The organism is Streptomyces sp. NPDC107454 (assembly GCF_055582885.1).
The window spans coordinates 451,869-509,539 of sequence record NZ_JBVJPA010000004.1 but is presented as its reverse complement, the minus strand read 5'-3'; the positions used below and the strand labels follow the sequence as shown (position 1 = coordinate 509,539).

The window sequence follows — 57,671 nt, the reverse complement described above, 5'->3', positions numbered from 1 at the left end:
GAAGGGCTCGTTCGGGTGCCGGGCGGCGAGCCCGGCGCGGACGCGGTCCGCGAGTCGTGTCACCTCGGTGGCGGTGCTCAACGCCCCGCCCCCTTCGGTTCCTTGGGCAGTCCCAGCACGCGTTCGGCCAGGATGTTCCGCTGGATCTCGTCGCTGCCGCCCGCGATGCGGTAGCCGGGTGCGCCGAGCAGGTGCTCGGTCCAGGCGAAGGTGCCCCACTCCCCCGTGTCGGCGGCGAGGCGCGGTCCGAGGAGCTGTTGGACGAGGTCGGTGGTGGCGCGCAGGGTGGCGGTGGCGTGGAGCTTGCCGACCGAGGCTTCGGCGCCGGGTGCGCGTCCGGCGGCCAGCGCCGCCGTGACCCGCAGGCCGATGAGCCGCTGGACCAGGCTGCGGACGAAGAGGTCGGCAGACCGCTGCTGTTCGCCGCCGGTCAGCGGGCGGGGCAGCTGCCGGGCGAGGTCGAGAGCCCGGTCGGCGTTGTCCAGGCCGAGGCCGCCGGAGTCGAGGCGTTCGGCGGCGAGGACGGTCAGCGTCACCCGCCAGCCCTCGCCGACCGGGCCGAGCCGGTCGGTGTCCGGCACGAACACGTCGTCCAGATAGACCTCGTTGAAGCTGGAGCCACCGGTCATCTGCCGGATGGGCCGCACGACCACGCCCGGCGCGTCCATCCGGACCAGGAAGACGGTGATGCCGGCGTGCTTGGGCGCGTGCGGGTCGCTGCGGCAGACGGCCACGCCCCAGGTGGCGACGCGGGCGCCGGAGGTCCAGATCTTGTGACCGCTCAGGACCCAGCCGTCATCCTGACGGACGGCCCGGGTGCGGACGGCGGCGAGGTCGGAGCCGGCTTCGGTCTCGGAGAAGAGCTGGCAGGCGAGTTCGTCGGTGCGGAGCATGGGCCGCAGCCAGCGTCTCCGCTGTTCCTCGGTGCCCCAGATCCGGATCGCCGGGGCCACGAGCTGCTGGGTGACCGGGAAGACCTCGGTGCGCCGGGGCACGTCGAAACGGGCTTCCTCGGCGCGGTACAACTGCTCGTAGTACGCCGGGAGTTCCTGCCCCCCATGCTCCGGTGGCCAGTCCAGTGCGCCCCAGCCGTGGTCGAAGCGGGTGCGCTCCCAGCCCCGTATCCGATCGGTGTGCTCGCGTTCCTCCGCCTCACTCCAGTTCTCGAAGACGGCCACCGAGTCGTCGCCGACGCCCCACTCCCGGTGGTCGGGGCGCGCCGCCGCCACACCGGTCAGCCAGTGCCGGGCCGCGGCGCGGAACTCCTCGGGCTCGGGGATACCGCTCATGGTCCTCCTTCCGGACGGGGTCTCAGCGGGTCAGTACGGTGCAGGCGCTGACGCCCGGCGCCCCGTACACATGGGTGAAGCCTGTCGACGGGCGGTCCGGCAGCTGCCGTTCGCCCGCACGGCCGCGTAGTTGTTGGACGATCTCGTGGACCTGACGCAGGCCGGAGGCGCCGATGGGTTCGCCGTTGGCGATGCAGCCGCCGTCGGTGTTGACCGGCAGGGCGCCGCCGGGCGCGGTCGCGCCGGCGGGGATCAGCCGCTCCTGCTCGCCGTGCTCGCAGAACCCGCACTCGGCCAGGTGCATCACCTCGGCACCGCTCTCGGTGTCCTGGAGCTGGCACACGTCGATGTCCGACGGCCCCAGCCCGGCTTCCTCGAAGGCGAGTCGCGCGGCGTCGGCGCTGACACTGGTCGGGGTGCCGACGGGTGCCCAGGGGCTGAACACCTCGAAGGAGCCGAACCGCCGGGTGCGGACGACGGCCGCCCGCAGCGTGACCGGGGCCGCGTCCAGTTCGCGGGCGACCGCGCGGCTGCACAGGACAAGAGCCACGGCGCCCTGACCGGGTGAGCAGAACATGTACCGGGTCAGCGGGTCGTTGACCATGCCGGAGGCCAGGATCTCGTCCGCGTCGAGCGGTGTGCGCCGCCAGGCGTGGGGGTTGCGGGCCCCGTTCGCGTACGCCTTCTCCGCGACCAGGGCCAGCGTCCGGGCGGTGATCCCGTGGTCGTGCATGTACCGCTGGATCTTCATGGCGAAGAACTGGGTGGTCACCATCAGCCCGTCGCGCCCGTACGCCTCGTCGAGCCCCCAGTCGGCGGGCCGTGGATCGAAGGCGCCGCGTGGGTGCTTGTCGAAGCCGACGGCGAGGGTCACGTCCGCCGCCCCGGAGCGGATCGCGTCGACCGCCGAGACCAGGGCGCTGCCGCCGGTCGCGCAGCCGTTGCGGACGTTGACGAACGGCACGCCGGTCAGGCCGAGTTCGGCCACCAGCGTGTCGGCGTTGCCGGCCGCGTCGCTGCCGCCGTACGCCGCCCGGACGCGGGACCAGGGCAGTCCCGCGTCGGCCAGGGCGGCCCGCACGGCCCGCACGGCGAGCTGCCGGCCGCTCGCCTCCGTGCGGGCGAAGGAGGTGATTCCGGCACCGCACACGAGCACCTCCTCGGTCGTCATACGGCGACTCCCCCGGCCCGTGGTACGCCGTCCGCCGCCGCGATGGCGACCGGCATGCCGATCTTCAGGTCCTCGGCGTGCAGGTCGAGCACGGCCAACACCCGTACTCCTTCAGGTAGTTCGACGTAGCCGACGGCAAACGGCTCGAACCCGGAGGCGGGCTGGACGTAAGGCGGCGACTTGGGCGCGTGGCGCTGCACGGTCCACGTCCACAGCGTGCCCGTACCGGAGAGGACGACCGGCTCGGCCGGTCCGCCGCAGCGCGGGCACGACGGGTCGGCGGGGTGGACGGCCACCGCGCAGTCGGCGCACCGGGAGCCGCGCAGCGGGCCCCCGGCCTCCGGCAGGGGGCTCAGCGCCCCTTCCACTGCGGCTCCCGCTTCTCCAGGAACGCCGACACACCCTCCGCCGCGTCCTCGGAGTTGAGCATCACACCGACCGCGAGGTGCTCCATGACCATGAGCGACTGGATGTCGGCGTCCAGGCTCCGGTCGATGGTCATCTTGGTGATCCACATGGTGAACGGGCTCTTGTCGACGAGCTGGTCGGCGAACTCCTCGACCGTCGCGTCCAGCTTGTCGGCCGGCGCCGAGGAGTTGATGAGACCGAACTCGGCGGCCTCGACCCCGGTCAGCAGCTTTCCGGTGAGCATCAGCTCCTTCGTCTTGCGGACGCCGATCATGCGCGGCACCCGGTAGATCGGCCCGGCCCCGCCGAACAGGGCTCGGCGGATGTGGAAGTCGCCGATCAGGGCGTCGTCCGCGGCGATCGCGAAGTCGCAGGAGATCATCAACTCGAAGCCGCCCGCCGTGACATGGCCTTCGAGGACCGCGATCGACGGGGTCTTCATCGAGTACAGGCGGTCACAGACCTTCGCCGACTTCACGGCGACGTCGATCGCGTTGGACCTGCCGACGAAGTCGGCCTTGAGGCTGTCCAGGTCGAACCCGGAGCAGAAGGTGTTGCCCCGGCCGCGCAGCACCAGTACGCGCAGCTCGGGGTCGGCGTCGACCTCGGTGATGATCTCGTCCAGCCGGTCGAGGATCGGCACTGTCACGCAGTTCTTCTTGTGGGGCCGGTTCAGCCAGACCCGTGCGACGTGGCCGTCCCGCTCGAACTGGATCTCGTCTTCGACTGCCATGAGTTCCTCCAAACTGAACTGAATTCAGATTGATTCTGTGGGCGTTTAGATGCCCCTGTCAATGGACGGGGAAGCGATTCCCGAAACGGTCGGGCGCTCAGTCCACGCGGCTCGCTCGGTTCATACGGCTCGCTCGGTCCGTACGGCCGGTGAGGCCCAGCAGCCCGGCCAGCCGCAGACGATGGTCGTCGGCGGTGCCGAACAGCGCCTCGTCGGCCCGGGCCCGGCGCACATAGAGATGGGCGGGGTGCTCCCACGTGAAGCCGATCCCTCCGTGGAGCTGCACGTATTCCGCCGTCGCCAGCCGATAGGCACCGGAGCAGGCGACGGCCGCCGAACTCGCCGCCACCGGCAGCTCCGCGCGCCCGCCCGCGAGGCAGGCCGTCGCGTACGCCGAGGCGGACCGCGCTCCTTCGAGGTCGACCAGGAGGTCGGCGAGCCGGTGCTTGACCACCTGAAAGGACCCGATGGGCCGCCCGAACTGGGTTCGATGCCTGACGTACTCAAGGACGGCGTCCAGCGCGTGCGCTGATCCGCCCACGTGCTCGGCGGCCAGCGCCACCCGCCCCGCGTCCAGGACCGCCGCCACGATCGCGGCGGCCTGCCCTGCCTCACCGACCGGCTCGGCGGGCGTGCCCCGGAAACGTACGAGCGCCTGCCGCCGCGTGGGATCGAGAACGCGCCGGGCCACCCGCTCACAGCTCCCGGAACCGACACCCGGCCCCGTACCGGTCCCGGTCCCGGTCCTAGCCCCGGCCCCAGTCCTGGTCCCGGTCCCAGTCCTGGTCCCGGTCCCGGTCCCGCGGTCCGGTTCACAGGCGAACAGCCGCGCACCGTCCGGCGCTTCGGCCGCGACCAGGATCAGATCGGCCCCCTCCCCGTCGAGTACGAAGTCGGCCTCGCCGCGCAGCACCCAGCCGCCGGCGCCGCGCTCGGCGGTCACATTCGCCGCCTGCGGGAATCCGGCCACCGTCGCGGTGAGCGAGCCGTCCGCGATCCCCGGCAGCCAGCGCTGGCAGGCCTGCCGGTCACCGCTTCGCAGGAGCGTGTGCCCGGCCAGTACGACGGTCGGCAGCAGTGGCGCCGGGCCCAGCACGCGCGCGGTCTCCTCCAGAGCCACGGCGAGTTCGGCGAAGGTATAACCGGCGCCACCGAACTCCTCGGGGAAGGCGAGCGCCTGCACCCCGATCTCTCCCGCGAGCCGTTCCCACAGCAGCCGGTCGTGACCGCGGGGCCCCGCCGCCTGCTTGCGGACCTCTTCGGGTCCGCAGGTTTCCTTCAGCAGTTCTCGCAGCACCTCGCGGAGTTGGCGCCGCTCCTCACTCTCCAGCAGCAGCGTCGGATCGGTGTCGAGCCGGAACATACGAGCCTCCCTGGGGCCTTTCCGGCGGATTGGGTCGGAGAAAAGTAACGGCGCCTCATAAGCGCAGGTGAGCGGGGTCTGACGCGTCCAGCCGCAAGGCGGAGGAGGGCGTCGACGCGATGGGGGTCCCCCTGCTCGAGCGAAGCCGAGAGCTCGGGGGAGTCGGCAACCGACGACAACGCCGCTGGGGGCACCCCCTGCTCGAAGCAGCTTGGGGGAGGGCGTGCCAGACCCCGCGACCCCGGCATGATCCGCCGAACAGGCCCTAGACCGTGAAGCGTCCGCCGTTGGCCAGCAGCACCGCGCCGACGAGATTGGCCGCCGCGTCGCCGGCCAGGAACAGCGCGACGTCCGCGATCTCCTCGGGTGTCGCGTAGGGACGTACACGCGGGTCGGCGAAGCCCCGGCGCAGCGCCTCGGGCGTCCTGGCGGCCATCCCCGTCTCGGTCGGCCCGGGTGCCACCGTGTTGACGCGGATTCCGAACGCGATCGCCTCCTTCGCAACCGACTGGCTCAGCGCGTGCGCTCCGGCCTTGGACGCCGCGTAGTGCGGATAGCCGGCCTGGGTGTCGAAGGCCGAGGAGGAGCCGACGGTGACGACCGCACCGGAACGGTTCGGCGCCATGGCCCGCAGTGCGGCGCGCAGAACATGGAAAGTGCCGTCGAGATTGACCCGCATGACGCGCCGCCACGCGGCCTCGCCGAGCCGTGTGGTCACCTCGGGCGGCCGGTCGGCCAGCAGGGCTTCGGCGATCCACTGCTTCGCCCCGGGGTCGTCGACTCCGGCGGCGTGCACCACGACGTCCAGACGTCCGTACTCGCGCACGGCCTCGTCGAAGACCCGGTCGACCTGCCCGCCGTCCCCGACGTCCACGGTCACCGGCCGCGCTCCGGGCAGTTCCTTCGTGACTGCCCGGGCCGCGGCGGCGTCGATGTCCGCCACCAGCACCAGGGCGCCCTGCGTGGCGAACCGCCGGGCGACCGCGGCCCCGATGCCGGAGCCCGCGCCGGTCACCAGCGCGATCCTGCCCGTGAAGTCTTCGTGTGCCGGGCCCTCGCCGTCCATGAGATCCACCGCCCCACTCGGTTGCCGTGCCGGGTTGTCACACTCGGCCACTGGACCAGTTACTGAACTGACTTCATTTTTGTTAACCTCTCACGTATGTCAACAGGCGTGACAAGAGCGATTCGAATGACGCGATGGGGCGGCCCACCGGTGCTCACCGAGGTGGCACGGCCGGTACCGCGCGGCGAAGAGGTCCTGGTGCGGGTCGAGGCGGCCGGGCTGTGCCGCTCCGACCTCCATGTCCTGGACGCGGCACCGGGCGCCCTGCCGTACCGGACACCGTTCACCCTCGGCCATGAGGTCGCGGGTCGAGTGGCCGCGCGCGGCCCCGAGGCCTCCGGCCCCGCGATCGGTGAGCGCGTGGTCGTCTACGGCCCCTGGGGCTGCGGGCGTTGCGCCCGCTGCTCGGCCGGGGCGGAGAACCACTGCGACGCGCGCCCCGCTCTGGACGCGGCCCGCGCAGGTACCGGGGCGGGGCTCGGACGCGACGGCGGAATGTCCGACCACCTGCTCGTACCGTCCGGGCGGGTGCTGGTTCCGGTGGGCGACCTGGACCCCGTGCAGGCCGCGCCCCTGTCCGACGCCGGACTCACCTCGTACCACGCCGTGGCCGGCGTCCGTTCGGCGCTCGGAGAGGGCGCGAGCGTAGTCGTGCTCGGGGTCGGCGGGCTGGGGCATCTGGCGGTGCGGATCCTGCGCGCCACCACGTCCGCGTACGTCCTCGCCGTGGACGTACGCGAAGAGGCACTCGCCCTGGCCGACACGTGCGGTGCGCACTTCGGCGCGCTCCTGGGCCCCCGCACGGCGGAGGTACTGCGCCGGCAGGTCGGCGGGGCCGGGGCCGACGCCGTGCTGGACTTCGTCGGCAGCCGGTCCAGCCTGGAGCTCGCGACCGGCGTCCTGCGCGCGGGCGGAGAGCTGGCCGTCGTGGGGAGCGGCGGCGGTGAGCTGACCGTCCGCAAGTCCGGCGCGCTCCCTCCGGGGCTGCGGATCTCGCTGCCCTTCTGGGGGACGCGGCCGGAACTGGAGGAGGTCGTGGACCTTGCGCGCGAGGGGGTGCTGACGGTGGAGACAGAGCAATTCCCGCTGTCGGGAGCGATGGAGGCGTTCGACAGGCTCCGCTCCGGCGACCTGCGTGGGCGCGCGGTGCTCGTACCCGACTGAGCCCGGCACCGGACAGCCCCAGCCGTACCCCACCCTCAACCTCGCCGCCGCTCCCCACTCTCGGCCGAGCACGGCCGCAATCATCTGCCGTCCGGACTCTCGACTACAGAAGTGAGTTCAATTAGGGTCTGGTTCCACGCAACGACGCGACAAGGCGGTGGGCCGCTGTGCACGCTCGAAAAGTGGATCTGCTGGTGATCGGCGGTGGTATGGCCGGCCTCACGGCCGCCGCCAGGGTGGCGCACGAGGGCGGCTCCGTCGTCCTGGTGGAACGGGCAAAGCGCACCGGAGGCTCGGCGCGCCTGGCCGGTTTCGTCTGGACGGCCCCCACCCTCGACGAGTTGCGCCGCGTCAACCCGGACGGCGATCCGGAGCTCGCGCAGGCGCTGTTGGAGGGCTTCGCCGAGGGAGTGGCCTGGATCGGCTCGCTCGGTGTGGAGTGCCGCCCGCCCGTCCCCGTCCTCGGCTTCGGCCGTGGACACCAGATCGACACCCACCACTATCTCGACACCTGCGAGCGGCTGGTCCGCGACCGGGGCGGGGAAGTACTGACAGGCACCGAAACCCGCATGCTGGTGACGGAGGACGGTGTGGTCAAGGGTGCGGAGTGCGTGCTGCCGGACGGATCCGTGCGGCGGATCGACGCGGCCTGGACCCTGCTCGCGACCGGCGGCTTCCAGGGTGACCCGGAGCTACGCGCCGAGCACGTCCACGATCAGGCCCGCGACATCGAACTGCGCGCCAACCCGCACAGCCGGGGCGGCGGGCTCGCGCTCGGCCTCACCGCGGGGGCGGCGTTCGGCAGGAAGGACGCGGGCTTCTACGGACACCTGATGCCGGCGGGCGTATCCCTGTCCGACCCGGCGCGCTTCGTCGACCTCGCCCTCTACTTCAGCGAGCACGCCCTGCTCTTCGACCTCACGGGCGAGCGATTCGTCGACGAGACCGTCGGGGACCATCTGACCGCCATGGCGCTCCTGGAACGACCGGGGGCCCGGGGGCTGTTGGTCGCCGACGCGCGCGTGCACAGGGAGTGGATCTCGGCCTCGTACGTGGAGGGGATCCCGGGCGTGGACAAGTTCCAGCTGTGCCACCGCGCCGGTGCCCGGAGCGCGGTGGCGGAGAGCCTGGAGGAGTTCGCCTGGATGCCCGAGGAATGGGGCTATCCGGGCGCCCGGATCAGGGACCGCGTCGAGGAGTTCAACTCCGCCGTGCGCGGCGGCGGCGAGACGGTTCCCGGGCGGCTGCTCGACCGGCAGCCGCTCGACGAGCCACCTTTCTATGTGATCGAGGCCGCCCCCGCGATCACGTTCACCTTCGGCGGTCTGCTGATCGACGCCGAGGCGCACGCCCTGTCCGCGGACGTGCGGGGGACGATCCCCGGCCTGCTGGTGGCCGGTGCGGACGCGGGCGGACTGTACCGGCGGGCCTACGCCGGCGGCCTCGCCCCCGCGCTGGTGTTCGGCCTCGCGGCCGCTCGGACCGCGCTCGGCCGAGGCGGTGAATCGCACTCCGACAAATCCGGTGCAGCGGTCTTGCCCGGTCGCCGTCCGAGTGTCTAGCTTACCGAATTGAGTTCAATTTACATAAGCGGTTCGTGGCACGAACCCGCTTCCTGAAGAGGGAGGGACTGTGAGTCAGTTCCTGCTTGTCCTGGTCAGCGGTGTGGCCGGCGGAGCCGTGTACGGGCTCATCGGACTCGGGCTGGTCATCATCTACCGGGCCACCGACGTCGTGAACTTCGCGATGGCCTCCCTGGCGACCCTGGGCCTGTACGTGGCGGTATCGCTCCGGGACCGCGGTGTGGCCACGGTGCTCGGCGTGCTGGCGGCGATCACCATCACCGTCGTGGCCGGCCTGCTGGTCCGCGAAACGGTGATCAGGCCGCTCGGCCAGGGGCAGTTGTTCTCGGCGCTCGTCCTGACGATGGGCGTCTCGCTGGTGGCCGAGAGCGCGGCCGGTTCGATCTGGGGCGACCAGCCGAAGGCCTTCCCCAGCCTGGTCGAGGGAACGGTGCGCTGGTCGGGTGCGGCGATGCCGGCCCAGAGCCTGCTGACGATCGCCGTCGCCGCCGTGGCGATGGCACTGGTCGGCTATCTGTTCGGACGGACCACCCTCGGCTCGGCCATGCGTGCCGTGGCCGAGAGCGCGGACACCGCGCGGGTCGTGGGGCTGGGCGCACAACGTCTCGCGCGGATCGCCTGGGCCCTGGGCCTCGGCCTCGCCGCGCTGGGCGCCTGTCTGTACGCTCCGCGGGCCGGGCTCGTGCCCACCATGCTCAGCGCACCGCTCTTCCGTGCCTTCGCCGGGATCTTCCTGGGGGGTCTGACGAGCATGTACGGGGCCGTCATCGGCGGACTGACCGTCGGCGTGCTGGACAACCTGGCGGCGAACTACGTCTCCGCCAGCCTCCGGGACACGTTCGTGTTCTCGTTCACCGTTCTGGTGCTGCTCGTCCGACCGCAGGGCATGTTCGGCACCCGCACCTTCCAACGGGTCTGAGAGATCCGAGGGATCTGAGGAGTCGCATCCATGGTCTTCAACCGTTCCGTCCTGGCGAAGGCGGCACTCGGGCCGGCCGCCGGCGCGGTGCTCATGGCCTTCATGGCGTCCGGTGCGATCCCGGCGTACCAGATGTACTCGGTGGCGCTCGCGGCGGTCTACTCGATCGTGGTGCTGTCGGTCGGCCTGCTGGCCGGCTGGTCAGGCATCTGGTCGGTGGGGCATCCGGCGTTCTTCGCCATCGGCGCCTACTTCGCCGCCTATGGCAGCGGTCACGACTGGCCGCTGGAGGCGGTGGTGCTCGGGGCGGTCGTCACCGGCGCCGTCCTCGGCACCTTCCTCGGCTACGCGGGCGCCCGGTTCTCGACGCTCTACATCGCCCTGCTGACCCTCGCGTTCACGATGGTGGCGCTGGAACTGATCAATCGCTGGAGCAGCGTGACCGGCGGTGACCAGGGAGCGCCGGTGCTGCAACTGCGCAGCGTCCTCGGCCTCGGCACCCTCGCGGGCGGCGGCACCGAACCGCAGTACCTCGCGGTGGGGGCCGCCGCCGTGGTGCTCGCGCTGGCCGTGCCCGCAGCCGCGTCGGGACTGCGGATGCGGCTGGTCGCCGCCAAGTCGCATCCGCTGGCGGCCCGTACGATCGGGATCGCGCCCGAGGCGCAGTCGGCCCTGGCATTCGCGGCGAGCGCCGCGTGCACCAGCTTCGCGGGCGTGCTGCTCGGTCTGATCACCGGCTTCGTCAGCCCCGACCCGTTCTCGCTCGGCTTCGGCATCGCGCTCGTCGCGGCCTGTGTCCTCGGCGGGGTGGGGACCGTCCTCGGTGCGGTGGCCGGTGGTGCCTATCTGACCTGGAACCCCTCGCTCTCGTCCGCCGTCGGGCTGCCGCAGCCGGTCGTGCAGGGCCTCGTGCTGATCAGTGTGCTTCTCTTCCTTCCCGGAGGGGCCGTGCCCTTCCTGGCGCGGCCCGTGCGGGCCCTGTTCCGGCGTGCCCTCCCCCGGCGGGAGGAACGGCGGCAGGCAGCGGCCCTTCCTCCCGTCAGTCCCGCCGCCGACCTGCCCGGCGACACCCCGCCACCGGTGCGGGCGGCCGGTGCGGACTCCCCGGCACTGCTGCGGCTGGAGCATGTGTCCGTCGCGTACGGCGGGCTGAAGGCCCTGGAAGACGCCTCGCTGTCGGTGCGCCAGGGCGAGATCCTGGCCGTCATCGGGCCCAACGGGGCGGGCAAGACAACCCTGTTGAACGTCCTGTCGGGGCTCACCGGCAACGGCCGGGTCAACGGAAGCGCCGACTTCGCGGGCAGGCCGCTGCTGAGGACGAGGGCGACCGCACGGCGCCGCCTCGGCATCGGCCGCACCTTCCAGCACGCGGAGGTCTTCTCCGAACTCACCGTCGCCGAGAACGTGTTGTGCACCCGGCGCCGGATCACGGCCGGGCACCGGGCCTCCGTCGCGCGGCTGCTCGACGCCGTCGGTCTCGCCGACGTGGCGGACCGCCGCCCGGCCGAGCTCCCGTTCGGTCTGCAAAAGCGCCTCGACCTCGCCCGCGCGATGGCCGAGGAGCCGAGGCTGCTGGTGCTGGACGAGCCGTTCGGAGGCCTGGACGCAGGCGAACGGGCGCTGCTGGCCGACCACATCAGGCGGCTGCAGGCCCGCGGTACCGCCGTCGTGGTCATCGACCACGTGCTGGACGACCTCTTCTCCGTCGCCCACCGGGTGCTCGCCTTCGACTTCGGCCGCACGATCGGCGAGGGCACACCGGACACCGTTCTGGAGGATCCCGAGGTGCGTTCGTCGTACCTGGGTACGGTCGGCGGCAAGGCGGAACTGCCCGAGCGGGTCGGCGAGCGGTCGGTGATCCGGCTCCGCGGGGTCGGCCACACGTACGGCGGCGTGGTCGCGCTGCGGGATGTCGACCTGGACGTCCGGGAAGGGGTCGTGCTCGGCGTCACGGGCGCCAACGGCGCGGGCAAGAGCACGCTCGCCGGTGTCCTGCACGGCTCGTTGCACCCCGCCCGGGGCAGCAGGGTGACGGACATCGGCGGGGGCGGGACCGCCCGCACCAGTCTGGCGCCCGAGGGGCGGGCCCTGTTCAAGACGCTCTCGCTGCGGGAGAACCTGGAGGTCGCGGCGTACGCGGCCGGTATCACCGGTGCGCCGCTGCGCGAGCGTCTCGAGGAGACTACCGAGTGGCTGCCGCCCCGGCTGCGCGACCGGATGTCCACCTCGGCCGCCGCGCTGTCGGGAGGCGAGCAGCAGATGCTCGCCATCGCCCGCGCGCTGATCGTCCGGCCGGACGTCCTGATCGTGGACGAACCGGCGCTCGGTCTGGCTCCCGCGCTGGTCGACGAGGTCTACGACCGGCTGGTCCGGCTGGCCCACGACGGACTGACGGTCGTGCTGCTGGAGCAACTGCTCAGCCGGGCGATGTCCGTGTGCCACGAGGTGGTCGTGCTCCACGAGGGCGTGGTCGCCGCCCAGGGAAGGCCCGGCGACCCGTCGTTCGCCGCCCTGGCCGAGGCGGCGTACTTCAGCGGGGACCGGGTGACCGCGGTGAGTACCGCCTAGGAAACCTCTCCCCCTCAGCCCAGCCCCCCTCGCGCACGACGCACCGTGGAACTGCCCCGCTCGCTCCGCATGAAATGAACTCAGCTCGGAAAATGAGGTGGACCGTGTTCCGGAGAACGACAAGACTCCGCCGTACGGCGGGGACGATAGCCGTCCTCGCCACCGTGACCCTGGCGGCCAACGCTTGCGCGGGCCAGGATTCCGCAGGGGCCGGCGGCAACCCATCGGAGATCAACATCGGCGCGTGGGTGCCGCTCACCGGACCTACCGCCTCCTACGGCGTGCCGGAGAAGGCGGGCGCGGAAGCGTACTTCAAGATGCTCAACGCCCAGGGCGGGATCAACGGCCGCAAGGTCAACTGGACCGTCAAGGACAACGCCGCCGATCCGCAGCAGACCGTGCAGATCGCGCGTGAACTGGTCGGCCAGGACAAGGTCGTCGCCATCGTCAACGCCAATGGCACCGCGCAGGCCGAGGCTTCCTTCCCCTTCGTCCTGCAGCAGTCGAAGGTTCCGATCCTCAACGAGGTGGGTGGCAGCGAGGCCTGGTACGAGCCGCCGCGCCCCGGGCTCTTCGGCACCCAGACCCTGTACGAGGACCAGGCGTCGGCGGTCGCCGCCTGGGCGGTCCAGGACGGCGCGAAGAAGATCCTCGTCGTCCACAGCGACCCGGCCGCGTTCGTCAATGTGGCCAAACAGGTGGAGCCCGTCGCGAAGAAGGTGAACCCGTCGGTGGAGGTGGACCGGCTGACGGTCAAGTTCGCGACGACGGACTACACACCGGTGATCAGCAAGGTGAAGGCCAAGAATCCCGACGCGGTGGTGCTGATCCTCACCTCGCCCGAGGCGGCGGCCTATCTCAAGGAGGCCAAGCTCCAAGGGCTGAAGCAGGCCACCTACGCCTACGCACCCGTCGCCGCGGAGTCGACCATCGCCCTGGCGAAGGACGCCGCCGAGGGGCTCAAGGCCATACAACTGGTGAAGGCTCCCTCCGACGCCGACCCGGCGGTGCAGGAGTTCAGGACCGCGATGGCCAAGTACGAACCCGGTCAGGACGCCGGATTCCTCGCGCTGTGGGGGTGGAGCAACGCCAAAGTGTTCGCGCAGATCGCGAAGACCATCAAGGGACCCGTCACCTCAGCCGCGATCACCAAGGCGTACGAGAAGGCCACCGCGGTGGATCCAGGCGTCTCGCCCGTGATGCGGTTCAGCGCGAACGATCACCTCGGAACCCGGAGCGTGCAGCGAGTGGTCGTGAAGAAGGGGGTCTGGGTCTCCAGCGGCGACTTCTACACACCTCCCGCGCGCGACTGAGTCCCGTACGGCGGGCGGGAGCGCCACCTCGACGCGGTGCCCGCCTCATCGGCGAGGCCGGGCCCCGCCGCACAGGTGGAAGATCGAGCCAGGTCGACGCGCGTCAATGGCCCTTGGCAGCCGGCCTTCGTTGGGAGAGCCACAGGGCGACCGCCTCCGAGATGGGTTGGCCGGTCTCCAGTTCGATGAAGCCGAACTGCCCGCCCTGGTTGCCCTCAAGGAACCACCAGACGCCGTCCTCGTCCTCGGCGAAGTCGAAGGCGGCGTAAGCGAGTCCGGTGAACGCGGTGTACTCCTGGACGGAGCGGGAGATGCGGCCGGGCACCGGGGTGGGCTCCCAGCCGTGTCCGGTCTCGCCGAAGCGCCCGTCCACCTGCCCGGCCTCGGCGACCTTCCGTGCGGCGAACAGCTGGTTGCCGATACAGGTGAGCCGGATGTCGGCCCGCTTGGGGATGTACTGCTGAAGCAGCGCGGGACCGGCCGCGACGCCGGAGAAGTCCGCGTCGGGGCCGATCAGCGTGGTCGGCAGGGCCACCGGGGGTTCGCCGGGCGGCGGCCCCGAGGCGGACTTCACCACCACCTGCCGGTACTCCTCCACGAACTGCTGGGCCACCCGCGGAGCGGTGGTGATCACGGTCGGTGGGACCGCGAAGCCACTGCTGTGGGCGACCCGAAGCTGCCAGGGTTTGTGCCGGGCCTGCTCGGCCCGGCGCGGGTGGTTCATCCAGCGGGTGGAGGCGGAGTAGAGCATGCCGAACAGGGCCTGCTTGGTCTCCGCGGTGAGCCACGGCGAGGGCTCCGCCGCGTGCGCCGCGGGTTCACCCGGACGGCGTACCCACACGGAACGCAGGCCGCCCATGCTGAGCACATGGCCGTTGACCGAGAGGTAGCCGTCGAAGTCACCGTGCGCGTAGTCCGCGGACAGCACCGCCTTGCCCGGCAGGTCGGCCGGGTCGAGGCGCACCATCGGCACGCCCTGTTCGTGCAGCCTGGCCACGACCATGTCGGCGGTGACGTCCTGCTCCGCCGTGAGAATGAGTACCGTCATGTGAGTGAGGGGCCGTCAGTCGTCGAAGTGCGTCTGGGAACCGGCGGTGGAGGTGGTCGTGCCGGTGGCCATGAGAAGGGCGTGGTCGCTGACGGCCGGGCGGCCGTCGGGCAGCACGTTCAGTTGCAGGGACACATCGAAGTGGTACGGGGGTATTGCGGCCGAATGCCCCGTGGGCAAGGCGTAGTTGAGGGTGAACGGTCGCACGAAGGTTCCTCCCGCCATCTCACGATGTTCTGCACCCTTCCCTACGTGTCGCGACCGTAAGGAATTCATCACTTTCCGCCACATCAGGGTGAAGGGCATCACATCGCGTCGTTTCAGGCTTGCTTGTTTCCGTATTGCACGTGTGTGTGCTTGGTTGTCTGCTTGACCCAGGCCGAAAGCTTCGGCCAAGGCTTCATTCTCTGTAATCTAGACGCCGTCCCACCCAGGAGAGTTCCCGGTGACCGTAGTTCGCGATCCGAGTGCCCAATCCGCCCCGATCCAGGGCGTGTTGGACCCCATTTCGTGTGACGCACGCGACTTCGGCGCCTATGCGCGAACCGGCGGCTGGACCTTCGCCCTGAAGGTGGCGAGGAGCGTGCGCCCCGGTGGTCAGCCCGCGGACGAGACGCCGAAGGTGTCCGCGAAGGAGTTCGCCGAGCTGGCCGGGTGCTCCCCCGAACGGGTGATGCGCTACTACAAGGCGTGGGACAGGGCCGCCGACGAGGGTCTCGTCCCGCACTTCGAAGTCCTCGTCCCGGGCCAGGACATCGAGCTGCCGGACGCCGAGGCGTGGCAGACGTACTACGTGTCCCGCTCCAGCGCCTCCTCCGAGCGCGGCAGTGCCATCACCGAAGCCGCCGCGGCCGAGGGCATCCGCCCCACCAAGGCCCTGGAGGTCGCCGAGAACCCCACCGCGCTGCGGGCGGCGATCCTCGCCGACCCCTCCACGGCCCAGGCGGCCCGGGCCGCGCTCCTCGACCGGGTGAAGGAGGACCCGGCGCTGCAGGCCGAGCTGGCCCGTGACATCGCCCGCACCGACGAGCTGAAGAAGGCGGTCGCCACCGAGACCAGGGCGGCCGACCGGATCGGCTACGTCCGCCAGATCGCGGAGAAGGGCCAGATCAGGACGCCGGCCGGACAGACCCTCGACGCCCCGGCCGAACTGCGCTCCGAGGCCGAGCGCCACCTCTCCCTCCTCGACGAGCTGGACGAGGGCGAGGACACCGGCGAGTGGGCGACCGAGGCGTACGACACCATGAAGAACCTCGTCGTCGAGACCGTCGAGGCGGACCCCGAACTGCGCGTCCAGGAGCGCCGCACGAAGTTCTACAGCAGCCTGCAGAAGGCCACGAAGGTCTTCGAGGAGCTGACCTTCGACGACGCCGACGACATCTACGAGGACGACATGGTGCAGCGCCTGGAGGAGCTCCAGCAGGCGATCGGTTCCTGCATCACGGCACTTCGCAGCGCGGCTACCCGCCCGTGAGCCGTGCCGGCGGTCTCCCGGGAGCGGCCTGTTCCCGGGAGACCACCGGTTTCACCGGGGAAGACCGGACGGGTCGGTCGCCCACCGGGTGTTGGGCTGTTCGGCGAGCCGGAAGGCGATCCTGCCGCCCTTCGTCGTCAGGCCGGCATCCGTCCAGGAGCGTTGCGTGAGCCGCCCGTTGACGCGTACGGCGTCGATGTAGGGGTGTGCGGCGTCCGCGCCGGGCGCGGCGATGGTGAGGTCGGCGCCGCCCGGACGGTCCACGACCGCGCTCAGGAAGAGCGGGGCGCCCAGCAGCATCGAGGCGCTGCCCGGGCTCTGGGGATACAGACCGAGGGCGGAGAAGACGTACCAGGCGGACATGGTGCCCAGGTCGTCGTTGCCGGGCAGCCCCGAAGGGCCGGTGCCGTACACGGTGTTGAGGATCTGCCGTACCGTCGCCTGGGTCTTCCAGGGCTGTCCGAGGGCGTTGTACAGCCAGGGCGCGTGGATGCCGGGTTCGTTGGTCGGGTCGTAGCGCAGCGGGTCGCCACCGCGCACCGACCAGGAGCCGTCCGCCGCGTGGAAGAACCCGTCGAGGCGGGCGGCGGCCTTCTCTCGGCCGCCCATCGCGGCCGCCAGACCCTGGACGTCCTGCGGCACCATCCAGGTGTACGTGGCGCTGGTGCCCTGGGCGAAGCCGAGGTCGCTGCCCGGGTTGAACGGGCCCACCCAGGAGCCGTCGAGCCTGCGGGCCTGGATGTAGCCGGCGTCGGCGGTGGCGGCGGGGTTGAAGACATTGCGCCAGTAGGCGCCGCGCTCGGCGAACACCGCGGCCTCCTGGTCACGGCCGAGCAGCTTCGCCCACCGCCCGAGCGCGGAGTCGGCGACGGCGTCCTCCAGGGTCTCGGCGGCGCCACCCCAGCAGTGGCAGACATCCTGCGCGGCGTAGTGCGAGCTCAAGTACTGGGCGAGATTGGGTCGTTGGCCCACGCATTGTCCGGGGCAGCCCGCGTTCGAGAGACCGTCGGCGTTCGGCACGGTGGCCTGCCGGACCAGCGAGTCGAAGGCGCCCTCGTAGTCGAAGTTGCGCACGCCCATGGCGTAGAAGGTGGCCAGGGTGGCCGCCGAGGGATCGCCGGTCATCACGTGGGTGGCGCCGCTGATGTGCACCCAGCGGTCCCATACTCCGTTGTTCTGCTGCGCGAAGTTGTAGAGGGACTGGGCGAAGTCGCCCGCGATCCTCGGTTTCAGCAGGGCGAGCAGCTGTATCTGGGCGCGGTACTGGTCCCAGCCCGAGAAGTTGCTGTACTGCGCGCGCTGGCCGCGGGCGAGGCGGTGCACCGAGCCGTCCATGCCGTAGTACCGGCCGTCGGCGTCGCTGATCAGGTCGGGCTGCATCAACGCGTGGTAGAGCGCGGTGTAAAAGGTGGTGCGCTGGGCGGAAGTACCGCCCCCGACGCGTACGGTGCTCAGTTCTCGGTCCCAGGCGCGGGCACCCGCGTCGGCCACCTGGGCGACGCTCGCGTGTGACGGGATCTCCCCGCGGAGGTTGGCCTCGGCGCCGCCCAGACTGACGTACGAGATCCCGATGCGCATGTGGACATCGTTGTCAGAGCTGGTGTCGAAGCCGACGTATCCGCCGGAACCTCGGCCCGCGCGGTCGGCCCCGGTGGCGTACCCCTCGCCTCCCGAGGCGGAGGCCGAACCCGCCGACAGCGTGCCGTCCTTCCACGTGCCGAAGTCGGCGAAGGCACGGTCGAAGGAGGCGCTGAAGTACAGCTTGTAGTAGCTCTTGCGGTTGTTCGTGCCGCCGTTGGCGCGGCGTCCGCAGAAGGCGCCGGTGAGGACCCAGCCGGTCACCTTGCGGTGCGCGGTGTCGATGTCGACGTGCGCGTCCTGGCTGCCGTTGAGGGAGTTGGACACGCGGAAGAGCAGGTTGGCGGGGCGGTCGCTCGGGAAGCTGAAGTCGGCGACACCGGCACGCTCACTGACGGCCAGGTCGGCGGTGGCGCCCGTCTTGAGACCGAGGGTGTAGCGCCCGGGTACGGCCTTCTCCTCGGCGTGCGTGAAGTTCGCGGCGTAGACCGCGTCCTTGGTGTCCGCCGAGGGCGAGGAGGTCACGTCACCCACGAACGGCATGATCGGTACGTCCCCGGCGGCGCCCGGGTTGCAGCCGGCCCCGTTGACGTGGGTGAGACTCAGCCCCCGGATGCGGGTGGTGTCGTACTGGTAGCCGTTGGCGGCCCCCGTGCTGGTCTGATCACCGGTGGTGCTGGTCGGGGACCAGGCGATCATCCCGTACGGGAGAGTGGCGCCGGGGTAGGTGTTGCCGCCGTTCGCCGATCCGATCAGTGGGTCCACGGCGGAGACCGGCCGCTGGGGCGGGGGGCCGGCCGCGTCCACCGGGGCGGGGAGGGCGAGGACGACCGCCGTGGTCACGACCACCGCGGCGGACCTGCTCGCGGTGCGACTGCCGAACCGTCTTGCTGTGCGCAGCCATTGGGGGCGCATACGTGGTGTCACCTTCCGTTGGACGAGGAGGTGCGATGACGGGTCGGACCGGGCTGTCCCCGACGACTGGCCGCCCCGGGCGCCGGTCCGGGCGCGAGGATAGAAGGCGGCAGGGAGTGCAGGAAGTGGCCTGTGCGGACTGCTGGTTACGGGGTGGTGAAGGGTGCGGGCGGGGGTGCGGGCGGGACGAGGGTGCGGGGCTCGGGCATGCGGGACTCGGGCGTGCGGGGAGCCGGTCGTGCGGGGGCTCGCGGGTGGCCTCAGTCGGTCGCGTTCGCCATCGCCGTCTCGGCCGCCGCACGGTAGAAGGCCATCTGGTCGACGAGCGGCTGGGGTGCGTGCGGGGCGAAGCAGAGGTCGAGGTTCTCCTCCGATGCGGCCGCCGCGGCCTCGCTGCGCGGGAAGAGCGCCTGCTCGTACGCGGCCAGGGCCTTCTCGATGTCGTCCGGGTGGGCGGCGATGGCCGTCGCGAGTTCGGCGCCGTCGAGCATGGCGAGGTTGGCGCCCTCACCGGCGAACGGAGACATCAGGTGCGCGGCGTCTCCGAGCAGGGTGACGCCCGGAACGCGGTCCCAGCGGTGCCCGACCGGGAGGGCGTGGACCGGGCGGGCGACGAGCGCCCCGTCCGCGTCGGCGATCAGTGCCCGCAGCCGCTCGTCCCAGCCTTCGAAGTGCTCCAGGACACTCGCCTTGGCCGCTTCGACGTCCGTGAAGTCGATGGGGCCGGACGTGGCCCAGTCGGCGGGCGTGCGCAGGGCGGCGTAGACGTGCAGCGAGCCGCCGGGGGTGCGGTGGGTGAGGAAGCCGTGACCTTCGGCCAGCGCGAACAACATGCCGTCGCCCACGACAGCGGCGCTCTGCGGGTGCCGGGTGTCGGCGTCGTGGAGGTGCGCCTCGACGAAGGAGAGGTCGAGGTAGGCGGGGGTGGCGTCCGAGACGAGCGGCCGCACCTTCGACCAGGCGCCGTCGGCACCGATCAGCAGACCGGCGGTGATCGTCCGCCCGTCGGCGAACGTCACCTCGTGGCGGCCGTCCTCCAGCGTCCGTACGCCGGTGACCTTGGCGCCCCAGCGGATGGTGCCGTCGGGCAGGGAACCGAGGAGGAGGTCGCGCAGCACTCCCCGGTCCACCTCGGGCCGTGTGCCGCCCTCGCCGTCGTCCGCCATCCGGACGGTGGCCTCCCGGTCGAGGATGCGCATGGCCTCGCCGCCGGCGTGGACGACCGCCCGGAACTCCTCGTGGAGTCCGGCGGCCCGCAGAGCGGCCTGGCCGGATTCCTCGTGTATGTCCAGCATGCCGCCCTGGGTGCGGGCGGTGGGTGAGGCGTCCAGGTCGAAGACGGCGGACTCGATGCCGTTCAGGTGCAGGACGCGGGCGAGGGCGAGGCCGCCGAGACCGGCGCCGACGACCGCGATGGGATGGTGAGTGGACAAGGTGTCGCTCCTTGGGAAGGGGTGACGCGAGTCGCTGTCACGCCTCCAAAGTAGCGAACATGTTCGTTGCGAACAAGTATGTTGCGATCGTGTTCGTTCTCCTTGAGCGTGGCTGCTCGGGGTGCGGGAGGGTTTTGTGTGGGTGGGGCTGTCGCCAGGAGGGCGGACCAGGAGCGTGAACCTGGAGGGAGGGAGGGCCCGCCGGGAACCGGTGAGGGGCAGCCTCGCCGGAGGCCCTGTCGCAGGCAGCTCCGTACAGGACAAGGTGCCGAGGGGCCGGACAGGACGCGCAACAGCAGATCGCCGCCGAGTGGATCCCATGGGCGGCCGAGGGCTACGGGCCAGGCTCGCGCGGCCCCGATGTGGCGGGAGCCGCGCCGCGGACCTGGCCCACTCAAGTCGCAGGCCACGCCAATACGAGGGCAACCGCAGGGACCTGAGCCGCCGCAGCCGCTCCCTGACCTGCGGGAAAGCCGAGACCGCGGAAGCCAGGCGCCCCGAAGCTGACCCGCGCACGGCCGAGGCCGCGGACGATAGCCGTCCCGAAAGTCACCGGCGCGGGGCCGGAGCCGGGGACGGCGCTCCCCCGAGGCCGGCCCGACGAGCCGGGGCCACCGACGGCACCCGGCGCGCGGCCGGCCCCCGGAGGGGTGCTACCAGCGGCCCTCCACCTGCTCCTTGATCCGTCGGTCGTAGAGTTCGTCGATCGCGTCCAGCGTCTCCACCGGCAGCGCCGACAGCTTCGCGGCGGTCGCGTTGGCGTGGGCCTGTTCGGGCGAACGGGCGCCGGGGATCACCGTGGTCACTCCGGGCTGCTGGATGATCCAGCGCAGCGCCAGCTGGGCCGGGGTGACGCCCTCCGGGGCGAGCGCGGAGAACTCGGCCGCCGCCTCCACGCCGGTCACGAAGTCGACGCCGGAGAAGGTCTCGCCCTGGTCGAAGGACTCCCCGTGACGGTTGTACGTCCGGTGGTCGTCCGCCGCGAACACCGTGTCCTTCGTGTACTTGCCGGAGAGCAGCCCGGAGGCCAGCGGAACGCGGGCGATGATCGCGACACCCGCCTCCCGCGCCGCCGGCAGGACCTGCCGCAGGGGCTTCATGCGGAACGGGTTCAGAATGATCTGCACGCTCGCCACGTTCGGCCGCGCGATCGCGGTCAGCGCCTCGTCACATGTCTCGACACTCACCCCGTACGCCGCGATCCGCTCCTCCTCGACCAGCGTGTCCAGTGCGTCGAACACCTCGTCCGACGAGTAGACGGGGGTCGGCGGGCAGTGCAGCTGCACCAGGTCGATGCGGTCGACGCCGAGGTTGCGCCGGGAACGGTCGTTCCACGCGCGGAAGTTGTCGAGGACGTAGTTCTGCGGAATCTGCTCGACCCGGCGGCCCATCTTCGTCGCCACCATCACGTGCAGGTCGGGGCGGGCACTGAGGAAGGATGCGATCGCCTGCTCACTGCGCCCGTCGCCGTACACGTCCGCGGTGTCGAAGAACGTCACCCCCGACTCCGCCGCCGTCTCCAGCACCGCCTCGGCGTCCCCAGCGCTCACGTCACCCCAGTCGGCGCCGAGCTGCCACGTACCGAGACCGATGACCGATGCCTTCTGGCCTGACCTGCCGAATTCACGCTCTTCCATGCCGTCAGTCTGACACCTCCACCCGCCCGCGCAGGACGCCCACCCCGCCCGCGCCCCCGGGCGGACGCAACAGCGTGTCACTCACTCACATGGGCGCGGCCTTTTGACGGGTAGGTGATGCGTGTCAACCGTCACCTACCGTGAACCGCGTGAGCGACCATTCAGAAAGTGAAGGGCCCACCCCCTGGTCCCGTCGGCGGTTCCTGCTGAGCGCGGCCTCGCTCCCGGGCACACCCCGCGAAGAGTTCGGCGGCGGGGATGTCTGTTCGGCTGACGCAGCGCACATGGGTGTTGGCGCCCACGCGCAGCGTCACCCCTTGCGGGACCGGCGTGGGTCCGGGCTGGGACGAGGCGGTCACCGTTCTCGACCGCCTCGACGCTCACCGGGCTTTCGGCACGCCCTCCTCAACCGGCTCTTCCCCTGATGTCCGGTCCCGCGAAGCGCGGTGGTCTCACTCGGCGGCAGCGGTCAGTTGCTCGCGGCCGGGCGTACTCGTCTCGCGGAACAGCAGACGCGCGGGAACCGTGAGAAGCCACCAGTACTTGGCGGGCGTCGGCGAGGCCAGCGACACCGGAATCGAGGTGGCGAAGACGAGGACGGTCAGCAGGCCCCTGAAGACCGACTGCCTCATCTGCGCGGGGGGCACGGTCGGCTTGGCAAGGGACGGACTGGCCCACAGTCGGGCGGACATGGCCGTGAGCAGCCCGACGGCGAGTGCGATCGTCACCGCATAGACCGAGGTGGCCACGGCGGTGCTGCCGTACTCGCTGATCAGGCGCGTGGGGAACGGGAGCGCGGCCACGACGGCGAGCAGAGCGAGATAGAGGCGGAGCAGCCAGTTGTCGAGCGCGGCGATCTGCCGGAAGAGCGCGTGCTGACCCAGCCACAGAGCGCCGATGACGGCGAAGCTCAGCAGGTACGCCCCGAACTTGGGCAGGGCGTCCCTCAGCGCGGCTCCGACCTCGCCGTCGGCCAGTCCTTCGGGAACGGTGATGTCGAGCGCGAGCAGCGTGATGGCGATCGCGATCACCGCGTCGCCGAAGGTGACGAGTCGGTCGGGATCCATCATGGCGTCGCGACGGGGAAGACGCGGGACACGGTTGGTCATCAGGAGGCACCAGGGGTGTGAGGAACGCCTGTCGGCGTCGATGGGGGCGGCAAGCGGTCAGAGTACCGGCGACCACTCCCGTGCATTCCCGCCTCAGAAGAAGCTGAGAAGTTCCTGTGCCAGGCTGCGAGCCGCCGGGCGGCGGGCGATCATCGCCGCCGCCCCTGAACACCCCCCACTTCGCGACCCAGCCTCTCCAGGAGACAAGCCTGATGAGCCCCAGCATTGTCAACGGCCTGCCCGCACACGTCCTGTTCGTGCACTTCGTCGTCGTTCTCGTACCGCTGAGCGCACTGGCGCTCGTCGTCTGCGCGATCTGGCCGCACCTCGCGCGGCGGCTCGGCGTCCTGCCACCGGTGCTCGCGCTCGTGACGCTGGTGAGTGTGCCCCTCACCACGCAAGCGGGAGAGTGGTTGGAAAGGCATGTCGACAGCTCGGCCCTGGTACAGCGACACGCCCAGCTCGGTGACGGTCTGCTGCCATGGGTCCTCGGCCTGTTCGTGCTGTCCTCGGCGCTATGGTGGGCGGCCCGCCGCACCGCCCCCGGCCAGGGAGACACCCAGGGTCCGGCGGTCCGTCTGACGTCCGCGCCGATACGGGCCGCCGCGGTCGTGCTGTCCCTCGTCGTGGCGACAGGCGCCGTGGTGGACGTCTACCGCATCGGCGACTCCGGCGCCAAGGCCGCATGGCACGACGCCTATTCGCAGTCCGCGCAGAGTCGGGGCAACTGACCGACCGCCACCAGTGGGCCCGCACAACCGCTTGCCGCACAGCCGAGGTTCCGCACGGCGGGGCCTCGGCTGTTTGCCGTCCCCGGGATGGTCGATGCGTTCAACTCCTTGTGAACGCAGGTCAATTCGCAGCGCGCTTTGCTTCATCTCTTGACGAGTTTGGTTCAGACCTTTAGGTTCACCGATCACTACAGCTCCATGAATGCACTCAACGTTCACGGACATGAACTCCCCCCACTGTCAGCCTCCCCGAAGGGCTGTGACCCTCTGATGGCAAGACGATCCCTCGCGCACTCCACCGCGCTGCGCGCCACTCTCACCACGGCGGTGTTCGCTCTCTCCGCCGGCGCCCTGAGCGTCTCCCCCGCCTCCGCCGCCACCGGGACCATCACCGGACTCGCGGGCAAGTGCCTCGACGTGGCCGGCGCGAACTCCGCGAACGGCACGGCCGTTCAGCTCTACGACTGCAACGGCACCACTGCCCAGCAGTGGACCGTCGGCTCCGACGGAACCGTACGGGCCCTCGGCAAGTGTCTTGACGTCACCGGCAACTCGACCGCCGACGGGGCCAAGCTCCAGCTGTGGGACTGTACGGGCGGCGCCAACCAGAAGTGGACGGTCTCCGCCGCCCGCGACCTCGTCAATCCGCAGGCCAACAAGTGTGCCGACGTCACCGGCAACACCTCGGCCAACGGCACGCCGATCCAGATCTGGACCTGCACCGGCGCCGCCAACCAGAAGTGGACCGCGCCCACCGGCGACGGCGGAGGCACACCCCCCTCCGCGCCGATGGCCGTCGCCCCCTACCTCTACAACGGCTGGGGCAACCCGCCGAGCCCCACCACCGTCATGAACGCCACCGGTGTCAAGTGGTTCACGCTGGCCTTCGTCCTCAGCAACGGCTACTGCAACCCTCAGTGGGACGGCGGCCGCGCGCTGACCGGCGGCGTCGACCAGCAGACCATCAACACCGTGCGCTCGGCCGGCGGCGACGTCGTCCCCTCCTTCGGCGGCTACAGCGGCAACAAGCTGGAGAGCTCCTGCTCCAGCGCGGGAGAACTGTCCGCCGCGTACCAGAAGGTCATCAACGCGTACGGGCTCAAGGCGATCGACATCGACATCGAGGCCGACGCCTACAGCAACACGACGGTCCAGCAGCGCACCGTGGACGCGCTCAAGACCGTCAAGGCCAACAACCCGGGCATCAAGGTATACGTCACCATCGGCACCGGACAGAGCGGCCCCGACACCGACCTGATCAACCGGGCCGCGGCGTCCGGGCTGACCGTGGACGCCTGGACGATCATGCCGTTCGACTTCGGCGGCGCCGGCCAGAACATGGGCACGCTGACCCAGAGGGCCGCGGAGGGCCTGAAGACGGCCCTCAAGAACGCATACGGCTACAGCGACGACCAGGCGTACCGGGACATGGGCATCTCCTCCATGAACGGCATCACCGACAACAACGAGACCGTCACCACCGCCGACTTCCAGACCATCCTCGGCTACGCGCAGACGCACCACCTCGCGCGGCTGACGTTCTGGTCGGCCAACCGTGACCGTCCCTGCCCGGGCAGCTACCCGAACGACGACACCTGTTCCGGAGTGGCCCAGAGCAACTGGCAGTTCACCAGCATCTTCGCCAAGTACACCGGCTGACGGACACACTCCGCCCCCCATCACCGCAGGAGAGAACCGTGCCCAGATCCGTACCTAGATCCGTGCCCAGATCCGTGCCCAGACTGAAGGGACTGTCCGGCCGCCACCGGATACCGAAGGTTCTGACCGTGTTCGCGCTTGTGGCGACCACCGCGTCCGGCATCGAGTTCGCCTCACAGGACTCGGCGAGCGCGCAGACCGCGGCGGCCGCCGCCCTGCCGACCGGCTATACCACCGTGGTCAACAAGGGCAGCGGCAAGTGCGTCGACGCCCGCTCGGCCGCGAGTGCCGACGGCACCGCCGTCCAGCAGTACGCGTGCAACGGAAGCGCCGCGCAGAACTGGCAGTTGGTGGCCACCAGCGGCGGCTACTACCGCGTCAACAGCAACCTGGACGCCACAAAGGCGTGGGACGTCACCGACGTCTCCACCGCCGATTCCGCGCCCGTCCAGCTGTGGACGTACTCCAGCGGCAACAACCAGCAGTGGCTGCCCGTCGCCGAGGCCGACGGCGCCTACCACTTCGTCAACCGCAACAGCGGGAAGTGTCTGGACGTCCCGAGCGCCTCCACCGCGGACAGCGTGCAGCTGGCGCAGTACACCTGCAACGGCACCGCCGCGCAGTCCTTCACTCTGGGCGGCGGCACAACGAACCCGCCGGGCACTCCGGACTTCGGTCCCAACGTGACGGTGTTCGACCCGTCGATGTCGGCGGCCGGCATCCAGTCCAAGCTGGACTCGGTCTTCTCCCAGCAGGAGACCAACCAGTTCGGCTCGGCCCGCCAGGCCCTGCTGTTCAAGCCGGGTACGTACAGCGCGAACGCCAACGTGGGCTTCTACACCCAGGTCGCCGGCCTGGGCTTCTCACCGGACGACGTGACCATCAACGGATCCGTGCACGCGGAGGCCGACTGGTTCCAGGGCAACGCCACGCAGAACTTCTGGCGCGACGCCGAGAACCTGTCGGTCAACCCGACCGGTGGCGCGGACCGTTGGGCCGTCTCCCAGGCCGCCCCGTACCGGCGCATGCACGTGCGCGGCAACCTCGCGCTCGACGACGGCGGCTGGTCCAGCGGCGGCTTCATCTCCGACACCAAGGTCGACGGGCAGATCCAGTCCGGCTCCCAGCAGCAGTTCCTCACCCGGAACTCGCAGATGGGCAGCTGGTCCGGTTCCAACTGGAACATGGTCTTCGTCGGCGACCAGGGCGCACCCGCCCAGTCCTTCCCGACGTACACCAACGTCGCCAGCTCGCCGACGATCCGCGAGAAGCCGTTCCTGTACGTCGACAGCGCGGGCGCCTACCAGGTGTTCGTGCCCGGTCTGCAGTCCAACGCCGTCGGCACCACGTGGAGCGGGAAGACCCCGGCGGGCAAGTCCCTGCCGATCGACCAGTTCTACATCGTCAAGCCGGGCGCCACCGCGGCCGACATGAACTCGGCCCTCGCGGCGGGCAAGAACCTGCTGGTCACCCCCGGCGTCTACCACCTCAACCAGACGATCAACATCACGCGCCCCGACACGGTGGTGCTGGGCATGGGCCTGGCGACCTTCGTGCCGGACGGCGGGATCACCGCCGTCACCACCGCCGACGTGGACGGCATCCAGCTGGCGGGCCTGCTCATCGACGCGGGTACCACCAACTCGACGACCCTGATGCAGATCGGCCCGTCCGGTTCGTCCGCCACCCACGCGGCCGACCCGACACAGCTGTCCGACGTCTTCATCCGGATCGGCGGCGCCACCGTCGGCAAGGCGACCAACTCGCTGGTCATCAACAGCGCCGACACGATCATCGACCACACCTGGATCTGGCGGGCCGACCACGGCAACTCCGGCACGGTCGGCTGGACGACCAACACGGCGGACAACGGCCTGACCGTCAACGGCAACAACGTGACCGCGTACGGCCTGTTCGTCGAGCACTACCAGAAGACCCAGGTCACCTGGAACGGCAACGGTGGCCGCACCTACTTCTTCCAGAACGAGATGCCCTACGACCCGCCGAACCAGGCCTCCTGGATGAACGGCACCGGGAAGGGCTATCCCGCCTACAAGGTCGCCTCGTCCGTCACCAGCCACGAGGCGTGGGGTCTGGGCAGCTACTGCTACTTCAGCAGCAATTCCAGCGTGGTCGCCGATCACGCCTTCGAGGTCCCGAGCGTGTCCGGGGTCAAGTTCCACGACATGGTGACCGTCTCGCTGGGCGGCGTCGGCACCATCAGCCACATCATCAACAGCACGGGAGGACCCTCCAACTCCAGCACCAACGTCGCCTACCTCACCAACTACCCGTAAACCGCACGGAAAGGATCGATCAGCAGATGCACACCATCAGATCTGGTTCCACCCGCGCGGCCCTGAGAATCCTCCTCCTGCTGGCGGCGCTGCTCGGCCTCGCGGTACCGCCCGCCGCCCACGCGAGCACCGCGGCGACCCCGTTCAAGGTGCTCGCGCTCTACAGCGGCACCTACGACGCGGCGCACATCGACTTCGACAAAGAGGCCAACGTCTGGTTTCCGCAGCAGGCCGCGGCGAACGGCTTCACCTACACGGCCAGCACCAACTGGGACCTGCTCGCCAACGGCGGGGTCAACGCCTACCAAGTCGTCCTGTTCCTCGACGACCTGCCGCAGACCGCCGCCCAACGCACGGGTTTCGAGACGTACATGAGGGGTGGAGGCGGCTTCATGGGCTTCCACGTCTCCGCGTTCACGACCGATGCGGCGAGCTGGTCCTGGTACCACAACACGTTCCTCGGCTCGGGGAACTTCGTGTCGAACACCTGGGGTCCGACCGCGGTGACCCTGAAGGTGGAGGACCATACGAACCCGGCCACCAAGAACCTGCCGGCCACGTTCACCTCGTCGGTCAGCGAGTGGTACAGCTGGTCCAACGATCTGCGGCAGAACCCGGACATCAAGATCCTCGCGTCGATCGACCCGAGCAGCTTCCCGGTCGGCACCGATCCCAACCAGTCCTGGTACAGCGGCTACTACCCGATCCTGTGGACCAACACGAAGTACAAGATGCTGTACGCGAACTTCGGCCACAACGCGATGAACTACTCGACCAACACGCGTCTGTCGTCGACGTTCGCGAGCGCGACACAGAATCAGTTCCTGCTGGACGGTCTGAAGTGGCTGGGAGGGGCCGACACCGGCACGCCTCCGGCCGACTCCCCCTCCGAGACCGCCTGGTACTCGCTGACGAATGCCGGCAACGACACCTGTGTGGACGCCCGTTCGGCCGCCACGGCGAACGGGACCGTGATCCAGCAGTACGCCTGCAACGGCACCCAGGCCCAGCAGTTCCAGTTCCGCTCGACCGACAGCGGGTACCGGCAGGCCGCCATCCGTATCGATCCACAGCAGGTCATCGACGTGACCGGTGTCTCGACGGCCGACAACGCGCCACTCCAGTTGTGGAGTTACTCGGGCGGACAGAACCAGCAGTGGCTGCCGGTGAAGGAGAGCACCGGGCGCTACCACTTCAAGGCTCGCCACAGCGGCAAGTGCCTGACCGCGGCGAGCGCCTCGACGAACAGCGTCCAGCTCACCCAGCGCACCTGCGACGGCTCCGCGGCACAGAGCTTCACGCTCACCGCGCAGCCCTGACAGCGACAGGCCGGTGCCCCCGCCGCACAGGGCGGGGGCACCGGTGCGTCACGTCAGGGTCCGGCCAGGCGGGCGAGTTCGGTGCCGGCGAGCAGGAAGGCGCCCACGCCGAAGTTCGCGGTGCTGTCGTAGGTGACGGGCTGGCTGGATTCGGGGCGGTCGCCGACGTTCTGGACGTAGCCGAGGAAGCCGTCGGGGTGGACGGCCGTGCTGACGAGGCCGTTCCAGGCGCGGGCCACGACCGGGAGGTGGGTACGCCGGTCGACGAGGCCGGCCCGGATCGCGTAGGAGGTGCCGAAGAGGAAGAAGGAGGTGCCGCTCGTCTCGGGGCCGGGCAGATGGGTGGCGTCGGCGAGGTTGACGTTCCAGAAGCCGTCGGTGCGCTGGATCCCGGCGACGGCCGTCACCAGACGTACAAGGGTGTCGCGGTACTCACCGGTGTGCCGCTCAGCGGGCGGCAGCGCCTTGAGCGTCTTGGCGTGCCCGCCCGCCACCCAGCCGTTGCCGCGCGACCAGACCACCGGCTTGCCCGCGGGCGAGAGGATCCCGCCGTCGATCCCGGGGAGGAACCGCTTGTCCCGGTACCAGAGCCCCGTCTCGGCGTCGTACAGACCGGGTCCGCCCTCGACACGCTTGGTGTGGTCGTAGAGGGCGTACAGCTTCTGCCAGTACCCCGGGTCGCCGCGGAGCGCTCCGATCCTGGCGAACGGAGGCATCGCCATGTGCAGGGCGTCGTCCCACCACCAGTCGTCGTTCTTGTCCGGCTGGTCGGTGTAGACCATGCGGTGGAGCGACTCCTCGATGGCGGAGATCTTGCTCTCCTCCGGCTCGATCTCGTACAGGTCGAGGTAGGCCTGTGCGGCGTTGTGGTTGTCGGCATGGCGCGTGCTGACCCCGCCGTTGAGGCCGTACGCGTACTTATCGGCCCAGTTCTTGGCGTACGCCAGATAGCGGGGGCTGCCGGTCAGTCGCTGGAGGGCGAGCAGTCCGCTGAACAAGGTGGCGTTGGCCCAGCCGTTGTCGCCGGGGTCCGTGTGCGCGCCGATCCACTGGTCGGCCACGCGCCGCAGGACGGCGACGACCTCGGCTCTGCAGGGCAGCGGCGCGGCGGGCGGAGCGGCTTGCGCGGTGCCCGTGAGGGCGGGCTGGAGCGAGGCGGCGGCCGCGAGGGCGGCTCCACCGGTCAGCAGGCGTCGTCTACGCATATGAACAACTCCTACGGATGGGGACTCCCATCCTCAACACCCGTCTCAGTCGCTGTCCATGGCCCGTCGTCAACTTGTCGCGAATCAGACCGACCTCACGTTCCACGCCCGCAGAGCTACGGCGTGTGGTCGTCCATGCCCTGGTCAGCACGGTCCGTGAGCTATGTTGAGTTCTCGTGGGACACGAAGGAGGCACATCGGTGCCATCGCCGCAGCAGGCACGCGCTCAGGCGTCCGCGATCACCTCGGGGAAGACGGCTCCGGAGGTGGGCGCGGCACCCACGTCCCAGCTCAGGGAATTGTTCGACGGCCCCCGGCTCTCGCCCGGACAGCGCCGTATCGCCCAGTACCTGATCGAGCACATCACCGAGGCGGCGTTCCTGTCGATCACCGATCTCGCCGAGCGCGTCGGGGTCAGCCAGCCGTCGGTGACCCGCTTCGCCGCGGCGGTCGGCTTCAGCGGCTACCCCGCACTGCGGGAGAAACTACAGGCCATCGCGCTCAGCACACTCTCCAGCACCCCGGGCGCACCCGCGGAGGACCACGGCAACGAACTGCAGTTGGCGGTGGACGCCGAGATCGAGAACCTGGAGAACCTGCGCCGCGACTTCGGCGATCCGGACCAGGTGATCACCATCGGCCGCGCGCTGTCGCAGTCGACCCCGCTCACCGTTCTCGGTCTGCGCATCTCGGTGTCGCTGGCCGAGTACTTCGCGTACGCCGCCCGCCGCATCCACCCCGATGTGCGGCTGGTGACGCGCGGCGGGAGCGTCGCCTACGACGCGCTGCTCCAGTCGCGCGAGGCGGGCGGCACCTGGCTGCTCGCCTTCGGGATGCCCCGTCATGCCCAGGAGACGCTGACCGCGGTGCGGGTCGCGCGCAGCGCGGGGCTGAAGGTCGCCCTGATCACCGACCTGGCGCTCGGACCGCTCGCGGACGAGGCCGATGCCACCTTCACCGTGGGCACCGGGGCCCGTCTCGTCTTCGACTCCTACGCCGCGCCCGTCATGATGTCGGCGGCGCTCCTCCAGGCCATGTCCGACGCCGATCCGGAGCGGACTCAGGCCCGACTGGAGGAGTACGAGCAGATCGCGGAGCAGCACCAGTTCTTCCTCAAGGACTGACCCCGCAGGGCTCTCTCCCTCTCCTCTACACCCCGTACACCCCCTGCCCTCAGGGCATCACGGGATCATTCGCCCATATCGCGGATGAATTTTTTCATGTCCTTGCGTATCCGGCGGTATATATAAATACTTCTCGCGGATGCGACCAGGAGGCCTCCGGGTCACGTCCTACGGCCATCCGGGGCCGTCCGCTCCTACCCGCATGGGGCCCCGGATGTTCGGACGGGCCCCGCGTGAGCGGGCGCCCGTGGCGGCGGCCCCGGCCATCCCCTAGACCGGGGCCGCCCCATAACCCGCAGACCCTTGCCGCCGACGTAACCCGGAAGCGATGAACATGGCCCTGACGACGTACTCACCGATCACCTCGGACTGGCCGTGCCAGGTCAAGACCCCCGGCAGCTTCGACTGGGAGCGCTCCGCGACCAAGTGGCTGCGCGATCTGGTGCCGTCCCGCTACGCGAGCTACCCGGTGCTCATGAAGCACCCCGTGCTGCTCGCCCGCCACGCCCAGATCCAGGTGCAGCACGAGATCCGGGTCGCCCGGACCGCCCTGCAGACCGCCCGGGCCGAACTCCCCGCGCTCGGCCTGCACGAATCGGTCATCGAGCACACCATCAAGATGTACGCCGCCGAAGTGCTGCAGCTCAATCACATCGCCCGTAGCGTCCGAGCGGTGACCCAGGCGCTCGTCGACCACGGCGCCGGGCGAAACTGAGGTCCCGGGTCCAGGTGGTGGTCCCGGCGGGATCATCACCGGGAGACGTCGTGGACACCCAGAGGCCGAGGACCGAACAGACCGCTGGAGCTGGAGCGGCGGAGGAAGCCGCGGGCGCACGGGCGCTGGACGTGCGGTGGATCCACGGATCTCCGTCGGCCAAGCACAACACCGATCCTGACATCCAGGTCCACGCCCACGACGCGCACACGGTGATCCTGCGGCAGAACATGGCCGTCGACTACGAGGCCCCGTTCCTTTTCCTGCTGTTCGGCGAGACACGGGCCGTGCTGATCGACACCGGTGCCACGGCCTCGGCCGACTGCTTCCCGCTGCGCCGGGTGGTGGACGAGCTGATGGAGAGCCGGCTGGCCGCCCGACCCCGGGAGGGCTACGAGCTGTTGGTGCTGCACACCCACCCGCACGGCGACCACGTCGCGGGGGACGGACAGTTCGCCGCCCGTCCCGGCACCACGGTCGTCGACGCGGCCCTCGACAAGGCCTGGCCGTTCTTCGGCTTCGACGACGACCCCGAGGGCGTCGCCCGCGTCGATCTCGGGGGCCGGGTCCTGGAGTGCCTGGCCACGCCGGGCCACCACGTGGCCGCGGTGACGTACTTCGACCCCTGGACCGGCTTCCTCCTCACCGGTGACACGGTCTACCCCGGCCGTCTGTACGTCGAGGACTGGGCCGCGTTCACCCGCACCGTCGACCGCCTGATCGACTTCTGTGCCGAACGGCCGGTCACGCACGTGCTCGGCTGCCACATCGAGATGTCCCGGCAACCGGGTGTGGACTATCCCGTCCGCACCACCTATCAGCCCGACGAGCCGCCCCTGCAGATGACGACGGGCCAACTGCACGACATCCGCGCGGCGATCGACACCGTCGGCGACCGCCCCGGAAGGCACGTCTTCGACGACTTCGTTCTCTGCCGCCGTGATGTCCCCGAGGGCCGGTAGAAGCCGCACGCCCGGATTGTCAGAGGCGCGCAGTACGGTCCTGTCATGGCAGCCAGAATCGATCTGACCCTTGACTGTGCGGACGCGAAACTCCTCGCCGAGTTCTGGAAGACGGCACTCGGGTACATCGACGAGCCTCCGCCCGCTCCCTTCACCACCCGCGAGGAGTGGCTCGCGCAGTTCGACCTTCCGGAGGACGACTCCGAGGACGACGGCGCGTGGCTCTGCGATCCCGACGGCGTCGGCCCCCGCCTGTCCATCCTCAAGGTTCCCGAGCCGAAGACGGCGAAGAACCGCCTTCACATCGACGTCCGCGTGCCGGGACACGGCGGTCCCGAAGAGCGGTGGGCGCGGATCAGCGCCGAGTCCGCGCGGCTCGTGACGGCGGGCGGCGCGGTCCTGGAGGAGTTCGACGGGCACCACGTGGTGATGGCCGACCCGGAGGGCAACGAGTTCTGCGTCGCCGCCGGCTCGGCCTGAATCGCCCGGTGTTTCGGGGGCGATACGAACCGGGCGAGCGGGAACACGAAGGGGAGAAACTGCCCTACGAGAGCACAGGACGGAACTCATGGACTCCACGGCATGGACGGTGGTCCTCATCGTCGCGATCCTGGGTGCCGCCGCGCTCGGGGTGGCGATCGCGGTCCTGGTACGGCTCGTGCGCACTCGCCGAGACCTCAGGCGCGCCGGGCTTCCGACCGGGTCCCGCTGGGTCTTCTGGGGTGCGGTCGCCTATCTCCTGCTGCCGACGGACCTGCTGCCCGACCCGATCTACCTGGACGACATCGGCGTACTCCTGCTCGCGCTGCGGTCGCTGCGCCCGCCCGAGGCGATCGACGCACGGGGTGCCAGGGAGCGCGGGAACCCTCGGGAGCGAACAGGACGTTGACGAGGTGAGCGGGCGGGAAGCGGGTGCGCCCGTGTCGGTGGTCCGCGAGGACCGTCTCTTCGACAGGCGGCACGATGAGCGAGTTGGTTCCCGGGGGCAATGTGCCCCTGCCGGGCGGCACCCTGACGATCCGGGTGCCAGGTCCCTTCGACGTCTCCGCGCTCATCACCGACGACAGCGGCAAGGTGCGCGGCGACGCCGACTTCGTGTTCTACAACCAGCCGACGGCGCCGGGCGCCCGGCTCACCGGGGAGCACCTCACGCTCGACCCGCCGCGCCTGCGGTCCGGCGCGAGCCGCGTCACCGTGGTCGTCAGTCCGGCCGATCCCGGTACGCCGCTCGGCCGACTGCCCGCTCCCACCCTGCACGTCAGCGGTCCGGGCGGCCACACCCTCGCCCGGTTCACACCCCCGCGCCCCCAGCGGGAGACCGTACTGCTGCTCGCCGAGATCTACCGACGCGGCACGGCGTGGAAGCTGCGCGCACTGGGCCAGGGATACGCGGACGGACTGGCCGGCATCGCGCGGGACTTCGGGGTCGAGGTCGCCGAGGATGCGACCGGGGACGATCCGGCGCCGGTGGCGGCTCCCGACCCTGACGGCTTCCTCGACCTGGTCAACTCGGTGCGCGGCGCGGCCGGTTCCCCACCCGTCCGCCTCGACGCGCGGCTCGCGACCGCGGCCCGGGCCCACGCCTCCGACATGGCGGCACGCGGACTCCTCAGCTCCGAGAGCGCCCAGGGGATCTCCGTCTACCAGCGCATCACGTCCGCCGGATACACGTATCTGACCGTCGGCGAGCACCTCGTCTCCGGCCCGCGCACCCCGGGCGAGTTCGTGGAGTACTGCCTCACCACCGACAAGTCCCGCGACACGCTGTACAACCCGGTGTACAGCCAGGCGGGGCTGGCGTACGTCCCCGGCCGGCGTTCCGGCGACATGTACTGGACGGCGCTGTGGGCCAGGCCCTTCAGCCGCGGGGGCCTGCGGCAGACGGCGGATGAAGTGATCGCGCTGACCAACGCCGAGCGGGCCGCGGAGGGCCTGGCGCCACTCGCCGTCGACGCCCTGCTCACCACCGCGGCCCAGGCGCACAGCGACGACATGGTCGCCCGCGCCTTCTACTCCCACACCTCCCCCGACGGCCGCCAACCATGGGACCGGGCCGCCGCCGCGGGCTCCGCACGCCGCACCATCGGGGAGAACATCGCCTGCGGCCAGCGCTCCCCCGCCGAGGTCGTCCGCGGCTGGATGAACAGCCCGGGCCACCGCGCCAACATCCTCAAGCCCGAGTTCACCCACATAGGCATCGGCTTCGCGGGCGGCGGCACGGCGGGCACGTACTGGACGCAGCTTTTCGGCCGCTGAAGGATCTTTTCCGCTTTCCTTCGCGTCACATGCAACCCATCTGCCCCTCCTGCGCGTAGAGATGATGCCGGCGTTCGCATCCGCGGCGCGGTACACAGAGGGAACTCGGGAGAAGAATCAGATGGTCTCAGGAACGGTGGGCAGAGGTACGGCGCTGGGCGCGGTGCTGTTGGCCCTCCTCGCAGTCCCCGTACAGGCCGGCACCGCCGCGGCCGCGGATCTGCCGACACCCGACGACGCCGGTCTGCAGGCGGTGTTGCACACGGCCCTGTCCCAGGGAGCCCCCGGTGCGATGGTGCGGGTCGACGACAACGGCACGGTCCACCGGCTGTCGGAGGGAGTCGCCGACCGGGCCACCGGGCGTGCGATCACCACGACCGACCGGTTCCGCGTCGGCAGCGTCACCAAGAGCTTCTCCGCCGTGGTCCTGCTGCAACTGGTGGACGAGGGCAAGCTCGACCTGGACGCTTCGGTGAACACCTATCTGCCTGGGCTGCTGCCCGACGACCGGATCACCGTGCGCCAGGTGATGAGCCACCGCAGTGGGCTGTACGACTACACCAACGACATGTTCGCGCAGACGGTCCCGGGCTTCGAGTCCGTCCGCAACAAGGTCTTCAGCTACCAGGACCTGGTCACCCTGTCCCTCAAGCACGGGGTCACCAACGCACCGGGCGCGGCCTATTCGTACTCCAACACGAACTTCGTCGTCGCGGGCATGCTCATCGAGAAGCTCACCGGCCACGCCGTGGCCACGGAATACCAGAACCGCATCTTCACGCCGCTGAACCTGACCGACACCTTCTATGTGCACCCCGACACCGCCATCCCGGGCACGCACGCCAACGGTTACCTCACGCCGGACGAGGCCGGTGGGGCCCTGGTCGACTCCACCGAACAGACGGTGTCCTGGGCACAGAGCGCGGGCGCGGTCATCTCCAGCACGCAGGACCTGGACACGTTCTTCTCCGCGCTGATGAGCGGGCAGCTCATGTCCGCCGCGCAGCTCGCGCAGATGCAGCAGTGGACGACGGTCAACAGCACCCAGGGGTACGGCCTCGGCCTGCGCCGCCGCGACCTGTCCTGCGGTATCTCGGTGTACGGGCACACGGGCACCGTGCAGGGCTACTACACGTACGCCTTCGCCTCGAAGGACGGCAAGCGCAGCGTCACCGCGCTCGCCAACACCTCGAACAACGTGAACGTGCTGAACACGATGGCCCGCACGCTGGAATCCGCCTTCTGCGGCAAGCCGACGACCGCGAAGCTGCGCAGCGCGACCTCCTCGGCGACCACCGTGGAGCGCCACGAGGACATCGCGCCGGGCATCACCCGCGACTGACGCGCGAAGGTGTGGCCGGACCATCCGTCCGGCCGCACCCCTCCGCCGGACAGGCCCTGGGCCGGGCTCATGACTTCTTCAGGTCGGACCGGTAGGTCCGGTACAGGGCGCTGCCGTCGCCGCAGCGCCTCGGGGGCTCGCTGCACTTCTGGCAGGCGAGCAGGTGGTCGAAATACGCCCGATAGCTGTGGGGGGCGAGCGTAGGGCGTTGCTGCGACATGACGTTCTCCCCGTGGACGGCGACTGCGACGCCCGTTATTGACCAATATTCAACAGCTTGATGAGCACAGGCGGAATGACCGGTCCCAGACCCGAGGTCGCCGGACCCTGGCCGGATCCCGCGCTCGCACCCTGATACTGGTGGCATGGGATTCGCCGTCTTCATGACCCTGCCGGGACTGGTCATCCTGCTGACTCTAGCGGCCTTCGCGGACCAGCTGTTGCCGCGCGCCGGACGGGCCGGCCTTCTGCCGTGGCGGAACGGCGTGCGCCAGGGCCAGATATCCGCGACCGGCTTCGAGCAGTTGCACGCGAGTCTCTCGCCGGGCAAGCAGAACGAGCTCAAGGAGCGGCGGTCGGCTCTGGCGGGCGGGACGGCGGTCGTGCGCAGGACCCGCTCATGACCTTCGACGACCTCGTGGAGCGGGCCGCGGCACTGGTGCGCCCCGGTCGGCGTGCGATTCTCGGGATCGCGGGAAGCCCTGGCGCGGGCAAGACGACGCTGGCCGAGCGTCTGGTCCGGGAGCTGAACGACGACGCGCCCGGCCGGGTCGCGCACGTGCCGATGGACGGGTTCCATCTCGCGGACGTCGAGCTGGACCGGCTGGGCCGCCGGGACCGCAAGGGCGCTGCGGACACCTTCGACGCGGCGGGGTACGCGGCGCTGTTGGGCAGGCTGCGTGACGAGGAGGCGGACGGCATCGTCTACGCGCCGGGCTTCGAGCGGACTCTGGAGCAGCCGATCGCGGGCGCCGTCCCGGTCTTCCGCAGCGCCCGCCTGATCATCACCGAGGGCAACTACCTCCTTCTGGGGGACGGGGCGTGGGCGCGCGTGCGGTCACGGCTGGACGAGGTGTGGTTCTGCGAGCTCGACGAGGAAGAGCGTGTACGGCGTCTCGTCGCCCGCCACGAGGAGTTCGGCAAGGACCACGACACGGCGGTGGCCTGGGTGCTCGGCACGGACCAGCGCAACGCCGACCTGGTCGCCGCGACACGGCACCGTGCCGACCTGGTGGTGGGCGCGGAGGTCACCGCCGCCGCAGTTCCAGCGCGGGTTCCCCTCGGTCATCACCCGCGGGATTCCCGATCAGTGCGGTGAACGCCTCGGTGCGGATCGTCAGGCCCGCCGGTGTGTCTGCGAAGGTGGGGGCGAGAGGGCCCGGCGAGCCGTAGCGCACGGCGAAGACGTGCAGGTCCTGCGGGGCGCCGGGAGCCGGTCCGGCTTCGAGTGCCGTGGAGGCGACGAGGTGGCGCCAGCCCTCGTCCGGGTTGCCGTAGCCGCGCGGGTCGGCGGCCAGGGCGAACGCCGCCAGCTCCTGGGTCGTCTCGGAGCGGGCGTCGAAGTGGTCCACGCCGTCCGCTCGTGGATGTGTCAGCGTGAGCGGGCCGGCGGAGGTCACGGCGGCCACGGCGGTCCTGCGCACCCGGTCCCCGTCGTCGGTGGCGTACGGCAGTCCGGCGAGCAGGTAGGGCGTCCCGTCGAGGCGCTCGACGACGACCGTCGTCCACAGGCTCGTGCCGTCCGTGACGTACAGGGACCGGACATGGCGCAGGACGTGGTCGCGGCCGACGACCGGCTTGGTGACGAGCTTGGCGCTCAGGCCGTCGCTCTCCAGATCGCGCACCCGTACCTCGCCCATGGGGCGGCTCAGCAGGAAGCCGTCGACGACCGGGCCGAAGCCGTGCTGGCGGTTGACCGCGGCGGGCAGGTAGTACGTGCCCGCCGCCTCGACCAGCGAAGGGGTCATCCGCTGGTCGAAGGCCACCGAGACCGTGCCCGCGCGCAGCTGATGCCGTGCGGGGTTCTTCGACGGCGTGCGGTGCCAGCACGTGGCGTCCTGGACCTGCCAGACCAGCATGAACGCGAAGTGGCCGTCGACCGCGCCGTCCGGCCCGACCGCGTGCCGGCCCCAGCGGGTGTCGCCCCGATAGCGGCCGAGGTCGGCGCCGATCCTGGCGCCGAAGTAGCGCAGTCCCAGGACGGACTCGAAACCGGAGTGCTGTTCGCTGTAGCGGGGGCCACCGTTGTCGAAGCCGCCGTTCGGCAGCCGGGCGTCGATGTAGCGGGCGAGCGCGTCCCCGTCCTCGGCGAACATCTCCTCGCCGCTGATCCGATGGGCCTGGGCGAGGAAGGACAGGGAGATCGGACCGTAGTTGTTGTCGTAGGCGCCGCCGTGCTCGGGCGGCAGCAGGGCGCCCCGGTCGAGGACGCGGTGGGCGCGGATCCGGTCGGTGTACAGGGCGAGCGCCCGCTCGCGGACCGGCTCCCCCTCCTCGGGTGGGAGGTGCCGTGCCAGCATCAGCCCGCCGACCACACACCCGATCGCCTGGTTGCCGGCCTCCTGCGGGTTGAAGAAGGTGGCCTCGGTCAGCCAGCGCCAGTAGCCCTTCGCCAACTCGACAACCGCGGCCCGTTGTTCGCCGTCGACCAGGCCGTCCGAGAGGTCCAGGACGTTGACCGCCTGGAGCAGCGCCCACACCGTGCTGGGCCAGTCGCCGATCGGGTGCGCGCCCGGCGCCAGGACGTAACGGGCGTACGGGAGGCCCGAGTCGCGGATCGTGAGGTTCGGGTAGCCGGGGTTGTCCTCGGTGTGGACGCGCTCGCCCAGATGGAAGGCGAGGCTGCGGCGGACCGCCTCGGGCAGCCGCGGGTCCTTGCCGCGCTGCCAGGCCAGGGCCAGCAGCGAGGTGACGCCGAGCGAGGTGTCGCCGATGTCGTCGGTGGCGTCGGGGTGTTCGAGGCTGCCCTCGGGGGTGAGGCGGGCCAGGGCCTGTTCGACGACGTCGGCGAGGACCGTGTCGTAGGCCTCCTGGGTGTCCGGGAGGTGGTGCAGCGGGCCGCGCTGGTGGAGGAGGTGCACGGGTGGATCTGCCCTTCATGCCGGAGGTGGCCATGGCGTGGGTTGTCGGGGTCAGAAGACAGGTGCGGGGTGGCGGGCGCGGAGTGTGACGCTCAGTGTGTGAGGGCCGTGTCCACCGATGTAGACGCGGTTCCCGGTTGTCGCGTCGGTGCCGCCCACCACGGTGTAGTCCTGCCCCGGGTCGTACCGCAGTACGTCGCTCCGGTCCGGCCCGGCGAGCGGTTCGCCTGCGTGGACGTCGACCTTGACCCGGATCTCGTCGTCACCGACCCGGTACGTCATCGGCGCGGTCGTCAGGCACCAGCGTCCGTCGCCGATCGGTACGGCGCCCTCCGGCACGCCGCCCGGCCGGAAGGTCAGTTCGAGGGCCCAGGGCACCCGTGGTCCGCTGATGTCGATCCGCAGGTCGGCACCGTCGTCCCTCAGGTCCGCCTCGACTCGGGTCGTGTGCGAGACCTCGTCCCGAGGCCGGTCCGGGAAGGCCATCGCGGCCGAGAAGCGTCCCTCGTCCGCCATCCGGTAGACGCCGTCGTCCCGCCTCAGGTCCGTCGGGAGCGGCTGGTAGTAGGCGGCGGTGAGGGTTTCGGTGAGCAGGTAACGGTTGTCGGCAAGCTGTTGCATGCCGACGGCGCGGAACGGGCCCAGGTCGAAGAATCCGCGTGAGAGGCGGACCGCGTCGAGGACGGCGTCGCCGGCGAACAGGCGCAGGACGGTGGGATTGCAGGCCAGGCCCGAGCGGATACGCCGGTGCTCGGGCACGTCCGAGCCGCCGTACAGGACGCTGTGCGCGGTGGCGGAGGCACGCGAGGCGAGGCGCGCCGTAGTGATGTACCGGTCGCGGGGAAGGGGTTCCGGCGCCGGTGCCGGCAGTACCCGGCACAGGTCGGGGGTGAGGATGGTCTCGGCGAGCAGGTCGGGGTCGTCGACACCGCCGGCCGCTGCCCACCTCGTCGCCCGGCTGAAGTCGCCCCGGCCGGTACGGATCGCCAGCAGCCGGTAGTGCGGCAGGTAGGGCGCCAGTGGGAACGGGTGGTTCTGGTCCTGCCGCCGCGAGTGGACGGTTTCCACCGTGCCGTCCGGTCTGATGAGGTCCAGGGTCGCGGTGAGGTTGCGTTCGACGGCGTCCCACAGGTCGGTGCGGCCTAGGACGTCGGCCAGCAGGAGCAGCGACGGGTTGGACACGTGGGCCGCGTAGACGGCGCTGCGTTCCGAGTACAGGCCCTCCGCGTCGATGTCGACGCCCTCGGCGAGCCACGCGTCGACACGGTCGAGCAGCCGGCTGTCCGGGAACGACCGGTGCAGCCGGGCCAGCGCCGCGCACAGCTCCCAGCGGTGGTTCGGGGTGTGCACCCCACCGGTCAGGAGACCGCCGGAGGCGGCGCCGGCGATCTCGGCGAGCGCGGCCGTGACGTCGCGCAGTTCCGGCCCCGCGCCCGCGGCGAGGACGTGCGCGTCGCACACGTCGTTGACGGTGAACGCGGAGTCCGGCGGTGACTGCACGTTGTCGCCGCCGGCGAAGAGGCCGGTGCCGGTCTGCGCGGCCCGGAGGGCGCCGAGGTGGGCCATCGTGGCGGCGACGGCCTGCCCGCTGCCGTGCAGTGCCGAGTCCGTGGAACGGTACGCCGCGACCAGAGTCTTCACCCGGCGTGCCAGTGCGCGGTGGGTCACACCGGCGATCTCCTCGTCGGGGCCGGCCGCCAGCGGGGCGGCCAGCCGGTCGGCCGCGCCGGCCGCCGCGCGGACGAACTCGTGGTCGAGCGGGATGGGCACGGTCAGTCCTTCAGGCCGGCATTGATGTCGGCGCCCATGACGTAGCGCTGGAAGACCAGGAAGATGGCGATCAGCGGGATCATGGAGATGACCGATGCGCCGAGCAGTACCGACCAGTTGATGTTCTGAGCGCCGACGATGCTCTGGATGCCGATCTGCACGGTGAACTTGTTGGGGTCGTTCAGCATCAGAAGCGGCCAGATGTAGTCGTTCCACCGCCACTGGAAGGACAGGATGGCGAGGGTCAGCATGATGGGCCGGGAGAGCGGCACCATGATCCGCAGGAAGATCGACAGTTCGCGGGCGCCGTCGATGCGTGCGGCTTCCACGAGTTCGTCGGGAACCGTCAGGAAGAACTGGCGGAACATGAAGCATCCGGTCGCGGTGAGCACGGCCGGGAGGATGATGCCGGCGAACGAGTTGTAGAGGCCGAGGTTGCGGACCACCAGGAACTCCGGGGCGAGCATGACCTCGGACGGCAGCATCGTGGTGGCCAGGATGCAGATGAAGAAGACCTTGAGCCACTTGTTGTCGTACTTGGCCAGCGCGTACCCGGTGCAGCAGCTGACTCCCACCGTGAGGATCGTCGTGATCACGCACACGATGGTCGTGTTGATGAAGTACTGGGAGAAGTTGGCACTGCGCCACGCGGTCAGGTATCCGGACAGCGTGGGGTTGTGCGGAACCAGCGTCAGCGGATAGGAGAACAGGTCGCTGGCCGGCTTGAGGGAGCTGAGGATGAACCACAGCACCGGCAGCCCGTAGAGGCATGCCAGGATCCACAGCAGTGTCGTCGCGGGTACCGCCCGCCGGAACCCGCCACCGCCTGCCCCGCGGGGCCGCTTCTTGGAGACGGGCCGTCCGGGATCGGCGTCGACCGGGCGTGGCGTGTCTGTGGTTGTCATCGGTTCTCCACCCGCCGGTTGACGATCAGCTGGATGATCGCGACGGCCATCAGGATGAGCATGAGCACGAATGACGCGGCGCTCGCGTAGCCGATCTGGCCCCGTTTGAAGCCGGTCTCATAGATGTACTGGACAAGCAGGTTGTTCGACGTGCCGGGTCCGCCGTTGTTGAGGGCGACGAACACCGGGTATTCCTTCATCGCGTTGATCGTGTTGAGCAGGATGACAATGAACGAGGTGGGCGCGATGCTCGGCAGCGTGATGCTGATGAACTGGCGCCATGGGCCGGCGCCGTCGAGCGAGGCCGCCTCGTAGTACGACACCGGTACGTTCTTGATCGCCGCGATGAACAGCAGCATCGAGAAACCCGTCCAGGCCCATGATGCCGCCATCACCACCACGATCAACGACAGGTCCGCGTTCGACTGCCACGGAACGGCACTTCCGCCGAGCTTCTCGATGACGTAGTTGACCAGCCCGAAGTTCTCACCGAACAGCCACCGCCACAGGACACCCACGACGATGGGCGACAGAAGCCATGGGATGAAGAAGATGACGCGGGCGACCGACGCGCCCTTCGCGTGCTTGCTCACCAGCAGGTTGGCGGTGAGCAGCGAGACCGCGAAGTTCAGCGGTACGAAGAGCACGGCGTACAGCAGCGTCCGGCTCAGCGCATCGTAGAAGGTGGAGTCCCCGAACAGGTTGTGGTAGTTGTCCAGTCCGATGAACTGGAACGCCCCCACACCCGTGTAGTTCGTGAAGGAGTAGACGAGCCCGATCACCGCCGGCCAGACGAAGAACAGCGCGAAGAGCACGACATTGGCCGCGATGAGGACGAGCGGCGCAAGGGTGTACTTACTGCGTCTCCTGGGCGGGCTCGCGGTCACGTCCGAGGCGCGTTTTGTCATCTTCCTGACTCCGTGCTGGTGGAATGGATTCCTGTGGGCTCACACCATGAGCCGGGCATTTCGTGGGCGCCCGGGCCGGGCGGCGGCGTCTCGCCCCCGCCGCCCGGCCCGCTGGCCTACGATCCGCCGCCGACCTGCTGGTTGTAGCCGGCCACGATGTTCTCCAGGGCCTTGTCGGCCGACTGCTGGCCGTTGATCGCCTTGCCGAGCTCCGTCTTGGTCGGGTCCTCGGCGAGGCTCTTGCCCTTCAGCACCCAGTTGGTCTGCGCGCCGTTGAAGTAGCCCGAGATCGGCGCGTAGAGCGGGATCTCCTCGTTGTACAGCTTGAACGCCGCCTGCGCCGCGTCGGAGGTGAAGGGGTACTTCGGGGTCAGACCGCTCTCGACCGGCAGGAACCCGGACGCCTCACACAGCTCCTGGTAGTGGGCCGGCTCGTAGATCCAGGACAGGAACTTCTGCGCGGCGGTGGCCGCGGCGCCGTTGTTGTTGAAGCCCACCATCATGCCGCCGCTGTTGACGTCGCTGGCCTGGACCGGCTCGGCGGGAGTCGGGACGCTCGCCCAGTCGAACTTCTTGATGCTGTCCGCGAAGGAGGCGACCTGCCAGACGCCGGACCAGTAGGCGACCACGTCACCGCTCTGGAACATGGCCGACGGGTCGGCGCCGCTGGTCCACACCGACTTCGGCATGGTCTTGTCGTCGTTCAGTCCGACGAAGTAGTTCACGGCCTTCTTGGTCGCCGCGTCCACCGAGAACTTGCCGGAGGAGTCCGCGTGGACGTACTTCCCGCCCATCTCGTACACCATGGCGCGGAGCCGGGACGGCGACTGGTCGAAGGTCAGGGAGTACTTGGCGCCGGTCTTCTCCCGGACCTTGTTCGCCGCGGCGATGAAGTCGGTCCAGGTCCAGGTCTTCGAGGGCGACGCGGGAACGTCGACCCCGGCCTTCTTGAACAGCGTCTTGTTGATGAACAGGCCGGACGCGGTGACGTCCGAGGGGATGGACAGCACCTTCCCGGACGAGTCCTTGGCGAGGAAATTGGCGTTGATCTTGTTGCTCTTGTTGTTGGCGATGGAGCTGAGGTCGATCAGCTTGTTCGACCAGATCGGGTCAAGGGCCGGCACGTCGGCAACATCCGGCAGCGAGTTCGCCTGGGCGGCGTTGTGCAGCTTCGTCGGGTAGCCGTCGTAGGGGATGTTGACGAGCTTGACGTTGACGCCGGTTTCCTTCTTGTACTCCGCCACCAGCTTCTTCCAGCCCGCGTCCTGCCCCGGAACCGTGGAGATCCAGAACGTCAGCGACTTGGAAGTCCCGCCCGAGCCGGACCCCGACCCGCAGGCGGAGAGCAGCAGGGCCCCTGCCGTGGCCACGGCAGCGAGGGGAACCAGGCGGCGCATACCGCCGCGGCCGAGTCGGCGGGAGCGCCGCACACCCACAGTGGTCATCTTCGATCCCATTTCGTCGTAGCGGAAGAAGCACGGCGCCAGCCGAGGCGGCACGGGTGCATTTTGCGGAGGATTTCGCTTTCCGGGGGCACGGCCTCGCCCGGCCGTGTCGCCTTGACGGGTGGGGTCCCCGGCCATGTCGGCCGGCGTCGCACAAGCACGCCCTCGTGCGGCTGCCGTACTTCGCGTACGGGCTGAAGGCTCACCCGGAGTCGGCGTCCCGGCCGACTTAGAAAGCGCTTGTCCGGACATTGGCAGACCGATAAGGAAGCCGTCAATCCTTCGCCTGCACGCCTTCGGTCACATTTTGGACTCCCTTGGCCACGGCAAGCCGGGCGGCACCCACGACGGTACCGAGATCCCCGATCTGGCTGCTGACCACCTCGGTCGGCCAGCTGAGCCGGCCCAGTTCGGCCCGCACACCCGGCAGGAGCTGCGGATCCGCGCCCGTGCTGCCGCCCAGCACGATGAGTCCCGGGTCCAGTACGGCGGCCACCGCGGCGGCCAGCCGACCCACGTCAGCGGCGTGCCGGGCGACGAGCCCACGGGCGGGTTCCCGGCCCTCGGCGGCCAGCGCGAAGAGCCGCTCGGTGGTGCGGGGGTGCGGGCCGTCGCCGGCCTGCCAGGCCCGGGCGGCCCGGCCCAGCAGGGCGTGCGAGCCGACATAGGCCTCCAGGGCCTCCCGGCGCGGCTCCCGGTCGTCGTCCCAGGGATACGGCAGCCGCGCCAGCTCACCGGCCGCGCCGTTCGCCCCGCGCAGCACCTGGCCGCCGATGACGATGCCGAGACCGACACCGACACCGATCCGCAGATAGCCGAAGGTACGACGGCCCCGCGCGGCGCCCTCCTGCAGTTCGGCGAGGGCCGCGCAGTTGACGTTGTTCTCCAGGTGGACCGGCACGCCCGCCGGCAGCGCGACGGACACGGCGTCGAAGGCGGGCCCGGCCTTGGCGGTCGCCGGGCGCATGCCGGTGCCCGCGCGGTCGGACTCGGTGACGTCACCGACGGCGACCACGATGGCCCGCAGCGGGGCGCCGACGGGCAGCGCGGCCAGCGCCTCGCGCACGGCGTCGGGAGCCCTGGTCCGAGGGGTGGTTGCCTCGGCGAGCAGGGTGCCGTCCAGGGCGCAGCCGCGCACCCGGGTGCGGGCCGGGCCGAGGTCCACGGCGAGGACCGAGCCGGAGGCGGGCCCGAGCCCGTAGACGGCGGCGGAGCGGCCGGTACCGCTGGACGCGGTGCCGGAACAGGCGGCCAGCCGGGCGCTCTCCAGTTCCGCGACGGCGGCGGAGACCGTCGGCTTGGACAGGCCCGCGAGGCTCGCGAGCTGCGGCCGGGTGGCACGGCCGGCCTCGGCCAGCACGGCGAACACCGCACCGGCGCTCTCGGTGAGGCGGGGGGCCTCAGCCACGACGTGTTCCACAGTTCCCCCATGGGTCAGGGGCCGCGCTCCCCGGGTGACGGGATGCGGCGATGCGATGCCCTCGTGCCGCGCGGTCCCGCCCTGCGGCGGCGTCCCGTTGATCGACTGCGCGACAACTCTTGACGCACTGTACCTAGTTAGTTAACTTCCTAACTAAGTCCACGGTACTCGCCTGCCGTGCTCCGCAAGAAGCCCGTCCCGGGGCTTCCCGACTTGTTCGGCTCCCGCAACCTCGGTTCCGCCAGACACGGTTCGCCCGCCGTCCCGGCACAGTGCCATGCTCTTCGGCGCTCTTCGCCCAGACGACGAAAGAGGATCCGTGCAGGACCTTTCTTCCTCCCCGCTCGTGGTCGGTATCGACGTGGGTGGCACCAAGACCCATCTCCGCGCGCTCATCGGCGCGGACCCCGTCGCCGATCACGTCCGGCCGAGCAGCGGCTGGCGGCCGCACGAACCGGCCGCCGCCGCCCGCTGGCTGACGGCACTGGTCCACGAGACCCTGCCCGTCGGCACCCGCCCAGCCGCACTGGCCGTCGGCGGGCACGCCTGTGAGACCCCCCGCCAGTGCGCCGGCATCACCGCCGCGCTGCGAGAGGTCCTCGACATGCCCATCCTGGTGGTGGGCGATGCCGAACTCCTCGTTCCCGCCGCAGGTCTGGACAAGGGTGTCGGTCTCGTGGCCGGCACCGGTTCGGTGGCGGTGGGGCGACTGGCCGACGGCAGCCCCGTTCAGGTCGGCGGCTGGGGCGCGGCGCTCGGTGACGAGGGCGGCTCCGCCGGTCTCGTACGGGAAGCGGCGCGCGCCGTGTGGGCCGCGCACGACCGCGGTGAAGCCCCGGACGAACTTGCCCAGGGGCTCATCGCCGCGTTCGGGGTGAGTGAGGTGCCCGCCCTGGGCGCCGCGCTGGAGAGCGCCACGGACGTGTCGGCCGAGTGGGGCCGGCACGCGCCCGTCGTGTTCGCGGCCGCCGAGCGGGGTTCCCGGATCGCGCGGTCGGTGATCGCGGACGGGGGCCGGTCCCTCGCCGCGCTCGTCGTGCGGCTCGCCGAGCGCGGGGTCGCCGTCGACGACGTGGTGGTCGCCGGCAGCACCGTGCTCTCCCAGCCCGCCCTGTACACCTCCTTCACGACGTCACTCGCCGAGTCCGTACCCGGGGCACGCCCCAGGCCGCTGCGGGCGGCGCCCGTCGAGGGGGCCGTGGCGTTGGCGCATGCCCTCATATGAGGGGACGGGGTGGCGCGACGCTCGCGGGGTGACCACTGCCCCTCGGGACAGCGCGCGTTGCCGCGGTGCGGGCGCCTGACAAGCAGCTTGTACTGGAGGCGCGTTCACCCGCACAGCGGGCGCACAGGGTCGGCGCATTCGTCCGTACGACACCTCGCCGCCCCCCACGCTTCGCAAGCGTGACATGAATCGGCCGTAGATCTTCGCTCGTATGACTCGTCCTCACCACAGGGGCACAGTCGCTTCACGACTTCACCCGGCTGTCGGAGGACCCATTCCACTCAGGAGAGGCACATCCATGCCGTCATCAGCCGGGCAGCAGTCCGCCCCTTCGGTCCCCGTCCGTGAACGCGCCCTGAACCGACGGGTGTTCCTGCGCAATTCACTCGGCGCCTCGGCGGGGCTGCTGGCCGCTCCGACCGTCGTCACCTGGCTCGCCGCCGCGGACGCGAAGGCCGCGACGGGCCCCGCCGCCTTCGTGGACGACTACACCACCAACGTCCTCGCGAACCTGACGCCCGAGACCAACGCGGTGGTCCGGATCCTCGGCGGCATGAGCAAGGTGTGGAAGACCGGCGGTGCCTGGAACACGGGCACGCCGCTCATGCCCGAGGTGCTGCGCGCCAACATGCGTTACTGCGCCCGCATCACGCACGCCCGCACCGACGCACAGGCGAAGGAGGCGTTCATCTACGACCGGCAGCACCAGAGTTACGCGTTGATCGCCGGACTGGGCCCGCTGGCCGACCTGTACAAGACGGGCGCCAAGGCGGTCACCTCCATCACCAGCGCTCCTGACGGCACTCCTTCCGGCAAGATCAACGACGCGGTGCCGGCCGACGCTCCGGCGGGCTCCGCGCAGGGCGCCGGTTCGCACGACTCGGCGCTCGGCAAGGTCGCCGAGCTGGTGGACACGGTGCGCGGCCCGTACGCCTCCGGCAACCCGTCCAAGTACGCCTTCCAGTACCCGCGTCCGTGGCGTATGAACGAGGACAGCGAGGTCGTCGACACGGGGAAGGTCGACGCGCTCGGCTTCCCGGTCTACGACTCCGACGTGATCGTCGCTCCGCAGCTGCTGTGGCAGCGCGGCGCGACCGCGGTCGACGACGGCGGCTTCCCCAGCGGCCACACCAACGCCTTCCACCTGGCGGGGCTGGCGTACGCGTACGCCGTGCCCGAGCGCTTCCAGGAGCTGGTGGCGCGCGCCTACGAGCTCAGCCACACCCGGATCATGGCGGGCATGCACTCCACCGTCGACGTCATCGGCGGCCGCATCATGGCCACGGCCCTGGCCGCCGCCACGCTGGCCGACCCGGCCAACGCCGTCCTCAAGGCCGCGGCGCGTGCCCAGGCCGCCGCGTACTTCCAGCAGCAGACCGGTTCGACAGCGGACACCCTGTACGCCTACGCGCACTCCGCGAGCGCCGCCACCGACCCGTACGCCGACCGGGCCGCCAACGCCCGCGCGCTCACGCCCCGCCTGACGTACGTCCTCACCCGGCACGGCCGCTCCGAGGACATGACCGTGCCCAAGGGCGCCGAGGTCCTGCTGGAGACGCGGCTGCCCTACCTCGACGCCGCCCAGCGCCGCGAGGTGCTCCGCACGACCGCCCTGCCCTCCGGGTACGTGCTCCTCGACGGCTTCGAGCAGTGGGGCCGGCTCAACCTGTTCGCCGCCGCGGACGGGTACGGGGCCTTCGAGTCCGACGTGAACGTCACCATGAACGCCGCGGACGGGGGCTTCAGTGCGGCCGACACCTGGCGCAACGACATCTCCGGGTGCGGCCGGCTGGTCAAGCGCGGCACCGGTGCGCTGACCCTGACGGGCCACAACGCCCACACGGGCGGCACCGTGCTGGAGGAGGGCGTGCTGACGGCCGGTTCGTCGGGTGCGCTCGGGTGCGGCGACGTGCGGGTGGACGGCGGGACCCTGCGGGTGAGTGCGGCGTCGTCCGCGCGCGTGCGCGGCAGCTACACGCAGGCGTCCGGCGCGAACCTGGAGGCGACGCTCCGTGCGGGCCGCGTGCCCGCGCTGACGGTGGAGCGACGGGTCGTACTGAGCCGGGACAGCGCGCTCACGCTGCGGCTGGACACCGACCACCCGCCGGTCCACGGCACCACCGTCCCGGTGCTCCGGACGTCGTCGCTGCGAGGCCAGTTCGCCCGCATCACGGTCCAGACGGACGGATACCGGGCCGTGCCCGTGTACTCGGTGGACGGATTGTCCGTGCGACTCGTACGGCACTGATCCCCGCCCTGGGGACGAGCTGAGTGACAGGACCCGTGGACCGTGCGTGAACGGTCCACGGGTCCTCTTCACTTCGTGTGCCTTCGTTCTGTGCGCCATCGCTCCCGTGCGCCTCCACTCCCGTGCACCCTCGTGCCCGTGCCCTTTCGCCCCGTGCGCCGCGTCCGATTTCCGCCAGCCAAGGCGGCGGCCATGGCGCAGAGTGGACAGCGGAAACACACTTCGAAAGGACACGACCGATGCCGGTGTACACAACGATCGACAGCCCTCTGGGCGAGCTGCTGCTGGTGGGCGAGGAGTCGGTCACCGCGAAGGGCGGCACGGCGCTGGTCTCGCTGTCCATGCCCGGCCAGAAGTCCGGCGCCGTCGTCCAGGACGGCTGGACCAGGGACGAGAAGGCGTTCACCGAGATCGTCTCGCAGCTGCGCGCGTACTTCGACGGGGCGCTGACCGACTTCGACATCGAATACGTGAGCGGCGCGGGCAGCGACTTCCAGCAGCGGGTGTGGAAGGCGGTGGAGACCGTCCCGTACGGCACGACCGTCAGCTACGGAGAGATCGCCGCGCGGATCGGCGCGTCGAGGGCGGCCGTACGCGCCGTGGGCACGGCGATCGGCGCGAACCCGCTGCTGCTCGTGCGCCCCTGCCACCGCGTGATCGGCGCCAGTGGCTCCCTCACGGGGTACGCCGCCGGTCTGGAGCGCAAGCAGCAGCTTCTCGACCTGGAGCACGCAGGCCCGGCCACCTGAGGATCGCCACCATCATGAACACGCTCGACACCACCCACCTGGCGGGTCCGGTCGCCGACCGCGTCGCGGCCGACGACTGGACCGCACTGACCGACGAGCTGAACGAACACGGACACGCACTGACCGCTCGACTGCTGACCCCGGACGAATGCCACGGAATCAGGGCGCTCTACGACGAGACCGACCGCTTCCGCACCACCGTCGACATGGCCCGCCATCGCTTCGGTTCCGGCCAGTACCGCTACTTCACCCATGAACTACCGGACTTGGTAAGGGAGTTGCGCAAGGCGTTCTATCCGCGGCTGCTGCCCGTCGCCCGGGACTGGGCCGACAAGCTCCGGCAGCCCGCCCCCTGGCCCGAGGACCTGGAGGAGTGGCTGGCGATGTGCCACACGGCCGGGCAGGCCAAGTCCGCTCAGATCCTGCTGCGTTACGGGCCCGGCGACTGGAACGCGCTGCACCGCGATGTGTTCGGCGCGATGGTGTTCCCGCTCCAGGTCGTCATCGGCCTCGACGCACCGGGAGTCGACTTCACCGGCGGCGAGTTCATCATGACCGAGCAGCGGCCCCGGGCGCAGTCGCGTGGGTCGTCCACGACCCTCCCGCAGGGGCACGGGCTGATCTTCACCACCCGCGACCGGCCCGTAGCCTCCCGGCGCGGCTGGTCGACCGGACCGATGCGGCACGGCGTGAGCACCGTCCGTTCCGGGCGGCGTCACACACTGGGCCTGGTCTTCCACGACGCCGCGTGACCTCCGCGCCGAAGCGGCGGCGGCTGACCGGGCCGGCACCCGGCGAGAGGCACGCTTTCGGCGAGCCCATGGCGCACGTCCTGATGTTCAGCCGATGGCCGTCCCGCGAAAAAACGCGGTGGTGTCCCACCGAACCCGCTGGTTAAGGTCGCCGGATGAGCACACGTACCTTCCGCGTCACCGTCCGCGGCGTCTTCGACGGGCTCGGCGCGGAGCAACGCGCCGAGCTCCTGGCCCGCGCGTCCGAGCACGACGTGCTGCACGCCGCCTTCACCCCCGAGGGGCACCTCAGCTACGACCTCGCGGCCAGGCCCGCCTTCACGTTCCGGTTCCAGGACTCGGGAGAGGCGGAGGAGGACATCCTGGAGGCGACCGAACGCGCCGAGGCCGCCGCGCGGGCGTGGCTGACCGAGCGCGGCTACGGATACAAGAACCTCAGGTCGAAGGCCGAGGACCTGTCCCAGGCCCCACTCGGCAAGCGACAGCGCCGCGCCGCCGCGCACGGCTCCTAGGGCGCGTTCGGCCGATCTTCGACGCGCCCCGTGACCACGGGGCCGGTTTTGCCGAATCGGCAACAGGCTTGGCTCGCGCCACGCAGACCGCCGCATGATCGTCGGTAGTACCGGAGGCCGCACGGCGAACGGGCCACTCCAGCCCCTTCACCCCACCGGCCACGCGTCGAGCCCCCTGGGAGGATCCGTGCAGCAGCCGTCCACAACAGACCGCGTCCACCGTCTTGTCCCCTCGCCCGCCGGGCGGATACACCTGGTGGAGCAGGGGACGGGCCCCCTGGTCCTGCTCGTCCACGGCTTTCCGGAGTCCTGGTACTCCTGGCGCCACCAGCTTCCGGCACTCGCCGCGGCCGGCTACCGGGCGGTCGCCGTCGACGTCCGCGGCTACGGCCGCTCCTCCAGGCCCGGGGCGCCCACCGCGTACCGGATCCTCGAGCTGGTGGAGGACAACGTCGCCGTGGTGAAAGCCCTGGGTGAGGAGTCCGCGATCGTCGTCGGGCACGACTGGGGCGCGAACATCGCCGCCGTCTCCGCCCTCGTCCGCCCCGACGTGTTCCGCGCGGTCGGACTGCTCAGCGTGCCCTACGCCCCGCGCGGCGGCCCGCGCCCCAGTGAGATCTTCGCGCAGATGGGCGGGGACGAGGAGTTCTACGTCTCCTACTTCCAGGAGCCCGGCCGGGCCGAGGCCGAGATCGAGCCCGACGTCCGCGGCTGGCTCGCGGGTCTGTACGCGGCGCTGTCCGCCGACACCATGCCCGCACCCGGCGCGCCGGACCCGCACTTCGTGAGCCCCGGCGGCACGCAGCGCGACCGCTTTCCCACGGGGCGGCTCCCCCACTGGCTCGACGAGCACGACCTCGATCTCTACGCCGGAGAGTTCGAGCGGACCGGGATGACGGGGGCCCTGAACCGCTACCGGAACATGGACCGGGACTGGGAGGACCTGGCCGACCACGACGGTGCGCCCATCACCCAGCCCTCGCTGTTCATCGGCGGCGGTCGGGACGCGTCCACCACCTGGCTGGCCGACGCGATCGCGGCCTACCCCACCACCCTGCCCGGTCTGCTCTCCTCCCACCTCCTGGACGACTGCGGCCACTGGATCCAGCAGGAACGGCCCGAGGACGTCAACCGCATCCTGATCGACTGGCTCGCCCTGGTCACGAGCGACAAGTGACGCTCCCCACCGGGGCAATCCCTTGATCGGGTGACTCACCTCGGGCGAGTCGATCGAATGCCCCCCACCTCGGTGCCCCGCATGAGGTATCCGCGACGGAGACGGCCACGGCGTCAACACCGTGCGCAGTGGGCGTCACCGCGGTCCGGGGCGCCGTGGCGGGCTGCTCGAAAGCGGGCCGGGCAAGAGCGGGGGCATCGTGGCGGTGAGGGCGAGATCTTCACGAAATGACGGGCGCCGTCGCGAGTCTGTCAGTGGATTCGAGTCGGTCGTGCTTCGCCCGCGAGACCCGGGCCTGTCGGCAGACCTCCCCGCCTCGGGGCGAGGATCGGTGCCTCGGCTCGTGGAGACGAACCCCCGGTGGCAGTCACTGCCTCTGACCGCCGTACCCGGACAGGGAGTGACGTCGCTCCCGCTCCCTGCGGCGCGGCAGCGCGCGGTTCACGGCGCCGAACGGCACCTGGACAGTGCCGAAGACCTGATCGGCGAGCACGAACGGGAGACGGTACGCCGCCGAGCTGACGCGGCTGGACCCGCTGCGCCACGGTTACGTGCACGGCGACTTCCACGAACATACCGCCCGCGTGGGAGAGCAGCGCTCCCCACGGTGTCTGGCCGCGCTCGACGCCGTGAGCGCCATCTCCTGGGCCGAGGCGGCCTCGCTAGGCGCGGGTCGATGCCCTGACGTTCAGTGCTACGGGGAGAGTGCGCACGGTTCCCGGTGGCGTCCGGCCGGACAGGATCTCGCAGAGCAGGCGGGCGCATTCGGACCCCATCGAGCGGGGGCGCAGGTCGATCGCGGTGATCGCCGGCTCCGCCGTGCGCATCGCCGAGCAGTCCACGCAGGATGCCAGCAGCAGGTCCCCGCCCACCGTGCGGCCCGCCGCGCGCAGTTCGGGCAGCACGGCCGCGGCGGCGCCGTCGGGAGCGCACACGACGGCGTCGGTCCCGGGTTCCTGGGCGAGCAGGTCCCGCGCGATGCCTCGTAGTACCTCGGGGGTGGCACCGACGGGCGCCTTGCGCAGGACGAGGGGCAGGCCGTGGTCGGCGCACCAACGGGCGTGGGTCCGTTGGAGGGTGAGGGACCAGTCGGAGGTGGCCTCGGAGGCGATGAGCGCGGGCCGCCGGGCTCCGGAGTCGCGCAGATGGTCGAGCAGTTCGGTCATCGACGCCTCGTGGTCGGAACGGACCACCCCGGCCGGCTGCTGGTCACCGGCGTACCGCTCGGCCGTCACGACCGGCAGCCCGGTGTTCATCAGGTGCCGGACCACCGGGTCCTCGGGGGCCGGGTCGCACAGCACCAGCCCGTCCACCTGGGGCGGCGCCGTACCCTGCTGCGACAGATGGCCGGAGGACAGCAGGGTGACGTTCAGGCCCGCGCCCGCGGCACGCTCGGCCACTCCGAACACGAACGCCATGGAGTACTCGGCGCTGGTCAGGAACTCCGGGAAGTAGAGCGCGACGGTGTCCGTGACGGAGGTGCGCAGACTGCGGGCGCTGCGGTTGGGCGCGTAGCCCAGCCGACGGGCCGCCTCCAGCACGGCCTCCCGGGTCGGTCCCGACACCCGGCCGTGACCGCGCAGGGCGTCCGAGGCCGTGGTCTTGGAGACCGCGGCCGCACGTGCCACGTCGGCGATCGTGGGCGGGGTGCCGAGGCGGGGCGAGGGCGCGGCCGCGGATCCGGGGGTCGGCATCTCCCGTGTCACCAGCCGTGCGTCAGTACGTCGTCCAGCGCGTCGGCGAACACGTCGGCGCTCCGCCGGGTCAGACACAGCGGCGGCTTGATCTTCAGCACGCACTGCCGGTCCGAGGTCGGCTGGACGATCACGCCGAGTTCCCGCAGCCGGTCGCAGATCGCGGCCGTCTCCTCGGTCGCCGGTTCCAGGCTCTCGCGGTCCCGGACGAACTCGACGCCCAGATACAGCCCCGAGCCGTGCACCGCGCCGATCAGCGCGTGCCGCTCGGCCAGTTCGAGGAGCCGGTCCTTCAGGTAGGTGCCGATCTCACGGGCGTTGGTCTGAAGGTCCTCGTCGCGCAGTGCGTCCAGGACGGTGAGCCCGACCACCGAACTGACCGGGCTGCCGCCCGCGGAGGAGAAGAAGTAGCCCTGCGTACGGTAGGCGTCGGCGATCTCGCGCCGGGTGATCACCGCGCCCAGCGGATGCCCGTTGCCCATCGCCTTGGCGACGGTGACGATGTCCGGCACCACGCCCTGCTGTTCGAATCCCCAGAAGTGCGAGCCGAGCCGGCCGTAACCGACCTGGACCTCGTCGGCGACGCACAGCCCGCCGACGTCGCGGGTGGCCTCGTACACCTGCCGGAGATATCCGTCGGGGAGGGCCATGCCGCCCGCGTTGCCGTAGTACGGCTCGCACACGAAGGCGGCCAAGGGGTGCCCCTGGACGGCCAGTTCGCGGATCCTGGCGGCGGCTTCGGGGGCGTACCGCCGCGACTGCGGTCCCCGGTGGCGGCCCCGGTAGGAGTTGGGCGCCGCGACGGTGTGCACCCACGGCGGCCGTGAGGCGAGCGCGTTCGGGTTGTCGGCGATCGAGGTCGACACCGCGTCGCTCGCATAGGTCCAGCCGTGGTACGCCTCCTCCACCGCGACCACGTCCTGTCGTCCGGTCGCCGCCCAGGCGAGCCGGAGCGCGAGGTCCACGGCCTCGGAACCGCTGTTGACCAGGAACACGGTGTCCAGCTCGGCCGGGAGGAGTCCGGTGAGTCGCTCGGAGAGCTCGACCACCGAGGCGTAGTGGAAACGGGAGTTGGTGTTCAGGCGCTGCCACTGCCGGTGCACGGCTTCGCCGAGCCCGGGGTGGCCGTGGCCGAGGATGGTCACGTTGTTCAGCATGTCGAGATAGCCGCGGCCCCGGGTGTCCACCAGGTGGTGCCGCCAGCCGCGTTCGATCTGGGGCGGCGTCTCGAAGTAGTGCTCCTGGACGGTGGCGAAGGAGTGCTCGCGCCGCTCCAGCAACTCCGCTTCCGTGACGGCCTGTTGGGCGTCGCGGGCGGAGTGCGGCGCGTCGTCGGGAGCGGCGGACGGCGCGTCGGGGGTGCCAGGGGCGTCCGGGACATCAGGGGCGAGGAAGAGGCGGGTCGGGTCGGGGCACACCTCCAGCCATCCCGCGGCCAGTTCCGGCGGCGCGAACCGTGGCGGTCGGCCCCCGGTGGCGCACGGCCGGAAGAGCTGGACGCCCAGCACCCGTACGCCCTCGCGGGCGGCCACCGTCCCGAGCTGCTGCCCGGAGACGACGGGGCCCGGCTGGACCTCCGCGTCGATGCCGTCCAGCAGCAGGTCCAGGCCCCCGGTGTGCAGCGTCACGCCGGTGTCGCCGTGCCGGGTGGCCGTGCCCGCCCAGGGTGCGCGTATCTCCGCCGGGCCGGCGAGGTGGAGCTGTACGCCGAGTGCGCAGGTCGCGGCGGGGAGGGAGTCGTCGACGGTGGTGCGGGTCAGCCGGAACTCGCCGTGCCGGGTCCGTACCACCGTGTGTCCGGCCGTCAGGGCGGCCCGGGCCAGGGAGGTTTCGGCGTCGGGCGCCAGCCAGCGTCCCGTGTGCAGCTCCTCGCTCGACACGGACAGGTCGAGGCTCGCCACGCCGTCCGGCAAACCGGGCAGCAGCGCATGTTCGGCCACCGGCAGGAGCTGCGCCGACGGGCGGCCGAGGGCGTGCCGCAGCTGGGCCGTCATCACCTCGGCCGGGACGGACACCGCGGCCTCGAACATCGCCCACTCGCGGTCCAGCGCCACCGAGGCGTAACTGTTGCCGGGGTCCGACAGGGTGTCGTACTGGCCGCTCACCACCATGACGGAGGTCCGCAGCACGACCAGCGGCCACAGCGCGTCCACTTCCTCGTTCGCGAGAGGTCGCACCGCGTGGAAGGCGTGCACGGCGGGCAGTACCGACGCCGGTCCGGCCCCGTGATGGTGCAGCACCGAGGCGCAGGTGACCGCCAGTTCGGCCACCGTCCAGCCGAGACCGAGGTCACCGAAGTCGATCACGCCGACCGGCATCCGGCGGCCGTCCGCAGCCGGTTCGCAGACCACGTTGTTGTCGGTGACGTCACCGTGGATCACCTGCACCGGCAGGCGGTCCACGAACGGCTCCAGCAGGGTGTGCGCGGCCCGGGACGCGCGCAGTACCCGGGCGGCCCGTTCCTGGTCGGGCAGCTGGGGAGCGAGCGTCTCGACGACGGTGAGCGCGTTACGCAGATCCCACAGCAGCGGCCGTTCCTGCTCCACGCCCGCGAAGTCGGCGAGCCCGGCCACGACCCGTCCGGCGAGTTCGCCGAGCCTGGCCACCACCGGTGGTGCGAGATAGCGGCTGTCCATGATCGGCTCACCGGGCACGTAGTCCAGCAGCCGGCATACGAGATCCACACCGCCCGCGCTGAGCCGCTGCACCACCTCGCCGTCGACGCCGGCGTGGGCTCGCGGCAGCCTCAGCCCGGACATCGCGTCGGAGAGGCGTTCCACGGCCGCGCACTGGGCGCGCAGTGCGGCCGGGTCCGAGGCGGGGTTCGCGATCTTGAGGACGTAGTCCCCCCTCCCCGTACGCACGCGGTAGTTACGGTCCTGCTGACTGCCCAGGTCATGAACGCTTCCTGTCACCCCGAACCGCTCCGCGAGCACCGCCGACACGTCGGCTTCGTCGACAGGACCGATCGGCCGCACCAGCCAGTCGGCGGACGGGATGCCCATGGGGTCGCTCGCTTCCGTTCGGCACGCCGCACGCGCGCGGGGCCCGGCGCAAGGGGTGCCGGAACGTTCCGGCAACCGTAGATTCGCCCGCTGAGGTGTGTCAACGGCCCCGTGGGCGATCCCACAACCGCCCCGTGCAGAACGGCCGAGAAGCGTAGCCCGGCCCCCCGGCGGGATGCCTTAGCGTGCGCCACTGAACCGGTTCAGCTTCCTCACCGGCATCACTGGGAACCCCGCAGCACGGGAATCAGGGAGGGCGCACATCCATGAATCGAAGATCGTCGATCGTGAGCCTGGTGGTCGCGGGGTTACTCGCGGCCGCCTTCGTGGTCGCCTCGTCCGCCGTGCGGGCGGCGGACACCGGCCTCGGCTCGTCTCGCCCCACTGAAACGCATCAGCC

General features: G+C 70.6%; 50 protein-coding genes (2 of these 50 cut by a window edge). 26 read left to right on the top strand and 24 right to left on the bottom strand.

All coding sequences use genetic code 11. The features are described from left to right. The 7 genes from ACZ69M_RS12510 to ACZ69M_RS12480 all read right to left on the bottom strand — a co-directional run. Positions 1-81, bottom strand: the beginning of a protein-coding gene (locus tag ACZ69M_RS12510) for a phosphotransferase family protein (RefSeq protein ID WP_470049179.1). 888 nt of this gene lie to the left of the window's left edge; 81 of the gene's 969 nt are visible here — the first part of the coding sequence; it begins with the start codon at positions 79-81; its stop codon lies off the left edge, out of view. Continuing rightward, positions 78-1,289, bottom strand: coding sequence for an acyl-CoA dehydrogenase family protein (locus ACZ69M_RS12505; RefSeq protein ID WP_470049177.1), 1,212 nt, complete (start codon positions 1,287-1,289; stop codon positions 78-80). Before ACZ69M_RS12505 ends, ACZ69M_RS12510 begins: the two co-directional genes overlap by 4 nt. 22 nt (positions 1,290-1,311) lie before the next feature. Then, positions 1,312-2,460, bottom strand: coding sequence for a thiolase family protein (locus ACZ69M_RS12500; RefSeq protein ID WP_470049175.1), 1,149 nt, complete (start codon positions 2,458-2,460; stop codon positions 1,312-1,314). Then, the gene (locus ACZ69M_RS12495) at positions 2,457-2,828 is read right to left on the bottom strand and encodes a Zn-ribbon domain-containing OB-fold protein (protein ID WP_470049173.1); all 372 of its coding nucleotides are present in this window, start codon (positions 2,826-2,828) and stop codon (positions 2,457-2,459) included. Before ACZ69M_RS12495 ends, ACZ69M_RS12500 begins: the two co-directional genes overlap by 4 nt. Beyond that, a complete protein-coding gene (locus ACZ69M_RS12490) occupies positions 2,813-3,601 on the bottom strand; it encodes an enoyl-CoA hydratase/isomerase family protein (RefSeq protein ID WP_060896214.1) in 789 nt (262 codons plus the stop codon). Before ACZ69M_RS12490 ends, ACZ69M_RS12495 begins: the two co-directional genes overlap by 16 nt. 97 nt (positions 3,602-3,698) lie before the next feature. Further along, positions 3,699-4,964: an acyl-CoA dehydrogenase family protein gene (locus ACZ69M_RS12485; RefSeq protein ID WP_470049171.1), complete on the bottom strand. Its 1,266-nt coding sequence runs from the start codon at positions 4,962-4,964 to the stop codon at positions 3,699-3,701. Between the two features lie 265 nt (positions 4,965-5,229). After that, positions 5,230-6,030, bottom strand: coding sequence for an SDR family NAD(P)-dependent oxidoreductase (locus tag ACZ69M_RS12480; protein ID WP_470049362.1), 801 nt, complete (start codon positions 6,028-6,030; stop codon positions 5,230-5,232). 126 nt (positions 6,031-6,156) lie between these two features. Here ACZ69M_RS12480 and ACZ69M_RS12475 point away from each other — a divergent pair, with 126 nt between their 5' ends. The 5 genes from ACZ69M_RS12475 (at position 6,157) to ACZ69M_RS12455 (ending at position 13,577) form a co-directional block, all read left to right on the top strand. Then, on the top strand, positions 6,157-7,194 hold the full coding sequence (locus tag ACZ69M_RS12475) for an alcohol dehydrogenase catalytic domain-containing protein (RefSeq protein ID WP_470049169.1): 1,038 nt from the start codon (positions 6,157-6,159) through the stop codon (positions 7,192-7,194). 182 nt (positions 7,195-7,376) lie between these two features. Next, positions 7,377-8,756 (top strand): FAD-dependent oxidoreductase, encoded by a 1,380-nt coding sequence (locus ACZ69M_RS12470; RefSeq protein ID WP_470049167.1) that lies wholly within the window; start codon positions 7,377-7,379, stop codon positions 8,754-8,756. 70 nt (positions 8,757-8,826) lie between these two features. Beyond that, a complete protein-coding gene (locus ACZ69M_RS12465) occupies positions 8,827-9,696 on the top strand; it encodes a branched-chain amino acid ABC transporter permease (RefSeq protein WP_470049165.1) in 870 nt (289 codons plus the stop codon). 30 nt (positions 9,697-9,726) lie between these two features. Continuing rightward, complete coding sequence (locus tag ACZ69M_RS12460) at positions 9,727-12,264, top strand: ATP-binding cassette domain-containing protein (protein ID WP_470049163.1); 2,538 nt, start codon at positions 9,727-9,729, stop codon at positions 12,262-12,264. Between the two features lie 104 nt (positions 12,265-12,368). Then, entirely contained in the window at positions 12,369-13,577 is a 1,209-nt protein-coding gene (locus ACZ69M_RS12455; protein WP_470049161.1) for an ABC transporter substrate-binding protein, read from the top strand. A gap of 103 nt (positions 13,578-13,680) precedes the next feature. Here the strand turns inward: ACZ69M_RS12455 and tgmB are convergent, their stop codons facing one another. Together tgmB and tgmA are read right to left on the bottom strand one after the other, a co-directional pair. Then, complete coding sequence (tgmB, locus tag ACZ69M_RS12450) at positions 13,681-14,625, bottom strand: ATP-grasp ribosomal peptide maturase (RefSeq protein ID WP_060896219.1); 945 nt, start codon at positions 14,623-14,625, stop codon at positions 13,681-13,683. A 15-nt stretch (positions 14,626-14,640) separates the two neighbouring features. Continuing rightward, complete coding sequence (gene tgmA / locus ACZ69M_RS12445; protein WP_060896220.1) at positions 14,641-14,832, bottom strand: putative ATP-grasp-modified RiPP; 192 nt, start codon at positions 14,830-14,832, stop codon at positions 14,641-14,643. 277 nt (positions 14,833-15,109) lie between these two features. Between tgmA and ACZ69M_RS12440 the strand changes: the two genes are divergently transcribed. Beyond that, positions 15,110-16,099, top strand: a complete 990-nt coding sequence (locus ACZ69M_RS12440) for a hypothetical protein (protein WP_470049361.1) — start codon at positions 15,110-15,112, stop codon at positions 16,097-16,099. A gap of 51 nt (positions 16,100-16,150) precedes the next feature. Here the strand turns inward: ACZ69M_RS12440 and ACZ69M_RS12435 are convergent, their stop codons facing one another. From ACZ69M_RS12435 to ACZ69M_RS12420, 4 genes are all read right to left on the bottom strand, one after another. Continuing rightward, positions 16,151-18,592 carry a GH92 family glycosyl hydrolase gene (locus ACZ69M_RS12435; RefSeq protein WP_470049159.1) on the bottom strand — a complete coding sequence of 814 codons (2,442 nt, stop codon included), beginning with the start codon at positions 18,590-18,592 and terminating at the stop codon, positions 16,151-16,153. A 260-nt stretch (positions 18,593-18,852) separates the two neighbouring features. Beyond that, entirely contained in the window at positions 18,853-20,025 is a 1,173-nt protein-coding gene (locus ACZ69M_RS12430) for an FAD-dependent oxidoreductase (protein ID WP_470049157.1), read from the bottom strand. 653 nt (positions 20,026-20,678) lie between these two features. Next, complete coding sequence (locus ACZ69M_RS12425) at positions 20,679-21,662, bottom strand: aldo/keto reductase (RefSeq protein ID WP_470049156.1); 984 nt, start codon at positions 21,660-21,662, stop codon at positions 20,679-20,681. 452 nt (positions 21,663-22,114) lie between these two features. After that, entirely contained in the window at positions 22,115-22,771 is a 657-nt protein-coding gene (locus ACZ69M_RS12420; RefSeq protein WP_470049155.1) for a TMEM175 family protein, read from the bottom strand. Positions 22,772-22,983: 212 nt separating this feature from the next. Between ACZ69M_RS12420 and ACZ69M_RS12415 the strand changes: the two genes are divergently transcribed. The 4 genes from ACZ69M_RS12415 to ACZ69M_RS12400 all read left to right on the top strand — a co-directional run bounded on the left by ACZ69M_RS12415 (position 22,984) and on the right by ACZ69M_RS12400 (position 28,777). Continuing rightward, positions 22,984-23,502 carry a DUF2231 domain-containing protein gene (locus ACZ69M_RS12415; protein ID WP_470049153.1) on the top strand — a complete coding sequence of 173 codons (519 nt, stop codon included), beginning with the start codon at positions 22,984-22,986 and terminating at the stop codon, positions 23,500-23,502. A 270-nt stretch (positions 23,503-23,772) separates the two neighbouring features. Then, positions 23,773-25,161 carry a ricin-type beta-trefoil lectin domain protein gene (locus ACZ69M_RS12410; RefSeq protein WP_470049152.1) on the top strand — a complete coding sequence of 463 codons (1,389 nt, stop codon included), beginning with the start codon at positions 23,773-23,775 and terminating at the stop codon, positions 25,159-25,161. A gap of 128 nt (positions 25,162-25,289) precedes the next feature. Next, positions 25,290-27,458 carry an RICIN domain-containing protein gene (locus ACZ69M_RS12405; protein WP_470049150.1) on the top strand — a complete coding sequence of 723 codons (2,169 nt, stop codon included), beginning with the start codon at positions 25,290-25,292 and terminating at the stop codon, positions 27,456-27,458. Positions 27,459-27,484: 26 nt separating this feature from the next. Further along, on the top strand, positions 27,485-28,777 hold the full coding sequence (locus ACZ69M_RS12400; RefSeq protein WP_470049148.1) for a ThuA domain-containing protein: 1,293 nt from the start codon (positions 27,485-27,487) through the stop codon (positions 28,775-28,777). 53 nt (positions 28,778-28,830) lie between these two features. Here ACZ69M_RS12400 and ACZ69M_RS12395 read toward each other — a convergent pair whose 3' ends face one another. Then, a complete protein-coding gene (locus tag ACZ69M_RS12395; RefSeq protein ID WP_470049146.1) occupies positions 28,831-29,982 on the bottom strand; it encodes a glycoside hydrolase family 88 protein in 1,152 nt (383 codons plus the stop codon). Between the two features lie 200 nt (positions 29,983-30,182). Here ACZ69M_RS12395 and ACZ69M_RS12390 point away from each other — a divergent pair, with 200 nt between their 5' ends. The 7 genes from ACZ69M_RS12390 (at position 30,183) to ACZ69M_RS12360 (ending at position 36,381) form a co-directional block, all read left to right on the top strand. Continuing rightward, positions 30,183-31,106 (top strand): MurR/RpiR family transcriptional regulator, encoded by a 924-nt coding sequence (locus tag ACZ69M_RS12390; RefSeq protein WP_403698795.1) that lies wholly within the window; start codon positions 30,183-30,185, stop codon positions 31,104-31,106. A 334-nt stretch (positions 31,107-31,440) separates the two neighbouring features. Continuing rightward, positions 31,441-31,821, top strand: coding sequence for a hypothetical protein (locus tag ACZ69M_RS12385; protein ID WP_403698868.1), 381 nt, complete (start codon positions 31,441-31,443; stop codon positions 31,819-31,821). A 50-nt stretch (positions 31,822-31,871) separates the two neighbouring features. Further along, complete coding sequence (locus tag ACZ69M_RS12380; RefSeq protein ID WP_470049144.1) at positions 31,872-32,783, top strand: MBL fold metallo-hydrolase; 912 nt, start codon at positions 31,872-31,874, stop codon at positions 32,781-32,783. Positions 32,784-32,828: 45 nt separating this feature from the next. After that, positions 32,829-33,263: a VOC family protein gene (locus ACZ69M_RS12375; protein ID WP_470049142.1), complete on the top strand. Its 435-nt coding sequence runs from the start codon at positions 32,829-32,831 to the stop codon at positions 33,261-33,263. Positions 33,264-33,351: 88 nt separating this feature from the next. Then, a complete protein-coding gene (locus ACZ69M_RS12370; RefSeq protein WP_470049140.1) occupies positions 33,352-33,672 on the top strand; it encodes a DUF1232 domain-containing protein in 321 nt (106 codons plus the stop codon). Positions 33,673-33,746: 74 nt separating this feature from the next. After that, entirely contained in the window at positions 33,747-35,039 is a 1,293-nt protein-coding gene (locus ACZ69M_RS12365) for a CAP domain-containing protein (protein ID WP_470049138.1), read from the top strand. A gap of 121 nt (positions 35,040-35,160) precedes the next feature. Beyond that, positions 35,161-36,381, top strand: coding sequence for a serine hydrolase domain-containing protein (locus ACZ69M_RS12360; protein ID WP_470049136.1), 1,221 nt, complete (start codon positions 35,161-35,163; stop codon positions 36,379-36,381). A gap of 67 nt (positions 36,382-36,448) precedes the next feature. On the opposite strand, the gene ACZ69M_RS12355 is transcribed toward ACZ69M_RS12360, so the two are convergent. After that, complete coding sequence (locus ACZ69M_RS12355) at positions 36,449-36,601, bottom strand: hypothetical protein (RefSeq protein ID WP_164331877.1); 153 nt, start codon at positions 36,599-36,601, stop codon at positions 36,449-36,451. A gap of 145 nt (positions 36,602-36,746) precedes the next feature. On the opposite strand from ACZ69M_RS12355, the gene ACZ69M_RS12350 reads away from it, so the two are divergent. Continuing rightward, a complete protein-coding gene (locus ACZ69M_RS12350; RefSeq protein ID WP_470049133.1) occupies positions 36,747-37,004 on the top strand; it encodes a DUF6191 domain-containing protein in 258 nt (85 codons plus the stop codon). Next, positions 37,001-37,699, top strand: coding sequence for a nucleoside/nucleotide kinase family protein (locus tag ACZ69M_RS12345; protein WP_470049131.1), 699 nt, complete (start codon positions 37,001-37,003; stop codon positions 37,697-37,699). Before ACZ69M_RS12350 ends, ACZ69M_RS12345 begins: the two co-directional genes overlap by 4 nt. On the opposite strand, the gene ACZ69M_RS12340 is transcribed toward ACZ69M_RS12345, so the two are convergent. The 6 genes from ACZ69M_RS12340 to ACZ69M_RS12315 form a co-directional block, all read right to left on the bottom strand. Next, positions 37,629-39,461: a hypothetical protein gene (locus ACZ69M_RS12340; RefSeq protein WP_470049129.1), complete on the bottom strand. Its 1,833-nt coding sequence runs from the start codon at positions 39,459-39,461 to the stop codon at positions 37,629-37,631. The two genes, ACZ69M_RS12345 and ACZ69M_RS12340, sit on opposite strands and share 71 nt — an antisense overlap. Positions 39,462-39,512: 51 nt before the next feature. After that, a complete protein-coding gene (locus tag ACZ69M_RS12335; RefSeq protein ID WP_470049128.1) occupies positions 39,513-41,231 on the bottom strand; it encodes a hypothetical protein in 1,719 nt (572 codons plus the stop codon). A gap of 2 nt (positions 41,232-41,233) precedes the next feature. Next, positions 41,234-42,136 carry a carbohydrate ABC transporter permease gene (locus tag ACZ69M_RS12330; protein ID WP_470049126.1) on the bottom strand — a complete coding sequence of 301 codons (903 nt, stop codon included), beginning with the start codon at positions 42,134-42,136 and terminating at the stop codon, positions 41,234-41,236. Continuing rightward, positions 42,133-43,044, bottom strand: coding sequence for a carbohydrate ABC transporter permease (locus ACZ69M_RS12325; protein ID WP_470049124.1), 912 nt, complete (start codon positions 43,042-43,044; stop codon positions 42,133-42,135). The genes ACZ69M_RS12330 and ACZ69M_RS12325 overlap by 4 nt, the downstream gene beginning before the upstream one ends. Positions 43,045-43,160: 116 nt before the next feature. After that, positions 43,161-44,489 carry an extracellular solute-binding protein gene (locus tag ACZ69M_RS12320; protein WP_470049122.1) on the bottom strand — a complete coding sequence of 443 codons (1,329 nt, stop codon included), beginning with the start codon at positions 44,487-44,489 and terminating at the stop codon, positions 43,161-43,163. Positions 44,490-44,763: 274 nt separating this feature from the next. Continuing rightward, complete coding sequence (locus tag ACZ69M_RS12315; RefSeq protein WP_470049120.1) at positions 44,764-45,897, bottom strand: ROK family transcriptional regulator; 1,134 nt, start codon at positions 45,895-45,897, stop codon at positions 44,764-44,766. A gap of 331 nt (positions 45,898-46,228) precedes the next feature. Here ACZ69M_RS12315 and ACZ69M_RS12310 point away from each other — a divergent pair, with 331 nt between their 5' ends. The 6 genes from ACZ69M_RS12310 to ACZ69M_RS12285 all read left to right on the top strand — a co-directional run bounded on the left by ACZ69M_RS12310 (position 46,229) and on the right by ACZ69M_RS12285 (position 52,572). Continuing rightward, positions 46,229-47,134, top strand: coding sequence for an N-acetylglucosamine kinase (locus ACZ69M_RS12310; RefSeq protein ID WP_470049118.1), 906 nt, complete (start codon positions 46,229-46,231; stop codon positions 47,132-47,134). A 298-nt stretch (positions 47,135-47,432) separates the two neighbouring features. Next, complete coding sequence (locus ACZ69M_RS12305) at positions 47,433-49,382, top strand: phosphatase PAP2 family protein (protein ID WP_470049116.1); 1,950 nt, start codon at positions 47,433-47,435, stop codon at positions 49,380-49,382. A 239-nt stretch (positions 49,383-49,621) separates the two neighbouring features. Next, the gene (locus ACZ69M_RS12300) at positions 49,622-50,131 is read left to right on the top strand and encodes a methylated-DNA--[protein]-cysteine S-methyltransferase (RefSeq protein WP_470049114.1); all 510 of its coding nucleotides are present in this window, start codon (positions 49,622-49,624) and stop codon (positions 50,129-50,131) included. 14 nt (positions 50,132-50,145) lie between these two features. Further along, a complete protein-coding gene (locus ACZ69M_RS12295) occupies positions 50,146-50,883 on the top strand; it encodes a 2OG-Fe(II) oxygenase (protein ID WP_470049112.1) in 738 nt (245 codons plus the stop codon). Between the two features lie 155 nt (positions 50,884-51,038). Beyond that, positions 51,039-51,395: a DUF6204 family protein gene (locus ACZ69M_RS12290; RefSeq protein WP_470049110.1), complete on the top strand. Its 357-nt coding sequence runs from the start codon at positions 51,039-51,041 to the stop codon at positions 51,393-51,395. 187 nt (positions 51,396-51,582) lie between these two features. Then, positions 51,583-52,572: an alpha/beta fold hydrolase gene (locus tag ACZ69M_RS12285; protein WP_470049108.1), complete on the top strand. Its 990-nt coding sequence runs from the start codon at positions 51,583-51,585 to the stop codon at positions 52,570-52,572. A gap of 367 nt (positions 52,573-52,939) precedes the next feature. On the opposite strand, the gene ACZ69M_RS12280 is transcribed toward ACZ69M_RS12285, so the two are convergent. The 3 genes from ACZ69M_RS12280 to ACZ69M_RS12270 form a co-directional block, all read right to left on the bottom strand. Further along, a complete protein-coding gene (locus ACZ69M_RS12280; protein WP_470049106.1) occupies positions 52,940-53,065 on the bottom strand; it encodes a hypothetical protein in 126 nt (41 codons plus the stop codon). Between the two features lie 169 nt (positions 53,066-53,234). Beyond that, positions 53,235-54,266 (bottom strand): LacI family DNA-binding transcriptional regulator, encoded by a 1,032-nt coding sequence (locus ACZ69M_RS12275; RefSeq protein ID WP_470049104.1) that lies wholly within the window; start codon positions 54,264-54,266, stop codon positions 53,235-53,237. An 8-nt stretch (positions 54,267-54,274) separates the two neighbouring features. Continuing rightward, entirely contained in the window at positions 54,275-57,271 is a 2,997-nt protein-coding gene (locus tag ACZ69M_RS12270) for an aminotransferase (RefSeq protein ID WP_470049102.1), read from the bottom strand. Between the two features lie 266 nt (positions 57,272-57,537). Here ACZ69M_RS12270 and ACZ69M_RS12265 point away from each other — a divergent pair, with 266 nt between their 5' ends. Beyond that, positions 57,538-57,671 carry the beginning of an SGNH/GDSL hydrolase family protein gene (locus tag ACZ69M_RS12265; RefSeq protein ID WP_470049100.1) on the top strand. 1,219 nt of this gene lie beyond the right edge of the window, so the window shows 134 of its 1,353 coding nt (coding positions 1-134); its start codon is at positions 57,538-57,540; its stop codon lies off the right edge, out of view.

Bases quoted from the DNA above. Each gene is read 5' to 3' on its own strand.
- ACZ69M_RS12505 (WP_470049177.1), bottom strand. From the start codon at position 1,289: ATGAGCGGTATCCCCGAGCCCGAGGAGTTCCGCGCCGCGGCCCGGCAC.
- ACZ69M_RS12500 (WP_470049175.1), bottom strand. From the start codon at position 2,460: ATGACGACCGAGGAGGTGCTCGTGTGCGGTGCCGGAATCACCTCCTTC.
- ACZ69M_RS12490 (WP_060896214.1), bottom strand. From the start codon at position 3,601: ATGGCAGTCGAAGACGAGATCCAGTTCGAGCGGGACGGCCACGTCGCA.
- ACZ69M_RS12485 (WP_470049171.1), bottom strand. From the start codon at position 4,964: ATGTTCCGGCTCGACACCGATCCGACGCTGCTGCTGGAGAGTGAGGAG.
- ACZ69M_RS12480 (WP_470049362.1), bottom strand. From the start codon at position 6,030: ATGGACGGCGAGGGCCCGGCACACGAAGACTTCACGGGCAGGATCGCG.
- ACZ69M_RS12475 (WP_470049169.1), top strand. From the start codon at position 6,157: ATGACGCGATGGGGCGGCCCACCGGTGCTCACCGAGGTGGCACGGCCG.
- ACZ69M_RS12460 (WP_470049163.1), top strand. From the start codon at position 9,727: ATGGTCTTCAACCGTTCCGTCCTGGCGAAGGCGGCACTCGGGCCGGCC.
- tgmB (WP_060896219.1), bottom strand. From the start codon at position 14,625: ATGACGGTACTCATTCTCACGGCGGAGCAGGACGTCACCGCCGACATG.
- ACZ69M_RS12435 (WP_470049159.1), bottom strand. From the start codon at position 18,592: ATGCGCCCCCAATGGCTGCGCACAGCAAGACGGTTCGGCAGTCGCACC.
- ACZ69M_RS12425 (WP_470049156.1), bottom strand. From the start codon at position 21,662: ATGGAAGAGCGTGAATTCGGCAGGTCAGGCCAGAAGGCATCGGTCATC.
- ACZ69M_RS12420 (WP_470049155.1), bottom strand. From the start codon at position 22,771: ATGACCAACCGTGTCCCGCGTCTTCCCCGTCGCGACGCCATGATGGAT.
- ACZ69M_RS12415 (WP_470049153.1), top strand. From the start codon at position 22,984: ATGAGCCCCAGCATTGTCAACGGCCTGCCCGCACACGTCCTGTTCGTG.
- ACZ69M_RS12410 (WP_470049152.1), top strand. From the start codon at position 23,773: ATGGCAAGACGATCCCTCGCGCACTCCACCGCGCTGCGCGCCACTCTC.
- ACZ69M_RS12400 (WP_470049148.1), top strand. From the start codon at position 27,485: ATGCACACCATCAGATCTGGTTCCACCCGCGCGGCCCTGAGAATCCTC.
- ACZ69M_RS12395 (WP_470049146.1), bottom strand. From the start codon at position 29,982: ATGCGTAGACGACGCCTGCTGACCGGTGGAGCCGCCCTCGCGGCCGCC.
- ACZ69M_RS12385 (WP_403698868.1), top strand. From the start codon at position 31,441: ATGGCCCTGACGACGTACTCACCGATCACCTCGGACTGGCCGTGCCAG.
- ACZ69M_RS12375 (WP_470049142.1), top strand. From the start codon at position 32,829: ATGGCAGCCAGAATCGATCTGACCCTTGACTGTGCGGACGCGAAACTC.
- ACZ69M_RS12370 (WP_470049140.1), top strand. From the start codon at position 33,352: ATGGACTCCACGGCATGGACGGTGGTCCTCATCGTCGCGATCCTGGGT.
- ACZ69M_RS12365 (WP_470049138.1), top strand. From the start codon at position 33,747: ATGAGCGAGTTGGTTCCCGGGGGCAATGTGCCCCTGCCGGGCGGCACC.
- ACZ69M_RS12360 (WP_470049136.1), top strand. From the start codon at position 35,161: ATGGTCTCAGGAACGGTGGGCAGAGGTACGGCGCTGGGCGCGGTGCTG.
- ACZ69M_RS12355 (WP_164331877.1), bottom strand. From the start codon at position 36,601: ATGTCGCAGCAACGCCCTACGCTCGCCCCCCACAGCTATCGGGCGTAT.
- ACZ69M_RS12350 (WP_470049133.1), top strand. From the start codon at position 36,747: ATGGGATTCGCCGTCTTCATGACCCTGCCGGGACTGGTCATCCTGCTG.
- ACZ69M_RS12345 (WP_470049131.1), top strand. From the start codon at position 37,001: ATGACCTTCGACGACCTCGTGGAGCGGGCCGCGGCACTGGTGCGCCCC.
- ACZ69M_RS12330 (WP_470049126.1), bottom strand. From the start codon at position 42,136: ATGACAACCACAGACACGCCACGCCCGGTCGACGCCGATCCCGGACGG.
- ACZ69M_RS12325 (WP_470049124.1), bottom strand. From the start codon at position 43,044: ATGACAAAACGCGCCTCGGACGTGACCGCGAGCCCGCCCAGGAGACGC.
- ACZ69M_RS12320 (WP_470049122.1), bottom strand. From the start codon at position 44,489: ATGACCACTGTGGGTGTGCGGCGCTCCCGCCGACTCGGCCGCGGCGGT.
- ACZ69M_RS12305 (WP_470049116.1), top strand. From the start codon at position 47,433: ATGCCGTCATCAGCCGGGCAGCAGTCCGCCCCTTCGGTCCCCGTCCGT.
- ACZ69M_RS12300 (WP_470049114.1), top strand. From the start codon at position 49,622: ATGCCGGTGTACACAACGATCGACAGCCCTCTGGGCGAGCTGCTGCTG.
- ACZ69M_RS12295 (WP_470049112.1), top strand. From the start codon at position 50,146: ATGAACACGCTCGACACCACCCACCTGGCGGGTCCGGTCGCCGACCGC.
- ACZ69M_RS12290 (WP_470049110.1), top strand. From the start codon at position 51,039: ATGAGCACACGTACCTTCCGCGTCACCGTCCGCGGCGTCTTCGACGGG.
- ACZ69M_RS12275 (WP_470049104.1), bottom strand. From the start codon at position 54,266: ATGCCGACCCCCGGATCCGCGGCCGCGCCCTCGCCCCGCCTCGGCACC.
- ACZ69M_RS12270 (WP_470049102.1), bottom strand. From the start codon at position 57,271: ATGGGCATCCCGTCCGCCGACTGGCTGGTGCGGCCGATCGGTCCTGTC.